This window comes from Robertmurraya mesotrionivorans (assembly GCF_050971805.1).
Lineage (GTDB): Bacteria > Bacillota > Bacilli > Bacillales > Cytobacillaceae > Robertmurraya_A.
Map to the genome: position 1 here is coordinate 1 of NZ_JBPCCH010000007.1, position 57671 is coordinate 57671.

61 protein-coding genes (1 of these 61 running past the window's edge) are annotated in these 57671 nt (G+C 37.1%); 43 read left to right on the forward strand and 18 right to left on the reverse strand.

Going from position 1 to position 57671, the window contains the following annotated elements:
* Positions 1 to 145: 145 nt before the first annotated feature.
* Complete coding sequence (locus tag ACRX5O_RS12730; RefSeq protein ID WP_433906307.1) at positions 146 to 277, reverse strand: DUF3941 domain-containing protein; 132 nt, start codon at positions 275 to 277, stop codon at positions 146 to 148.
* An 85-nt stretch (positions 278 to 362) separates the two neighbouring features.
* On the reverse strand, positions 363 to 1223 hold the full coding sequence (locus ACRX5O_RS12735) for a DegV family protein (RefSeq protein ID WP_433906308.1): 861 nt from the start codon (positions 1221 to 1223) through the stop codon (positions 363 to 365).
* 127 nt (positions 1224 to 1350) lie between these two features.
* On the opposite strand from ACRX5O_RS12735, the gene ACRX5O_RS12740 reads away from it, so the two are divergent.
* Both ACRX5O_RS12740 and ACRX5O_RS12745 read left to right on the forward strand, forming a co-directional pair.
* Positions 1351 to 2181 carry a YitT family protein gene (locus ACRX5O_RS12740; RefSeq protein WP_391557734.1) on the forward strand — a complete coding sequence of 277 codons (831 nt, stop codon included), beginning with the start codon at positions 1351 to 1353 and terminating at the stop codon, positions 2179 to 2181.
* A gap of 17 nt (positions 2182 to 2198) precedes the next feature.
* Positions 2199 to 2570 carry a Gmad2 immunoglobulin-like domain-containing protein gene (locus ACRX5O_RS12745; protein ID WP_433906309.1) on the forward strand — a complete coding sequence of 124 codons (372 nt, stop codon included), beginning with the start codon at positions 2199 to 2201 and terminating at the stop codon, positions 2568 to 2570.
* 34 nt (positions 2571 to 2604) lie between these two features.
* Here ACRX5O_RS12745 and ACRX5O_RS12750 read toward each other — a convergent pair whose 3' ends face one another.
* The 3 genes from ACRX5O_RS12750 to ACRX5O_RS12760 form a co-directional block, all read right to left on the reverse strand.
* On the reverse strand, positions 2605 to 2784 hold the full coding sequence (locus ACRX5O_RS12750; protein WP_433906310.1) for a DUF3813 domain-containing protein: 180 nt from the start codon (positions 2782 to 2784) through the stop codon (positions 2605 to 2607).
* Entirely contained in the window at positions 2784 to 2936 is a 153-nt protein-coding gene (locus tag ACRX5O_RS12755; RefSeq protein ID WP_162927704.1) for a hypothetical protein, read from the reverse strand. The genes ACRX5O_RS12750 and ACRX5O_RS12755 overlap by 1 nt, the downstream gene beginning before the upstream one ends.
* 118 nt (positions 2937 to 3054) lie before the next feature.
* Positions 3055 to 3873, reverse strand: a complete 819-nt coding sequence (locus ACRX5O_RS12760; RefSeq protein WP_433906311.1) for a Cof-type HAD-IIB family hydrolase — start codon at positions 3871 to 3873, stop codon at positions 3055 to 3057.
* A 177-nt stretch (positions 3874 to 4050) separates the two neighbouring features.
* On the opposite strand from ACRX5O_RS12760, the gene ACRX5O_RS12765 reads away from it, so the two are divergent.
* The 3 genes from ACRX5O_RS12765 to ACRX5O_RS12775 all read left to right on the forward strand — a co-directional run bounded on the left by ACRX5O_RS12765 (position 4051) and on the right by ACRX5O_RS12775 (position 6516).
* Positions 4051 to 4857 carry an alpha/beta fold hydrolase gene (locus ACRX5O_RS12765; protein ID WP_433906312.1) on the forward strand — a complete coding sequence of 269 codons (807 nt, stop codon included), beginning with the start codon at positions 4051 to 4053 and terminating at the stop codon, positions 4855 to 4857.
* A gap of 72 nt (positions 4858 to 4929) precedes the next feature.
* A complete protein-coding gene (locus ACRX5O_RS12770) occupies positions 4930 to 5238 on the forward strand; it encodes a metal-sulfur cluster assembly factor (RefSeq protein WP_433906313.1) in 309 nt (102 codons plus the stop codon).
* 159 nt (positions 5239 to 5397) lie between these two features.
* Positions 5398 to 6516 carry a TIGR04053 family radical SAM/SPASM domain-containing protein gene (locus tag ACRX5O_RS12775; RefSeq protein ID WP_433906314.1) on the forward strand — a complete coding sequence of 373 codons (1119 nt, stop codon included), beginning with the start codon at positions 5398 to 5400 and terminating at the stop codon, positions 6514 to 6516.
* Positions 6517 to 6548: 32 nt separating this feature from the next.
* Here the strand turns inward: ACRX5O_RS12775 and ACRX5O_RS12780 are convergent, their stop codons facing one another.
* The gene (locus ACRX5O_RS12780; protein ID WP_433906315.1) at positions 6549 to 7247 is read right to left on the reverse strand and encodes a Crp/Fnr family transcriptional regulator; all 699 of its coding nucleotides are present in this window, start codon (positions 7245 to 7247) and stop codon (positions 6549 to 6551) included.
* 196 nt (positions 7248 to 7443) lie between these two features.
* Here ACRX5O_RS12780 and moaA point away from each other — a divergent pair, with 196 nt between their 5' ends.
* Positions 7444 to 8454 (forward strand): GTP 3',8-cyclase MoaA, encoded by a 1011-nt coding sequence (gene moaA, locus ACRX5O_RS12785; RefSeq protein WP_433906316.1) that lies wholly within the window; start codon positions 7444 to 7446, stop codon positions 8452 to 8454.
* 223 nt (positions 8455 to 8677) lie between these two features.
* Here the strand turns inward: moaA and ric are convergent, their stop codons facing one another.
* Entirely contained in the window at positions 8678 to 9376 is a 699-nt protein-coding gene (gene ric / locus ACRX5O_RS12790) for an iron-sulfur cluster repair di-iron protein (RefSeq protein WP_433906317.1), read from the reverse strand.
* 233 nt (positions 9377 to 9609) lie between these two features.
* On the opposite strand from ric, the gene ACRX5O_RS12795 reads away from it, so the two are divergent.
* The 3 genes from ACRX5O_RS12795 to ACRX5O_RS12805 all read left to right on the forward strand — a co-directional run bounded on the left by ACRX5O_RS12795 (position 9610) and on the right by ACRX5O_RS12805 (position 12210).
* Positions 9610 to 10875, forward strand: a complete 1266-nt coding sequence (locus ACRX5O_RS12795; protein ID WP_433906318.1) for a molybdopterin molybdotransferase MoeA — start codon at positions 9610 to 9612, stop codon at positions 10873 to 10875.
* On the forward strand, positions 10863 to 11390 hold the full coding sequence (gene mobB / locus ACRX5O_RS12800) for a molybdopterin-guanine dinucleotide biosynthesis protein B (protein ID WP_433906319.1): 528 nt from the start codon (positions 10863 to 10865) through the stop codon (positions 11388 to 11390). Before ACRX5O_RS12795 ends, mobB begins: the two co-directional genes overlap by 13 nt.
* A gap of 97 nt (positions 11391 to 11487) precedes the next feature.
* Entirely contained in the window at positions 11488 to 12210 is a 723-nt protein-coding gene (locus ACRX5O_RS12805) for a YwiC-like family protein (protein WP_433906320.1), read from the forward strand.
* 35 nt (positions 12211 to 12245) lie between these two features.
* On the opposite strand, the gene ACRX5O_RS12810 is transcribed toward ACRX5O_RS12805, so the two are convergent.
* A complete protein-coding gene (locus tag ACRX5O_RS12810) occupies positions 12246 to 12926 on the reverse strand; it encodes a Crp/Fnr family transcriptional regulator (protein WP_433906321.1) in 681 nt (226 codons plus the stop codon).
* Between the two features lie 285 nt (positions 12927 to 13211).
* On the opposite strand from ACRX5O_RS12810, the gene argC reads away from it, so the two are divergent.
* The 9 genes from argC (at position 13212) to clpB (ending at position 25591) form a co-directional block, all read left to right on the forward strand.
* Entirely contained in the window at positions 13212 to 14246 is a 1035-nt protein-coding gene (argC, locus tag ACRX5O_RS12815; RefSeq protein WP_433906322.1) for an N-acetyl-gamma-glutamyl-phosphate reductase, read from the forward strand.
* A gap of 14 nt (positions 14247 to 14260) precedes the next feature.
* Positions 14261 to 15493, forward strand: coding sequence for a bifunctional ornithine acetyltransferase/N-acetylglutamate synthase (gene argJ, locus ACRX5O_RS12820; protein ID WP_433906323.1), 1233 nt, complete (start codon positions 14261 to 14263; stop codon positions 15491 to 15493).
* Between the two features lie 13 nt (positions 15494 to 15506).
* The gene (gene argB / locus ACRX5O_RS12825) at positions 15507 to 16280 is read left to right on the forward strand and encodes an acetylglutamate kinase (RefSeq protein WP_433906324.1); all 774 of its coding nucleotides are present in this window, start codon (positions 15507 to 15509) and stop codon (positions 16278 to 16280) included.
* The gene (argD, locus tag ACRX5O_RS12830; RefSeq protein WP_433906325.1) at positions 16277 to 17431 is read left to right on the forward strand and encodes an acetylornithine transaminase; all 1155 of its coding nucleotides are present in this window, start codon (positions 16277 to 16279) and stop codon (positions 17429 to 17431) included. Before argB ends, argD begins: the two co-directional genes overlap by 4 nt.
* 78 nt (positions 17432 to 17509) lie before the next feature.
* On the forward strand, positions 17510 to 18592 hold the full coding sequence (locus ACRX5O_RS12835; RefSeq protein WP_433906326.1) for a carbamoyl phosphate synthase small subunit: 1083 nt from the start codon (positions 17510 to 17512) through the stop codon (positions 18590 to 18592).
* Positions 18585 to 21695 (forward strand): carbamoyl-phosphate synthase (glutamine-hydrolyzing) large subunit, encoded by a 3111-nt coding sequence (gene carB / locus ACRX5O_RS12840; RefSeq protein WP_433906327.1) that lies wholly within the window; start codon positions 18585 to 18587, stop codon positions 21693 to 21695. The genes ACRX5O_RS12835 and carB overlap by 8 nt, the downstream gene beginning before the upstream one ends.
* Positions 21692 to 22645 (forward strand): ornithine carbamoyltransferase, encoded by a 954-nt coding sequence (gene argF / locus ACRX5O_RS12845; protein ID WP_433906328.1) that lies wholly within the window; start codon positions 21692 to 21694, stop codon positions 22643 to 22645. Before carB ends, argF begins: the two co-directional genes overlap by 4 nt.
* Before the next feature lie 77 nt (positions 22646 to 22722).
* Positions 22723 to 22911 carry a YjzC family protein gene (locus ACRX5O_RS12850; protein ID WP_119707237.1) on the forward strand — a complete coding sequence of 63 codons (189 nt, stop codon included), beginning with the start codon at positions 22723 to 22725 and terminating at the stop codon, positions 22909 to 22911.
* A 94-nt stretch (positions 22912 to 23005) separates the two neighbouring features.
* Complete coding sequence (clpB, locus tag ACRX5O_RS12855; RefSeq protein WP_433906329.1) at positions 23006 to 25591, forward strand: ATP-dependent chaperone ClpB; 2586 nt, start codon at positions 23006 to 23008, stop codon at positions 25589 to 25591.
* Between the two features lie 60 nt (positions 25592 to 25651).
* On the opposite strand, the gene ACRX5O_RS12860 is transcribed toward clpB, so the two are convergent.
* Complete coding sequence (locus ACRX5O_RS12860) at positions 25652 to 25840, reverse strand: YjzD family protein (protein WP_119707239.1); 189 nt, start codon at positions 25838 to 25840, stop codon at positions 25652 to 25654.
* A gap of 190 nt (positions 25841 to 26030) precedes the next feature.
* Between ACRX5O_RS12860 and ACRX5O_RS12865 the strand changes: the two genes are divergently transcribed.
* The 4 genes from ACRX5O_RS12865 (at position 26031) to ACRX5O_RS12880 (ending at position 28631) form a co-directional block, all read left to right on the forward strand.
* Positions 26031 to 26768: a hydrolase gene (locus tag ACRX5O_RS12865; RefSeq protein ID WP_433906330.1), complete on the forward strand. Its 738-nt coding sequence runs from the start codon at positions 26031 to 26033 to the stop codon at positions 26766 to 26768.
* Between the two features lie 70 nt (positions 26769 to 26838).
* A complete protein-coding gene (locus ACRX5O_RS12870; protein WP_433906331.1) occupies positions 26839 to 27351 on the forward strand; it encodes a hypothetical protein in 513 nt (170 codons plus the stop codon).
* Positions 27352 to 27475: 124 nt separating this feature from the next.
* Positions 27476 to 28429 carry a BMP family ABC transporter substrate-binding protein gene (locus ACRX5O_RS12875; protein WP_433906485.1) on the forward strand — a complete coding sequence of 318 codons (954 nt, stop codon included), beginning with the start codon at positions 27476 to 27478 and terminating at the stop codon, positions 28427 to 28429.
* Positions 28430 to 28442: 13 nt separating this feature from the next.
* Complete coding sequence (locus ACRX5O_RS12880; RefSeq protein WP_433906332.1) at positions 28443 to 28631, forward strand: ComZ family protein; 189 nt, start codon at positions 28443 to 28445, stop codon at positions 28629 to 28631.
* Positions 28632 to 28677: 46 nt separating this feature from the next.
* Here the strand turns inward: ACRX5O_RS12880 and ACRX5O_RS12885 are convergent, their stop codons facing one another.
* The gene (locus ACRX5O_RS12885; protein WP_433906333.1) at positions 28678 to 29007 is read right to left on the reverse strand and encodes a hypothetical protein; all 330 of its coding nucleotides are present in this window, start codon (positions 29005 to 29007) and stop codon (positions 28678 to 28680) included.
* Positions 29008 to 29190: 183 nt separating this feature from the next.
* On the opposite strand from ACRX5O_RS12885, the gene ACRX5O_RS12890 reads away from it, so the two are divergent.
* From ACRX5O_RS12890 to ACRX5O_RS12935, 10 genes are all read left to right on the forward strand, one after another.
* Positions 29191 to 30123, forward strand: coding sequence for a beta-ketoacyl-ACP synthase III (locus ACRX5O_RS12890; RefSeq protein WP_433906334.1), 933 nt, complete (start codon positions 29191 to 29193; stop codon positions 30121 to 30123).
* Positions 30124 to 30172: 49 nt separating this feature from the next.
* Positions 30173 to 31411, forward strand: a complete 1239-nt coding sequence (fabF, locus tag ACRX5O_RS12895; protein ID WP_433906335.1) for a beta-ketoacyl-ACP synthase II — start codon at positions 30173 to 30175, stop codon at positions 31409 to 31411.
* A gap of 110 nt (positions 31412 to 31521) precedes the next feature.
* Complete coding sequence (locus ACRX5O_RS12900) at positions 31522 to 32310, forward strand: DUF2268 domain-containing putative Zn-dependent protease (protein WP_433906336.1); 789 nt, start codon at positions 31522 to 31524, stop codon at positions 32308 to 32310.
* Positions 32311 to 32489: 179 nt separating this feature from the next.
* On the forward strand, positions 32490 to 33515 hold the full coding sequence (locus ACRX5O_RS12905) for an ABC transporter ATP-binding protein (RefSeq protein ID WP_433906337.1): 1026 nt from the start codon (positions 32490 to 32492) through the stop codon (positions 33513 to 33515).
* Positions 33516 to 33520: 5 nt separating this feature from the next.
* Positions 33521 to 34531, forward strand: coding sequence for an ABC transporter ATP-binding protein (locus ACRX5O_RS12910; protein ID WP_433906486.1), 1011 nt, complete (start codon positions 33521 to 33523; stop codon positions 34529 to 34531).
* 30 nt (positions 34532 to 34561) lie between these two features.
* The gene (opp4A, locus tag ACRX5O_RS12915) at positions 34562 to 36280 is read left to right on the forward strand and encodes an oligopeptide ABC transporter substrate-binding protein (RefSeq protein WP_433906338.1); all 1719 of its coding nucleotides are present in this window, start codon (positions 34562 to 34564) and stop codon (positions 36278 to 36280) included.
* A gap of 37 nt (positions 36281 to 36317) precedes the next feature.
* On the forward strand, positions 36318 to 37283 hold the full coding sequence (gene opp4B / locus ACRX5O_RS12920; protein WP_251521370.1) for an oligopeptide ABC transporter permease: 966 nt from the start codon (positions 36318 to 36320) through the stop codon (positions 37281 to 37283).
* A gap of 13 nt (positions 37284 to 37296) precedes the next feature.
* A complete protein-coding gene (gene opp4C, locus ACRX5O_RS12925; protein WP_433906339.1) occupies positions 37297 to 38214 on the forward strand; it encodes an oligopeptide ABC transporter permease in 918 nt (305 codons plus the stop codon).
* 115 nt (positions 38215 to 38329) lie between these two features.
* A complete protein-coding gene (locus ACRX5O_RS12930; protein WP_433906340.1) occupies positions 38330 to 38539 on the forward strand; it encodes a YuzI family membrane protein in 210 nt (69 codons plus the stop codon).
* A gap of 95 nt (positions 38540 to 38634) precedes the next feature.
* Positions 38635 to 39381 carry a YjbA family protein gene (locus ACRX5O_RS12935; RefSeq protein ID WP_433906341.1) on the forward strand — a complete coding sequence of 249 codons (747 nt, stop codon included), beginning with the start codon at positions 38635 to 38637 and terminating at the stop codon, positions 39379 to 39381.
* Between the two features lie 27 nt (positions 39382 to 39408).
* On the opposite strand, the gene trpS is transcribed toward ACRX5O_RS12935, so the two are convergent.
* Positions 39409 to 40398 (reverse strand): tryptophan--tRNA ligase, encoded by a 990-nt coding sequence (gene trpS / locus ACRX5O_RS12940; protein ID WP_433906342.1) that lies wholly within the window; start codon positions 40396 to 40398, stop codon positions 39409 to 39411.
* A 161-nt stretch (positions 40399 to 40559) separates the two neighbouring features.
* Positions 40560 to 40919 carry a DUF3899 domain-containing protein gene (locus ACRX5O_RS12945; RefSeq protein WP_433906343.1) on the reverse strand — a complete coding sequence of 120 codons (360 nt, stop codon included), beginning with the start codon at positions 40917 to 40919 and terminating at the stop codon, positions 40560 to 40562.
* 238 nt (positions 40920 to 41157) lie between these two features.
* Between ACRX5O_RS12945 and ACRX5O_RS12950 the strand changes: the two genes are divergently transcribed.
* From ACRX5O_RS12950 to ACRX5O_RS12970, 5 genes are all read left to right on the forward strand, one after another.
* Positions 41158 to 42843 carry a peptide ABC transporter substrate-binding protein gene (locus ACRX5O_RS12950; protein WP_433906344.1) on the forward strand — a complete coding sequence of 562 codons (1686 nt, stop codon included), beginning with the start codon at positions 41158 to 41160 and terminating at the stop codon, positions 42841 to 42843.
* Positions 42844 to 42982: 139 nt separating this feature from the next.
* Positions 42983 to 43912, forward strand: coding sequence for an oligopeptide ABC transporter permease (gene opp3b, locus ACRX5O_RS12955; protein ID WP_251521385.1), 930 nt, complete (start codon positions 42983 to 42985; stop codon positions 43910 to 43912).
* Entirely contained in the window at positions 43912 to 44940 is a 1029-nt protein-coding gene (opp3C, locus tag ACRX5O_RS12960; RefSeq protein WP_251521389.1) for an oligopeptide ABC transporter permease, read from the forward strand. Before opp3b ends, opp3C begins: the two co-directional genes overlap by 1 nt.
* A 15-nt stretch (positions 44941 to 44955) precedes the next feature.
* Positions 44956 to 45996 carry an ABC transporter ATP-binding protein gene (locus ACRX5O_RS12965; protein ID WP_433906345.1) on the forward strand — a complete coding sequence of 347 codons (1041 nt, stop codon included), beginning with the start codon at positions 44956 to 44958 and terminating at the stop codon, positions 45994 to 45996.
* A gap of 12 nt (positions 45997 to 46008) precedes the next feature.
* The gene (locus ACRX5O_RS12970; protein ID WP_433906346.1) at positions 46009 to 46938 is read left to right on the forward strand and encodes an ABC transporter ATP-binding protein; all 930 of its coding nucleotides are present in this window, start codon (positions 46009 to 46011) and stop codon (positions 46936 to 46938) included.
* Between the two features lie 110 nt (positions 46939 to 47048).
* On the opposite strand, the gene ACRX5O_RS12975 is transcribed toward ACRX5O_RS12970, so the two are convergent.
* Positions 47049 to 47234 (reverse strand): hypothetical protein, encoded by a 186-nt coding sequence (locus tag ACRX5O_RS12975; protein ID WP_119707261.1) that lies wholly within the window; start codon positions 47232 to 47234, stop codon positions 47049 to 47051.
* A gap of 179 nt (positions 47235 to 47413) precedes the next feature.
* Between ACRX5O_RS12975 and ACRX5O_RS12980 the strand changes: the two genes are divergently transcribed.
* The 6 genes from ACRX5O_RS12980 (at position 47414) to pepF (ending at position 54551) form a co-directional block, all read left to right on the forward strand.
* Positions 47414 to 47989 carry a GNAT family N-acetyltransferase gene (locus ACRX5O_RS12980; protein WP_433906347.1) on the forward strand — a complete coding sequence of 192 codons (576 nt, stop codon included), beginning with the start codon at positions 47414 to 47416 and terminating at the stop codon, positions 47987 to 47989.
* Positions 47990 to 48370: 381 nt separating this feature from the next.
* Positions 48371 to 48766: a transcriptional regulator SpxA gene (spxA, locus tag ACRX5O_RS12985; protein WP_119707263.1), complete on the forward strand. Its 396-nt coding sequence runs from the start codon at positions 48371 to 48373 to the stop codon at positions 48764 to 48766.
* A gap of 282 nt (positions 48767 to 49048) precedes the next feature.
* Positions 49049 to 49717 carry an adaptor protein MecA gene (mecA, locus tag ACRX5O_RS12990; RefSeq protein ID WP_433906348.1) on the forward strand — a complete coding sequence of 223 codons (669 nt, stop codon included), beginning with the start codon at positions 49049 to 49051 and terminating at the stop codon, positions 49715 to 49717.
* A gap of 104 nt (positions 49718 to 49821) precedes the next feature.
* On the forward strand, positions 49822 to 51333 hold the full coding sequence (gene cls, locus ACRX5O_RS12995) for a cardiolipin synthase (RefSeq protein WP_433906349.1): 1512 nt from the start codon (positions 49822 to 49824) through the stop codon (positions 51331 to 51333).
* Between the two features lie 91 nt (positions 51334 to 51424).
* Complete coding sequence (locus tag ACRX5O_RS13000; RefSeq protein WP_433906350.1) at positions 51425 to 52615, forward strand: competence protein CoiA; 1191 nt, start codon at positions 51425 to 51427, stop codon at positions 52613 to 52615.
* Between the two features lie 118 nt (positions 52616 to 52733).
* On the forward strand, positions 52734 to 54551 hold the full coding sequence (gene pepF / locus ACRX5O_RS13005; RefSeq protein ID WP_433906351.1) for an oligoendopeptidase F: 1818 nt from the start codon (positions 52734 to 52736) through the stop codon (positions 54549 to 54551).
* A gap of 35 nt (positions 54552 to 54586) precedes the next feature.
* Here the strand turns inward: pepF and ACRX5O_RS25335 are convergent, their stop codons facing one another.
* The 5 genes from ACRX5O_RS25335 to ACRX5O_RS13025 all read right to left on the reverse strand — a co-directional run.
* Positions 54587 to 54763: a hypothetical protein gene (locus ACRX5O_RS25335; RefSeq protein WP_490885384.1), complete on the reverse strand. Its 177-nt coding sequence runs from the start codon at positions 54761 to 54763 to the stop codon at positions 54587 to 54589.
* 278 nt (positions 54764 to 55041) lie between these two features.
* Entirely contained in the window at positions 55042 to 55914 is an 873-nt protein-coding gene (locus tag ACRX5O_RS13010; RefSeq protein WP_433906352.1) for a ClpXP adapter SpxH family protein, read from the reverse strand.
* Complete coding sequence (locus tag ACRX5O_RS13015) at positions 55911 to 56318, reverse strand: globin domain-containing protein (RefSeq protein ID WP_119707268.1); 408 nt, start codon at positions 56316 to 56318, stop codon at positions 55911 to 55913. Before ACRX5O_RS13015 ends, ACRX5O_RS13010 begins: the two co-directional genes overlap by 4 nt.
* Positions 56319 to 56607: 289 nt before the next feature.
* Positions 56608 to 57225: a lytic transglycosylase domain-containing protein gene (locus ACRX5O_RS13020; RefSeq protein ID WP_433906353.1), complete on the reverse strand. Its 618-nt coding sequence runs from the start codon at positions 57223 to 57225 to the stop codon at positions 56608 to 56610.
* Positions 57226 to 57233: 8 nt separating this feature from the next.
* Positions 57234 to 57671, reverse strand: partial view of a CYTH domain-containing protein gene (locus ACRX5O_RS13025; protein WP_433906354.1) — the 3' portion only. Its footprint extends 144 nt past the window's final position; 438 of the gene's 582 nt are visible here — the last part of the coding sequence; the start codon falls outside the window, past its right edge — the gene reads right to left on this strand; its stop codon occupies positions 57234 to 57236.

The window sequence follows — 57671 nt, forward strand, 5'->3', positions numbered from 1 at the left end:
AAATTTTATAATTATGAAAGATTACAAAAAAGACTAAACGGCCTTAGTCCCTTAGAATACAGGGCTAACGCCGCTTAATGTCGTTTTTTTATTTCCGCTGTCTACTTGACGGGGGGCACTTCACAAACCACGTCATTTTTTCTATTTACAAATGATCTGTCTCTTTTGAAAATGATTTTTTTCCTGCTGTTCTGTTCTTTTCTTCTAACATTTTTTTCTCATGTCTGAGTGCATTTTTGTCTTGTGCTTTTTTATCATTATCTGAAGTATGTGGCATAACAATCCCCTTTCCTAGATAAAACAATCTACCTCATAATACAAGGCTTCTTTTAGTTTCTGTTGGAAAAAGAGAAGTATGCAAGTTACGAATGAAGCTTATTTAGAAAGAATATGGCAATCGTTCCTGGCCCTGTATGTGACCCAACTGCAGCCCCAATATCTGAGATATAAACATCTTGAGGTGAGAATTCGTCAATAATCATGGATCTCATTTCTTCCACGGTTGCTTTGTCATCTGCATGACTAATTCCGATAACTTGCTTATCAAAAGACTCTCCACGTTCTTTCATAACTTCAATGATCCGACGCATTAATTTTTTCTTGCCTCGTATTTTCTCAATAGGGACGAGTTTCCCGTCTTCCACATTTAAGAGAGGTTTAATATTTAACAGACCTCCAACGAAAGCAGATGCTTTAGAAACCCTTCCACCTTTAGCTAAATGGTCAAGGTCATCAACAGAAAAGAGATGTTCCATATGCTTACATAGAAATGCTGAAGACTCAATGACTTGTTCCTTAGTAGCACCTTTTTTTAGGAGTTTCGCTGCCTCCATAACAACCAACCCACATCCAAGTGATGCACATTTTGAATCAATAATGGTCAAGTCAAGATCAGGATATTGTTCTTTCACTTGGTCACGTATCAGCACCGCTGTTGAATACGTTCCTGATAATTCAGAAGAAAAGGCTATGTATAGACCAGATTCGTTATTTATGGCTAGCTCGGTAAAGTGTTTTTCAAATACAGCTGGAGACACCTGAGATGTTTTGGGAAGGTCTCCGTTTCGAATGGAATCGTAAACTGTTTCGGGATTAATCGTTAGTAAATCTTCGAACTCCTGCTCCTTTACATGTACCTTTAACGGTAACATGGTTACATTATGTTCAGCAAAAAAGTTAAGCGGCAAATCGCTAGCAGAATCAGCCATTAATTTAATCGACATGCCTATCACACTCCAATAACTATGTAATCTTATCTTTAGTTTAAAGAAATTATAGGTGAATTACAATTAAATGCAGGGGAGTTTGCTCATAATAGGGAAAATAGAGTTTTTGAGGAGGGGAATGTCATTGATTTATCTGCATACGAAAAAAATAATCATTGTGACCATCGGAGCGATATTAAATGCAGTGGCAATGAATTTTTTCTTAATCCCGGCTAATGTATACTCCAGTGGTTTCGTGGGAGTAGCACAGCTAATATCAAGTGTCTTTGGAAATTTCATGACAACTGGGGTTTGGTTATTTATTCTTAATCTTCCTGTGACCATTTTAGCTTGGAAAAAGGTAGGTCGATCGTTCACCATCTACAGTTTTATTAGTGTATTTCTAATGTCTTTTTTCTTAGAAATCGTCCCAATCATCAATGTTTCTAAAGATATTTTACTAAATGCGGTTTTTGGAGGAGTTATTGCAGCTATTGGAACAGGGATTACCTTAAAGTGGGGAGCGTCTACAGGAGGAATGGATATAGTCGCGATGGTTTTATCGAGAATGAAGGATAAGCCTGTTGGAACCTATTTCTTTATTTTAAATGGAGCAATCATTGTAACCGCAGGTTTTTTATATGGATGGGAAAAGGCCTTATACACGCTAGTCACTTTATATGTTTCTACAAGGGTGATAGATACCATTCACACTCGTCATGAAAAGCTGACAGCCATGATTATAACTAAAAAGTCGGATGAAATGAAACAAGCCATTCATTCAAAGCTTGTTCGAGGGATTACAACTGTACCTGCAAAGGGTGCATTTACAAACGAAAATAAAGAAATGCTAATAACAGTCATTACTCGTTATGAATTATTTGATCTCGAACGAATCATTAAGTCAGTTGATCCCAATGCCTTTACTAATATTGTTCAAACAGCAGGGATCTTTGGTTTCTTTCGAAAAGAATAACTACAGGAGGGAAAATCATGAAAAAATTGCTTTTTATGCTCACCATCATATTTATGCTCATTCCAACAATTGGATATGCAAAAGAAGAATCTGCTTTTAAAAATATTATCGTAGATGGGGGGAGTGGAAATTACAAAGTACGAGGGGATGCTCATATTGGGAAAAATTATTTTTATTATTCCGTAGAAGACGGACATACCCAATTTATCGAAGAAACAAAAATTCAAACAGGAAAAGCCTTCGGTGACGCATATCCTTTTGTTATTACAGTCTCGATCCCAAAGGAGAAACTTCCGAAAAATGGCACCTTAATTATGAATTTGTATACGAAATCCGAAAAGGGTGAAATTCAACAATCACACCCAGTAGTTCTAGAGGTGTTTGAATAAAAAGGAAGGCTGACTTACTCGTCAGCCTTCCTTTTTATATTTCTAGCTCGTTTTGCATTTCTCGCAGTTGCGCTTGTTCAGCTACAGTGGAGTTAGCATATGCAGAAGATAAAGCATTTTTGGCTCTTGCAATCGCTTCATACTGGCCGCTGCCCGATGCGTTTTTGGCGAGGTCAACTGCTTTTCTGGCTTCGATAAATAGTCTGTTTCCCATTATATACCACCAAGTGATGATTCTTTCACATTAGCCATCTTTTGTGCTTCTGCCTCTGCATACGTTGTGTGATATGGGATACGATCGTCATGCTTGGATACTGCATCTACACCTTGTTGTACAAAGCGTTTTGATTTATTGCGTTTACCCATTGCAAATCCCTCCATATCCGAGCTATTTTGAAGTAACAGGCTTGCTACCTCAAGAGTTAGTATGCTCACTAATTTGCTCGCTTACTAGAAGAAAAAATGGGAGGGTTTGTATATATTGTTACAATGCTTTTAAGTTTAAATAATCATTTAAGTAGATAGCAATTCCATCTTCCTCGTTAGTAAGTGTAACCTCATTAGCAAGGTTTTTTAGTTGCTCAATGCCATTGCCCATTGCAACTCCCCGACCAGCATACTCAATCATTTCAAAATCATTATCCTCATCCCCAAACGCAATAATTCTTTCCTTTGGAATATGTAGGAATTCGGATACCTTTTTTAGGCCAACCGCTTTGTTCAAACCTGATTTCACAATTTCTATTACATGCCATGGATCAGCCCAACGACGATGATCAATCACCTCTGCATGAACAGCGGATAAATGCTTTCGGATTTCCTGCACCTGCTCTTCTTCTGTGTGTATGAGCATACTAGTTGGTGATTCTTTTAAGAATCTTCGTAAATCACCTGTTGTAATATTCGGTTTTCCTAAACCGAATATATCTAGAAGTTTTTCATCATGATAATGAAAATACACATCGTCAATGACTTCAGCAATAATATTATGAAAGGAAAAAGAGTCCAGTGCCTCAACAATATCCTTTGCCACTTCTATATCTAAAGGGGTATGATATGCTCCCCACTGGTTGGAACGGGGATGGTGAATAAATGCACCGTTAAAATTTACAATTGGAGTCGTAAGGTTTAATTCATGGTAATACATTTCACTTGAACGGAATGGCCTTCCCGTAGCAATCATAATTTCATGTCCTTGTTCTCTGGCGCTATTAAGGACTTTTTTCGTTTTTTCAGAAATGGTCTTATCGTCTTTTAATAAAGTACCATCAAGGTCTAAAGCAATTAAATGTTTTTCTCTCATGTCTATCCCTCGATTCATGACGTAGTAGGTTAAGTGTAAACCTTTAGGAAAATACTTGTCCACATGATACACTAAAATATAGAAATTCTTAATAAATAAATGTTGTACATATTCTTATGTTAACAATATTGCTTCCCTTCTGTAAAAAAATTCAACTTATTATTGGAGGTTTTCTTTGTGATTTCTGTTGAAAATAAACAAATAGGGGAGATTCCATTATTACATTTGGCTCGTGCGAACCTTTTTGATAAGAAGCTCCCTCTCGTGATTTTTATCCATGGGTTTATGAGTGCGAAGGAACATAATTTGCATTATGCCTATTTACTGGCTGAAAAAGGGTTTCGTGTGTTACTACCTGACTGTCTATATCATGGGGAGAGACAGACGGAAGAAACTAGTTCCCATTTGCAGTTTTATTTTTGGGAAATTGTTTTACAAACCATTTCAGAACTAAATGATTTGAAGAAGCACTTTGAAGATAGCGGGTTGATTGACTCTGAAAAGATTGGTGTTGTTGGAACATCAATGGGAGGAATTGTTACTCTAGGTGCATTAACAAACTATCCATGGATTCATACTGCTGTTAGTCTAATGGGTATGCCTTATTATGAAAAGTTTGCTAAAGCGCAAATTACAGAGCTAAAAAATCAAGGAAAAGAACTGCCAATTGAGCAGTCAGCTATTGATGAATTAATTGATCGTCTTCGTGAAAAGGATTTAAGCCTCCAACCGGAAAAATTAATGGGAAGACCACTTTTATTTTGGCATGGAAAAAGGGACAATGTTGTTCCGTATGCATATGCGTATGATTACTTCGAAAGCATTAAGAAACATTATCAACAAACCCCTCAGTTACTACAGTTTATAAGTGATGAAAAAGCGGATCATAAGGTCAGCAGAGATGGACTGTTAAAAACGGTTGAGTGGTTTGATAAGCATTTACTTTCATCAAGTATGATGTACGTCACTTCAGCAGAAAAATAATCATTATATTATAACTTATGTAAACCATTTTGTTATCATGTAAATAGAGTTGAACTTTAAGGAGTGATTATAATGGATCAAGATTTAAAAGATAGTATTATGGGGGCCTTGGAATTAGTTGTTGACCCAGAGCTTGGAATAGATATTGTGAACCTTGGCCTTGTTTATGATATTGAGATGGACGAAGAAGGCACAGCGACCATCACAATGACGTTAACTTCAATGGGTTGTCCTTTAGCAGGTGCTATTGTGGAAAATGTGAAAGAGGCTCTAAGTGATATTCCTGAAGTAAAAAAGACAGAAGTAAATATCGTCTGGAGCCCACCGTGGTCTAAAGAAAGAATGTCAAGATACGCAAAGATTGCGCTTGGAATTCGATAGGACGGAAGCTAACCGCTCGTGCGGTTAGCTTTTTTGTATAATAAAAAGTTACGCAAGAAATGTGATTGTGTGAGCTAGTTCACTTATTTCAGGAGAAGATCCCTATACAATAGACATATATGATTCATAAAAGTTGTGCTTTGTCAGGAGGTCCTCATTGTGATAGTCAGTCGAGACTTTAACAAAGATCCGTTTATTGTTATATGGGAGTTAACGAGAGCTTGTCAGCTAAAATGCCTTCACTGCCGTGCAGAAGCACAGTATAAAACAGATCCAAGGGAATTAACCTTTGAAGAAGGTAAAAAATTAATAGATGATATATATGAAATGAATAATCCTATGCTCGTATTTACAGGCGGAGATCCGCTTTTGAGAAAAGATGTTTTTGATATTGCCGAATATGCTGTGAAAAAAGGTGTGCGCGTATCAATGACACCAAGTGCCACACCAAATGTTACGAAAGAGTCAATCAAAAAAGCCAAGGAGGTAGGTCTTTCACGATGGGCCTTTAGTTTAGATGGTCCGACTGCTGAAATACATGACCATTTTCGTGGCACAGCAGGCTCATTTGACTTAACCATAGAAAGAATTCAGTACCTCCATGAACTTGAAATACCGATTCAAATCAACACGGTGATCTCTCGTTACAATTATGAATACCTTGACGAGATGGCTGCACTAGTTGAGAAGCTGCAATGTGTTTTGTGGAGTGTCTTTTTCTTAGTACCAACTGGTAGAGGGCAAGAAAAAGATATGATTTCTCCAGTAGAGCATGAAAAAGTATTTATCTGGCTTCAGGAGCTGAGCAAACGCGTACCTTTTGATATAAAAACAACAGCCGCTCAACATTATCGACGTGTGTTTATTCAGCAAAAAATGAAAGAAGAGAAGAAAAAGGAAAATATATCTTATTTGGATGCGTTAACTAGACAAGGCTTGACAGGAAGTATTGATGGATTAGGGAGAGCTCCCAAGGGGGTTAATGACGGAAATGGTTTTGTATTTATTTCTCATATCGGGGATGTGTACCCGAGTGGGCTGTTACCAATAAAAGCAGGGAATGTGCGGGAGCAGCCGTTAGCCGAGATTTACAGAGAATCTCCGATATTTAAAGATTTAAGGGACCCTGATAAATATAAAGGGAAGTGTGGCGTATGTGAGTTCAGATATGTGTGCGGAGGCTCACGCTCAAGAGCATATGCCATGACAGGAGATTACCTAGAAAGTGAACCATTTTGCGTTTATGTGCCAAAGGCTTTAAGATCAAAGAAAGCATAAAAATAAGAGTGCAGAAATCTCTGCACTCCAATTTATTCAATACTGCAATAAACCTTTGGACAATTTTCACAACCAATTTCGTCTCTTAAATATTGTAGATTATGAACGATGATTTTGCTCTTTTTTATAGATATAATTTGTTCTTTTTTTAGTTCATTTAATATGCGATTAGTACTTTCACGGGAAGTTCCACAAAAATTGGCAAGTTCTTGGTTCGTTAGTGGAAGATCGATAAGGATCCCGTTTTGTACCTCTATACCATAACTATTTGTCATACGGATCAGAGTAGAGTATAATGCGCCTTTTTTTCCGTTTAAAACGAGATCACGGAACTTCGTTTGCGTTTTTCTGAAATGATCGCTCATCCATTTTAAAAACTCTAAAGCAAGAGAACTGTTTTGAAAGATTTCTTTCTCAAGGACATCCTTATTAATTGCAGCAATTTCTGCATCTTCAAGTACTCTGGCGCTAAGCAAATATTTAGGGGAATGAGTAAAAAGTGTTAGTTCTCCACAAATATCATTTTTACCGCAAATCCTTAATGACAGCTCCCTGCCATCGGATGTGATTTTACTAATCTGTACTTTCCCTGACAGAATGACGTACATTTCCTCTGCTTCCATTCCTTCTTGAAAGATAAAAGTATTCTTTTCCCCAATAAAACGGCGGTCAGCCAGATGAAGAAGTTCTTTTATCTCTAATGAATGAGTTTCTTTTACAACTGCTGACATCCGGATTCACCCTTTTTTAGACATAAATGATTCTATCATCTACAATGAGGGCAATAAGAATTGTTGTCAATAACTTCACGAATGATGTAACAATATGTTCACGTTTAATAAAATAGTTATGTTGTAAAGTGGTTTAACGTTATAATAAAATAAACTACAATGCATGCAAGATACTCTTGCGATGGAGTTGATTATCATGAATAAAATTACTGATCAATTAAACCGTCCGTTACGAGATTTAAGAATATCGGTTATCGATCGATGCAATTTCCGGTGTCAGTACTGCATGCCAGCAGAGGTGTTTGGTCCCGATTTTGCTTTTTTACCTAGAAAAGAATTACTTAGCTATGAAGAAATTGAGCGTTTGGCTTATATATTTGTGGGACTTGGAGTGGAAAAAATACGCCTCACAGGTGGCGAGCCTCTCCTTCGAAAACAGCTTCCTTTGCTTGTTGGGAAGCTCTCCAAAATAAAGGGCTTAAAGGATATTGGCTTAACAACGAACGGTGTTCTTTTACCAAAGTATGCTGAGGAATTAAAGGATGCTGGTCTTAAGAGGGTAAATGTAAGTCTTGATAGCTTGAATGACGAGCTTTTTGGTGAGATTAATGGTCGTGGTGTGAAAACTGGACCTGTAATAGAAGGAATTCATGCGGCCCAAAAAGCAGGGCTAGGTGTCAAACTGAATATGGTTGTTAAAAAAGGATTAAATGATCAAGAGATTGTTCCTATGGCACAATTTTGTAAAGATAACGGCCTTCAACTCCGTTTTATTGAGTACATGGATGTAGGTAGTACAAACGGATGGAAAATGGATGACGTTGTGACCAAAAAGGAAATTTATGAACGATTGAATGAGCATTATTTGTTAGAGCCCGTTGATCCCGATTATTTTGGAGAAGTTGCAAAGCGATATCGATACAAGGGTTCAAACGTAGATGTCGGATTTATTACTTCTGTTTCTGAGTCGTTTTGCTCTAGCTGTACTCGTTCGAGACTTTCTGCTAATGGACAGCTCTTTACTTGTTTGTTTAATGGGAACGGACACGATATTCGTGACTTTATGAGAAGCGGTGTCTCTGATTCGGAAATTGAACAAAGAATTACTGAAATTTGGAATGGAAGAAATGATCGTTATTCGGATGAAAGAACAGAAGAAACAATAGCAAATAGAAAGAAAATTGAAATGTCCTATATTGGAGGATAAACAAAAACTACTTCTGGCGAGAAGTAGTTTTTGTTTTTGTTAATAGTCAAGAATGTATAAGTTTTTGAACTTTGAGTAGTGTCTAGCTCCAGCGCCTAGCTCCTCGGTGGAATAATCTAATGCCATTATTCCTTGGTCATAAGCCAAAGCCCTACAGAGGTCAGGACCTCTTTCGGTCTCCGTCTTATGCCTGTCGGAGCTTACCAAGGCGCTTGCGCTTTTCTTATGAGTTGTATCTAGGGAACAAAATATTGTTTTCAAGGTGAACATGCATAAATGTATGTTCTTCTAATAATTCAAGTCTTTTGTATACTAGACGGTACGTACCACAAGCATCCATTGGTGGTTGGAAGTCGGATGTAATATCTCTTAGTTCCTTCAAAATAGCTCCAGCATGATCATGTTCTTTTTCTAATTCTGTTATCTCTTTAATCATTTCGTTACGAGTTTCACCAGTGGTAGTATCAAGCTTTTGTAGCATTGGAAAAACGAGTTCTTCTTCTTTTGCTGTGTGTTCAAGCAATTCCTTTTTTAGTTCGTAAAATAGTTCGTATACCTTTAACAATTCTGGGCGATGTCCACCATGGACCTTTGCAACCTTTGTTACGTAAGGACTTAAGTTAGCGAGTTCTTCTTCTAAAGGACGGTGATAATGTTCAATCACATGGTTAATAATTACGTCAGATGCTGAATCTGTCCATACTGCTACATCTTCTTTAGATCCTTTATACGTATCAAAAAGCTGTTGAAGCTCTTGAATAATTTCATTAACATCTACTGATTTTTCAGAAGCAGCTTGGTCTAAAGGAATATTCCCACCACAGCAAAAATCAATTCGGTTTCTCTTAAACACGTCAGCTGCTTTTGGAAATTCATTTACTATATCTTTTACTAATGAGTCAGTTTGAAATGGATATGTCATTTTAATTGCCCTCCAAAAATACTTTTTATTTACAAATTAAGAATAAATGATTTTGACTTACTTTAAGGTGATGTGAATCACACTTTCAAATAAATGTTTTCTATTTTCTTCAAATTGTTATGGGAAGTGCGCTAAAATAAGTTATTAGTGATGTTTGTCCTGTTTTATGGATATTTGAATGTTTATAATTACACAGGTGAACAGAGGACCTTACCATATAGGAGTTGATTTAATTGGTCGAAAAAAGAACGCCGATACAAGTTGGTGAAGCGGTAAAGAAAGTGATGTCGTATTTCTTACCGGGTAAACAAGAATTAGTTTCTATAAACGAGAGTTATGGCCGATACCTTTCAGAGGATTTAGTCTCAACGTCAGATGTTCCCCACTTCAATCGTTCTCCTTATGATGGTTTTGCTATTCGTTCGGTTGATTCAGCCAATGCTTCACTTTCCAACCCTGTTGAATTCGAAGTGGTTGATCATATTGGTGCAGGATACGTTTCGAATAAGGAAATCGGTGAATTCCAAGCAGTTCGCATCATGACAGGTGCACAAATGCCTATGAATTGTGACGCAGTTGTCATGTTAGAACTCGCAAAAACGAGTGAAAAGAACGGAAAATCATATATGTCCATTAAGCGATCTTATAAACCAGGAGATAATGTTTCTTTTGCGGGAGAGGATGCGAAAAAGGGAGAAGTCCTTGTAAAAAGAGGAACAAAAATCAATCCCGGGATTCAAGCGATGCTTGCAACATTTGGCTATAAGGATGTACCTGTTGCTAAAAAACCTATAATTGGATTATTTGCCACTGGTACAGAACTGCTTGAGGTAGAGGATGAATTACAGCCGGGGAAAATCCGAAACTCTAATACCCACATGATCATTGCTCAAATCGAGCGTTCTGGGGCCGAAGTAAGGTATTTCGGGAAACTTCCTGATGATTTTGAATTATGCTATGAATCCATTAGAAGTGCCATAGTAGAGGTTGATTTATTGATAACTACTGGGGGTGTCTCGGTTGGAGACTTCGATTATTTGCCTCAAATTTATAAAAAGTTAGGGGCGGATGTCCTATTTAATAAAGTAGCTATGAGACCTGGAAGTGTTACTACTGTAGCACATTTAGATGGGAAAATTTTATTTGGGTTATCTGGAAATCCTTCCGCTTGTTATGTAGGGTTTGAGTTATTTGCGAGACCAATCATTCGTACCATGCTGTATTGTCCGAAGCCACATTTAAGAAGAGAAAAGGCCGTTCTAGAAGTTGATTTTTCAAAAGCAAACCCGTTTACTCGTTTTGTGAGGAGTAAAGTAACAATCGCTGATGGAAAGTTAGTGGCTGCACCTAGTGGAGTAGACAAATCAAATATCGTGATGAGTTTGGCAGGGGCCAATTCATTTATTATCCTGCCAGGTGGAACAAGAGGGTATGAAGCGAATACGATTGTTGATGTCTTACTGTTAGAAGATTATGAAGGTAGCGAATGGCCGTGGTAAACCCCGTAATTGTACAAGTAGTTGGTTTTCAAAACAGCGGAAAAACAACCTTTGTCAAAAAACTACTACAAGAACTATCCAAGCAAAATATATATGTAGCTACAATTAAGCATCATGGGCATGGTGGTAAACCTGACGTAATTGAAAAAAAGGATTCGTCGGAGCATATACATTCTGGTGCCTTTGCCTCATTAGTTGAGGGAGAAGGAAGACTTCTTCTTCAAGTAGAGAAGGATGAATGGAATATACAAGAACAGATTCATATTTTATGTAGCATGAATCCAGAGGTTATTGTAATAGAAGGGCATAAAAATGAAAGATATCACAAAATTGTCCTTTTACGAAATAAAGAAGATTTTAATGCTCTTAAAAGTTTAGAGCGTGTGATGGCGTTTGTAAGTTGCGAACCGTTACAAATAAATACGAAAATTCCCATTTGGAACGAAACCGATACAATGACCTGGCTTTTACAATATATAAATGAACAAAGGAAACAAGGAAACTGCAAAGTGTAAAAGTGCTTTGCAGTTTTTTGCACTGTGATTCAATTCACTTACTAACACCCTTCATTCTTTTATAGTATAAATAGCTACAACACTAGGAGTGAGGACAATGAAATTATTTTTACCAAAACAGCATGGTGCATGGGCAATGTTAATCATCCCTTTTTGGTTAGGTGTGATTGCTTCCAACTTCCTTTGGCAGCATATCCCTTTCTTTGTGGGTTGGTTACTACTATATTTGGCGACATATCCTATGTTGCTATTATTTAAAAGAAAGAAACTCTCTTTGTATAAAAAATGGACAATTATCTACATGCTACCGGCTTTGTTTTTTCTGCTTTTTCCTTTGTTGACAAGGCCTTCTATTATTCTTTTTGGACTGATCATGATCCCGTTTTTTTGCATAAATGCGTATTTTTCTAGCAAAAACAACGATCGTGCACTAACGAATGATTTAAGTGCCATTATCGTATTTGGAATTGCTGGCTTAGCAAGTAGCTTTTTAGGGGAGGGAGTAATTAGTTTCAAAGCGTGGCTTGCCTTTTTCTCTTCTATTCTCTTTTTTACAGGAAGTACATTCTATGTAAAAACCATGATTCGCGAGAAAAAGAGTGAAGTATACAAACAAATCTCATGGGGATATCATTTGTTGGTGTTCATACTTTGGCTGATTGTTGGCTATTGGATCTTTGCATTAGCTAGCTTGCCAAGCTTGCTTAGAGCCATTTTTTTCTACGGGAAGCCTTACTCAGTAAGAAAAGTAGGGATTTTAGAGATAGTAAATGCTGTTTTATTTTTTGGAATGATGACAGTAGCGTTACTCGTATCATAAATAAAAGCACTCGGTGTTTCATCTGCCGAGTGCTTTTAATCAATTTTACAAATATCAATTGGACAATCTTCACAATCAATCTCATCTCTTAAGAACATCAAATTATGGATAGTAATTATTCCTTTATCAATGGAGATGATGTTATTCTTTCGTAATTCACTTAACAAGCGATTGGCAACTTCCCTGGATGTTCCACAAAAATTAGCTATCTCTTGATTGGTCAAGGGCTGATCTATGACAATGCCATGTTCACGAACAATTCCGTAACTATTGCATAAACGAATGAGTGTGGAGTACAATGCCCCTTTTTTACCGTGAAGAATAAGGTCTCTAAATTTTGTTTGGTTTCTCCTGTGCTGACCGTTTAACCATTTCATAAATTGTAAAGATAAAGAATGATCCTTGCTAAGCTTTTCCTCTAAATCGCCCCTATGAATGACTGCAACCTCACCATCTTCTACTATCTTTGCGTCCAACATGTACTTAGGTGAAGCACAAAACAAAGGAATCTCCCCAATAAGCTCTCCAGTAGAGCACATACGAATTGTCAGTTCTCTTCCATCTGGGACCATTTTGCTGATTTGGATCTTTCCTTTTAGTACGACAAATAACTCCTCAGCCTTTTGGCCTTCTTGAAATAAATAATTTCCTTTTTCAATCTTACGTGTATACCTTGCCACTTGTATAAAATCCTGTAGCTGTATGGAAGTATTCATGGAGATGTCACCCACCTGACCGCTTTGCTAGCCACTTTAATTAACTAGTCTAACTGTAAAAAGAAAAATCATTTTCGTCAACCTTAAAACCTCCCAATAGGAGTAATTGTTTATACAGAAGTTTTGTTAGAAGTACTAACATTAAAAATAATCTAAAAAAAATGAAAATAGTTTAAAAAATTGGTTGATTTTATTGTTAGCTATTTTTATAATAAGGTACATTAAAACTTATAAAAATTAAATCGAATGATTAAATATGCAATAATATTCAGGAAGGGGTAAGGAATGAAAGTATCAATTATCGGAACAACCGGATATGGTGGAGTTGAGTTGCTCCGTATATTGCACTCACACCCTGAATTCGACATACATTCCATTCATTCAACAAAAGAAGAAGTTGCTATTTCAGATGAATATCCACATCTTTATGGAATTATTGATAAAAAAATGAGCAGCATTGATGCTGATAAAATTGCTGAAGAAAGTGATTTAGTCTTTTTTGCTACTCCATCAGGGGTTTCATCAAGCCTCGTTAATCAATTTATTGGAAAAGATATTAAGGTCATTGACCTATCAGGGGATTTAAGGTTAAAGGATTCTTCTGATTATCTAAAATGGTATAAAAAAACTCCTGCAAATGAGACCATTGTTGATGAAGCTGTATATGGATTAAGCGAATGGAATAAGGAGCAGGTAAAAGCGGCAAATTGGGTCGCCAATCCCGGATGTTATCCAACAGCTACTTTACTTGGGTTAGCTCCTGTTGTAAAGGAAGGGTTAATTGACCCAAGGAGTATTATCGTTGATGCGAAATCAGGAACCTCTGGGGCAGGGAGAGCAGCGAGTCGAGCAACATTGTATGCAGAGGTAAATGAGAATTTTAAAATTTACAAGGTGAATGAACATCAGCATATTCCAGAAATTGAGCAACAGTTAATGCTCTGGAATAGTGAAATTCAGCCAATCACCTTTAGCACTCATCTTCTTCCGTTAACAAGAGGGATTATGGCCACGATGTATGTCCAGCTTTCAGCAGATTGGGAGACAGAAAGAGTTATAGATTTATATCAATCGTATTATGAAAATGAGCCGTTCGTCCGAGTAAGACCACAAGGCTATTTTCCATCAATCAAGGATGTATCAAGTTCGAACTATTGTGATATAGGTTTACACGTTGATAAGAGAACAAACCGATTAACAATCGTATCGGTAATCGATAATTTAATGAAGGGTGCTGCAGGGCAGGCCGTACAAAATGCAAACATAATGTTTGGTTTGGAGAGTCATTCAGGTTTGAAGTTTATGCCACTGTATCCGTAATAGGAGGTTAAGGGATGGAAGCTTTATCGGAAGTGTCACAAGTAAAAAAAGTAAATGGTGGTAGCGTAGTCTCACCAAAGGGATTTTATGCAGGTGGTGTACACGCTGGACTTCGTTATTCTAGAAAAGATGTTGGATTAATATATAGTGAAGTACCTGCCAGTAGCGCAGCTGTTTACACATTAAATCAGTTTCAAGCAGCCCCGCTAAAGGTAACTCAGCATAGTATTCAGGAAAATGGAAAGCTACAAGCGGTGATTGTAAATAGTGCATGCGCAAATGCTTGTACAGGAGAAAGAGGTCTACAAGATGCCTACTCCATGCGAAAGCTGACAGCCGATAAGCTGAACATTGAGGAAACTTTCGTAGCGGTTGCTTCTACAGGAGTAATCGGTGAGTACCTCCAAATGGATCGAATTGCAGCAGGAATTTCAGAAATACAATTTGGTCAAACAGAAGAAGATGCTGAAGGATTTCAAACGGCGATTTTAACAACAGATACATGTATGAAAAGCAGTTGTTACACAACTGAGATTGATGGGAAACTAGTGACGATGGGTGGAGCATCAAAAGGATCTGGAATGATTCATCCAAATATGGCTACCATGCTCGGCTTTATTACTTGTGATGCCGCAATATCTCCTGAGTCTCTAAAGAAAGCACTAAAAAGCGTAACAAATGAGTCCTTCAACCAAATAACTGTCGATGGTGATACATCTACGAACGATATGGTACTTGTAATGGCGAACGGAAAAGCTGGAAATGAGGAGCTTCATGAAGGCCATAAAGATTGGGAAGCTTTCATTGAGTTACTGAAAAATACAAGCCAAGACTTAGCAAAGCAAATTGCGCGTGACGGAGAGGGAGCCACAAAGCTAATAGAAGTGAGTGTAAAAGGTGCAGCTTCCAATGACGATGCGCGTAAAATTGCAAAGCAAATTGTAGGTTCCAATCTTGTGAAAACAGCTATTTTCGGTGCTGATGCAAACTGGGGACGTATTATTGGTGCGATTGGTCAAGCGGGTGTCGAAGTGAATGTTGATACTGTAGATATTAAACTTGGTGAAACAACGATGTTATTAAATAGTGTGCCTCAAGTGTTTTCAGAGGATGAGGCAAAGAAATATTTAGAAAATGATACGATTCATATTTTCGTCGATTTACAATTTGGAGACGGGGAAGGAAAGGCATGGGGATGTGACCTTTCTTACGATTACGTAAAAATTAATGCGAGCTATCGAACGTAAGGGGGCACATAGGTTGTCAACGATCGTAATTAAATGTGGTGGAAGTGTATTAAACGAACTATCTTCTAGTTTTTTTGAAAGTATAAAAGAAATGAAGAAGAAAGGTTTTTCTGTGGTGATTGTTCATGGTGGTGGACCGGACATAAATGACATGCTTGAGAAGCTAAACATTATGCCTGAATTTGTAAATGGACTAAGGAAAACAACGAAGGAAACATTACAAATTGCTGAAATGGTGCTCACAGGTAAAACAAATCGTAAGTTGGTCGAACAACTGAATGATTTTGGACTCACAGCTGTAGGGCTAAATGGCAGTGACTCTAATCTAATCCAAGCAGAATACCTAGACAAAGAGCGACTTGGATATGTTGGTAAGGTCCAATCAATTAATAAAGAGCTCATTCAATTAATGGTTGAATCGGGACATATACCGGTGATTACACCGATTGCAATAAATAAACAAAACGTAAAGCTTAACGTAAATGCCGATTACGCAGCTGCTGCGGTTGCTAGCGGTTTAGAAGCAGAGCAGTGCTTGTTTGTAACAGATGTGGATGGAATTCTTGTAAACAATCAAGTGAAGAAAGAACTTAATAAGCGTGAAGTTAGTGAATTGATTGAAAACGGTACGATATATGGCGGCATGATTCCTAAAGTAGAGTCGGCATTGTCAGCGATAGACATGGGGCTTAAGAGCGTAATGATTGTGAATGGTAAAAAAGGATTTTTTGAGAATGGCCAATGGCTTGGTACTCAGATTTGTAGAAAGGAAGGGATTCTTCAATGAGTGGTCTTTTTCCAACATATGCAAGATGGGAAGTGGAGCCAGCTAAGGCTGTAGGTTCCTATTTATACGATAAAAATGATAAGAAATATTTAGATTTTACTTCTGGAATCGGAGTTTGTAACCTTGGACATCAGCCAGAAGCCGTGAAAAAGGCTGTGATTCATCAGCTTGATCAATTCTGGCATGTATCGAATCTGTTTCATCAAGAAAAGCAAGTGACTGCGGCAAAAATGCTTGCTGATGCCGCTGGATTAGAGGCAGTATTTTTTGCAAATAGTGGAGCTGAAGCCAACGAGGGAGCAATTAAACTCGCAAGAAAAGCAACGGGAAGAACAAAAATTATTACGTTTCAACAATCTTTCCACGGAAGAACTTTTGCGACGATGTCAGCGACTGGTCAAGACAAAATAAAAGAAGGCTACGGTAACATGCTCGAAACATTCGTTTATGTTCCGTTTAACGATATCACGTCACTAAAAGCAGAAATGTCTCATGAAGTGGCCGCTGTAATGCTTGAAGTCATTCAAGGTGAGGGCGGTATTCATGTAGGCGAAGAGGCATTTCTTAAAGAAGTAGAAAAGCTTTGTAAGGAATATGGTGCGTTATTTGTTATTGATGAAATCCAAACAGGGATAGGTAGAACTGGAAAGCCTTTTGCTTTTCAACAGTACGATTTATCTCCTGATATCGTGACTTCGGCAAAGGGATTAGGAAGTGGATTTCCGATCGGAGCAGTAATCGGTACAGAGAAGTTAGTGACGTTTTTTGGACCGGGAAGTCATGGTTCAACCTTTGGAGGGAATCCAGTTTCCATTAGTGCTGCAATAGCTACAATGGAAGCGATCTTTGCTCCAGAATTTTTAGAGTCAGTTGTTAAAAAGGGAGAATACACGAAATCGTTACTTGAACAGGAATTAAAGGATATTTCTGTTGTGAAGGAGATTCGCGGCTCCGGATTAATGATTGGTGTTGAATTACAAAATTCGGTAGGTTCACTTCTAAAGGATTTAAGAGAAAGCGGATTGTTAGCATTACCAGCTGGTGAAAATGTTCTCCGTCTTCTGCCGCCATTAACTGCAACAGAGGAACAAATAAATGAAGCGGTTAATATAATTAAAACGGTCTTACAAAAATCATATATAACAGCCTAAATGGCTGCTCTTTTTTACAGTGTATTGCATAAAAATTAAGTTTAGGATATAAATATTCACAATTTACGAGGTGGAACAATGAAAGCATATGTGCATTTAAAAAGTGGTGACACGTTCGAAGGAAAATGGGTTGTCAAAACAGACAATGAACCAGTGTCCGGGGAGATTGTTTTTTTTACAGGAATGACTGGGTATCAAGAAGTATTGACGGACCCTTCATATAAGGATCAAATCATCGTATTTACGTATCCTCTAATTGGTAACTACGGAATAAATCTTGAAGATTTTGAAAGTAAACAACCACATGTTGCTGGGGTCATTGTATATGAGGCTTGTATGAATAACTCTCATTACCAAGCTAAATACTCGTTAAGTGAATATTTACAAAAATGGGGAATTCCACTAATTGAACATGTGGATACGAGAGAAGTTGTAAAACAAATCCGTAACGAGGGTTCCATGCCTGTTGTGATTAACACGGATTCTGATAAACCACAATCCTTCGAGCTTGGAGATATGGAAAAGGTATCGAAAGTGTCTTCAACACAGATCTCAACGGAAGGGCACGAAGGAGATTTTCACGTTGTATTAATGGATTTTGGAAATAAGAAGTCGATTCAACACTCGTTGTTAAATAGAGGCTGCAAGGTAACGACTGTTCCTTACAATAGCTCATATGAAGAAATTAAAAAGCTTAATCCGGATGGCATTTTATTATCCAATGGTCCTGGAGACCCGAAGCATCTCAAACATTTATTGCCTACCATCTCAAAGGTCATTAAAGCGTATCCGACCCTTGGAATTTGTTTAGGCCACCAACTAGCAGGTTTAGCTTTAGGAGCAGATACAAAGAAATTATTATTTGGACATCGTGGTGCTAATCATCCAGTAATGGATAAGGAAACGAAGACGGTATTTATGACCTCTCAGAATCATAGCTATTACGTTGATGAAAAAAGCTTAGCTGGCACGGGTCTTAAAACTCGATTTTATAATTTACATGATTCAACAATTGAAGGATTTTACCACGATAGCTATCAGTTAATAACGACACAATTTCATCCTGAAGCAAACCCAGGTCCTTCAGAGGGTGAATATATTTTTGACGAATTTTTGCAATTAATTAAAGAAAATAATGGGAGTCAAGTTGCATATGCCTAAAGATCAATCTATCACATCCATATTAGTCATCGGTTCGGGACCGATTATCATCGGGCAAGCGGCAGAATTCGATTATGCAGGCACACAAGCCTGCATGGCCTTAAAAGAGGAAGGGTACCGAGTAATATTAGTAAATAATAATCCGGCTACCATTATGACAGATAGTCATTTTGCTGATGCTATTTATTTCGAGCCGCTTACAGTAGACGTTATCGAGAAAATTATTCAAAAAGAACAGCCAGATGGGTTACTTGCTACGCTAGGGGGACAAACGGGACTAAACCTTGCGTTTCAGTTAGCAGAGCATGGAATTCTTGAGAAATACGGAGTAAAGGTTCTTGGTACCTCCATTGAGTCAATTAAAAAAGGTGAGGATCGTTCCGCCTTTCGTCAGTTAATGAACGAGCTTGGAGAGCCTGTACCAGAAAGTAAGATTGTTCATACTGTTGATGAAGCAGTCAGCTTTTCAAAAGAAATTGGTTTCCCAATTATCATTAGACCTGCTTACACACTTGGTGGAACAGGTGGAGGAATTGCATCAAATGAGGAGGAATTCCTCCAATTGGTCCAAGGAGGACTCAAAGAGAGTCCCATCCATCAATGCTTAATTGAAAAAAGTATTGCTGGTTTTAAAGAAGTTGAGTATGAAGTGATGCGTGATGCTTCTAATACGTGCATTATCATTTGTAATATGGAAAATTTTGACCCAGTCGGAATCCACACAGGTGATTCAATCGTTGTTGCTCCTTCTCAAACATTAACAGATGAAGAGTATCAAATGCTTCGATCTGCTTCGATTAAGATCATTTCTGCGCTTGGAATCGTAGGTGGTTGTAATATCCAATTTGCCCTAGATCCGGTAAGTAAGAATTATTACTTAATTGAAGTAAATCCTCGGGTAAGTCGTTCGTCTGCACTTGCTTCAAAAGCAACGGGTTATCCAATCGCGAGAATGGCTGCTAAGCTTGCAGTAGGTTATGAGTTGTCAGAGTTAATTAATCCTGTAACAGGTGATACGTTTGCAAGCTTCGAGCCTGCATTGGATTATATCGTTGTTAAGTTCCCTAAGTGGCCTTTTGATAAGTTCCCAACCATTGAGAGAAAGTTGGGTACACAAATGAAGGCAACAGGAGAGGTAATGGGGATCGACCGTAACTTTGAAAGAGCACTTTTAAAAGCCATTCGCTCTCTCGAAATTAAGGTACAGGATTTAGAGATGTCCTCCTTAAAAACATTAAGTAAAGAACAATTATATGTTGAACTTGCGAAACAAAACGATGAGCGCTTTTTCATCTTAATGGAGTTAATGAGACGTGGGGAAGAAGTAAATACTCTGCATGAACTGACGAAAATTGATTTCTTTTTCCTGTACTATATGAAGAAGCTTGCTCAGTTAGAAAAGGAAATTTATGAAGCAACTATCCAATCAGTTACATCGGAACAGTTACAGCTTTTTAAAGAAAAAGGTTTTAGTGATCGTTTTCTAGCTGAAGCATGGAATGTGACGGAAGCAGAACTGAGAGAAACACGAAAGAAACACAATATTTTGCCAGCTTACAAAATGGTGGATACATGTGCAGCCGAGTTTTCTGCCGTTACGAATTACTTTTACTCCACTTATTTTGGGAAAAATGAACAAATTCCTTCAGATAAAAGAAAGGTAGTCATCGTTGGCAGTGGTCCGATTCGAATTGGCCAAGGCATTGAGTTTGATTACTGCTCCGTTCACGGAGTGTTTGCTTTAAAAGAAGAAGGTATAGAAACGATTATGATCAATAATAACCCGGAAACGGTTAGTACAGATTTTGCTACAGCTGATCGTTTGTATTTTGAGCCGTTAACCGTTGAAGATATTTTGAATGTGTTAGAAGCTGAGGAAACAAATGAGGTTATCATTCAACTAGGTGGTCAAACTGCGATAAACTTAGCAGCAGGTCTTGAACAAGCGGGAGTAACTATTTTAGGTACTGGCTCGGAGGTTATCGATGTACTAGAAGAAAGAGATAAATTTTATCAACTTCTTGATAAACTAGAGATACCAAGACTTGAAGGCCAATTTGTAAACAGTGTTGAGGAGCTTAACGAGGCTGCTAATTCCATTGGTTATCCAATCCTCATTCGCCCTTCTTATGTTATCGGTGGAAGAGGAATGGTCACTATTAAGGAATCAAGTGAGCTTCAAGCATTTATTGAAGAGACGGATTTACAGTTCCCATACCTTGTTGATCAATTTTTACCAGCAATAGAAGCAGAGCTTGATCTAGTCAGTGATGGAGAAAATGTTCTCGCCCCTGTGGTGATGGAACATATTGAACGAACAGGAGTCCATTCTGGTGATAGTTTGTCTGTGTTACCTCCTCATACGTTATCGAAAAAAGTTCAAGAGAAAATGCTTTCTTATGCAACGAAAATTACAACTCATCTAAAATATAAAGGTCTTCTAAATATACAGTTTATTATTGATCAAGAAGATGTATATGTGCTAGAAGTCAATCCACGTGCAAGTCGAACGGTACCGATTATAAGTAAGGTTACAGGTGTACCATTAGTTCAAATTGCGACAAAAATATTGCTTGGGAAATACCAGTTGTCGAAAAATGATGAATCATTGAATTTAAATGATCTCCCATTTGTTTGTGTGAAGTACCCTGTGTTTTCAAATTATGCGTTAAAAGGCCTAGATTCAAAGGTGAGTCCAGAGATGAGATCAACTGGAGAAGGAATAAGTCTAGCAATGACTTATGAGGAAGCGATGAAGAAGTCCTTCCACACCTTATTGAAAGATCGACCTACTGGAAAAGTAGCGGTAAAACCAAGTTATATTTCAGAAATCAAACAAGCTGGAATAGATGAAGAAGCAATCATAGAGGCAAATGAATTATCGGCAACCAAAGTAAAAGAAGAGGCAATTATTGCTTATTACAACCCTGATCAAGGACTTGAAGACAAAAAAGTAAGAGAAACAGCTACGAAAAATCGTGTTCTTACATTTACAGAAGAAGAAACATTAGTAGCTTTCCTAGCTGGGCAAACAGCAAAGGAATTTACCGTTCATTCACTTAATGAATGGTTATCAAAGAAAAGAGAGGTGAAGCTTACATGATCTCGGTTAAAACCAATGAGAAAAAAGCTGACTTAAAGGATATGTTAACATTAAGAGATTACTCTTCAGAACAAATCAATAATCTTTTATCAAACGCGATAAAAATTAAAAATGCTTTTAAGCTTGGAGAGTCATATACGCCACTAAAAGGGAAAATTCTAGGAATGATATTTGATAAGTCTTCCACAAGAACACGTGTATCATTCGAAGCTGGAATGATTCAGCTTGGTGGATCGGCAATGTACTTAAACGGTAAAGATTTGCAAATTGGAAGAGGGGAACCGATTTCTGATACGGCAAAGGTGTTATCAGAGTATATTGATGGAATTATGATCCGTACTCATTATCACCATACGGTTGAAGAACTTGCTAAGCATGCGTCAATTCCCGTTATAAATGGACTAACAGATATGTATCATCCATGCCAAGCACTTGCTGATCTTCAAACAATTTTGGAATGTAAAGGCTCATTAACAGGTCTGAAAATTGCGTATATTGGTGATGGCAATAATGTGGCACACTCCCTCATTATTGGTGCAGTGAAAATGGGGATGCATATCGCTGTCGCAAGTCCAGCTGGATATGGACCAAATCCGGAGATTGTATCGTATTCAAAAGAAATTGCTGAACAAACAGGTGGTTCCGTGATTATTACAAACGACGCTTTTGAAGCAGCAAATCAAGCTGATGTTGTGTATACAGATGTATGGACGAGTATGGGGCAAGAGGAAGAAAATGAAATTCGCCTAAAAGCATTTACCAATTATCAAGTAAATGCAGAACTTGTAAAGCATGCTAAGCCTGATTATTTATTCATGCATTGCTTACCTGCTCATCGTGGGGAAGAAGTTTCCCACGAGGTGATTGATGGCGAAAACTCAGTTGTTTTTCATCAAGCTGGAAATCGACTTCATGCACAAAAGGCGTTATTAGTTGAATTACTTGGATAAAAAAGGATTCCTGCGTTTTCGCAGGGATTTTTTTATTTGGGTAATACTATAATCGACCATTAGAAAGGAGTGGAATTATGGGACAAAACCATCGTTTTCGTTCAGGTGATAAGGCACCAAACAATGGTGTCTATATAGAGATAGGTGATACAGGTTCTATGGTTACGAACCCTAAAAAAATTAAGCTAAAAGCAGGCGAACGTTTCCCAGAATCAACAAATGACGAGCGCCAATGGACATATGCACCAAAGTACACTCATAACTAAGTAAAGCCATCCTATATGGATGGCTTTACTTATGCGAAAAATGGATTATAATAGAAATTGAATAAAGGTCAAAAATGGTCAAAGGAGGAGCCTTATGGATTTTCAATCAATGACTGAACGGGTGCAGGTGGCGTTTTCTGAGGCTCAAGCGCTAGCCAGAAAATCAAACCATCAAGAGATTGACGAAGCTCACCTTTTTATTTCTCTTTTCAAAGAACAGGACAGTTTAGCAACTATGATAATAGAACGTCTTCAGCTTTCGGTGGATCCGTACTTAGACCAGCTGGAGCAAATTAGAAAGAGAAAGCCCGAGGTATTAAGCGGAAATACACAAACCAATATATATATAACATCTCTCCTTCAAAAACTTCTCCTCCAAGCAGAAAAAGAGAAGGATGCACTAGAGGATCAATACATGTCTGTAGAACATTTAATGTTAGCAGCAGCCAGCATACAGGAAACGACATTTAGTCAATATTTGAAGAAACATAAAATTAGTAAGGAAAGATTACATGAAGTTATTTATGAGATTAGGGGGAATCAAAAGGTGACTTCACAGAATCCGGAATCAACTTATGATGTATTAAATAAATATGGACGTGACTTAGTAGAAGAGGTAAAAAAGGGAAAGATTGATCCTGTAATTGGACGGGATGCGGAGATACGAAATGTGATTCGAATTTTGTCACGGAAAACGAAAAACAATCCTGTTTTAATTGGAGAACCAGGAGTTGGAAAAACGGCCATTGTCGAGGGACTTGCTCAACGAATTGTTAGAAAGGATGTACCGGAAGGGTTAAAGGATAAAACCGTTTTTTCACTTGATATGAGTGCTTTAATCGCAGGTGCAAAATTTCGAGGTGAATTTGAGGAAAGACTAAAAGCAGTATTAAATGAAGTTAAGAAGAGTGATGGTCGGATCCTTCTATTTATCGACGAGCTTCATACAATCGTAGGAGCTGGAAAAACAGAAGGAGCGATGGATGCTGGTAATATGTTAAAGCCGATGCTTGCTCGAGGAGAGCTGCATTGTATAGGTGCAACAACTCTTGATGAACATCGAAAATACATTGAAAAAGATCCTGCATTAGAACGACGTTTCCAGCAGGTGGTCATTCAGGAACCGAATGTGGAGGATACCATTTCTATTTTGAGAGGGCTAAAGGAACGATTTGAAATTCATCACGGAGTTAATATTCATGATCGAGCAATCGTTACAGCAGCTAAATTGTCTGACCGGTATATTACAGATCGCTTTTTGCCAGATAAAGCTATTGACTTAATTGATGAAGCTTGTGCTTTAATTCGTACTGAAATTGACTCGATGCCAACCGAATTAGACGAAGTATCACGGAGAGTCATGCAATTAGAGATAGAAGAAGCTGCATTAGTGAAAGAAGTAGATAGTCAGAGTAAAGAACGCCTTCATCTTCTACAAAAGGAACTGGCAGACATAAGGGAAAAAGTCGCTACAATGAAGGCTAAGTGGCTTAAGGAAAAAGAAGGAATTCAAAAGGTCCAAGAAAAACGAGAACAATTAGAGAAATTAAGAAGAGAGCTAGAAGATGCAGAAAACCAATATGATTTAAATCGTGCGGCAGAACTTCGACATGGGAAAATTCCAACAGCTGAAAAAGAGCTTGAACTATTGGAGAAGGAAATGAATTCGAAGCAAGGGGAACGATTGCTTCGTGAAGAGGTTACAGAGGAGGAAATCGCAAATATCGTCTCTCGATGGACAGGTATCCCTGTTGTGAAGTTAGTAGAGGGAGAAAGAGAGAAGCTTCTTCGGCTAGAAAGCATTTTACAAGAGAGGGTAGTTGGACAGTCTGAAGCAATTGAACTCGTTTCTGATGCTGTTTTACGAGCGCGGGCTGGAATTAAGGATCCCAATCGACCAATAGGCTCGTTTATTTTCCTTGGGCCAACAGGTGTTGGAAAAACAGAATTAGCGAAAGCACTTGCGCAAGTATTATTTGATAGCGAGGAACAAATCATTCGAATCGATATGTCTGAATACATGGAAAAGCATGCCGTATCTAGATTAATTGGTGCTCCCCCTGGATATGTCGGTTATGAAGAAGGTGGACAACTTACAGAAGCAGTGAGAAGAAAGCCTTATTCAGTGATTCTTTTAGATGAAATAGAGAAGGCTCATCCAGAAGTATTTAATATTTTATTGCAAATGTTAGATGATGGAAGAATTACTGATTCTCAAGGAAGAACGGTAGATTTTAAAAATACAATTATTATTATGACATCCAACATTGGTTCTCATATATTGTTAGAAAGCCAATCAAATAAGGATGAGGGAAAGGAAAGAGTACTTGAGTTATTAAAAACTCATTTCCGCCCGGAATTTTTAAATCGAATTGACGAAATTATTACCTTTAACCCTTTAGATTTATCAGCGATTAAAGAAATTGTTAGCAAATTAATAAATGAATTGAGTCAGCGGGTTAAGGAACAAAATATACATGTGGAAATATCGGATACAGCAAGAGAGTATATTGCTACACATGGATTTGACCCTGTATACGGTGCTAGACCTTTAAAAAGATACATTCAGCGAAATATTGAGACCCTGTTAGCTAGGGAAATTATTTCAGGTAAGGTTAAGGAGAAAAACACTGTACAGATTGAATTGATAGACGGTAAAATAAAATTAAATATCCTCTGATCAAATTAAAAAGTCATCCTTCGAATATGGATGACTTTTTTCAAACATTTTTTATTAAGATTAATGTGTTTCATGACCGCTTGGCTCATTCGGTAAAACAGCACCAATAACAAAAATTAGTACTGTAACAATCACTCCAACTATGGCACCGGTTTCAAAATGAAACGCAACTCCAATCATGGACGAAACGACGTATGAAAGCATTTGTACTAATAAGAACGTCCAGAAAAATGTCCAAAAGTAACTCATTTTTTTCACCTCTTACATATTGAAATCTTCATTCATCTTACCATATCGCTATAAAATAATAAATGAATATTGACAAAACAAGGTAGAAATTTATCAGTCAATCCACCGAATTTAGGCTAATCTCCCTTTCATTTTAAATAATGATTCATACATTATTATGGAGCAAAATGACGTTGAAGGAGTTTTTAGTATGGAGAACCGAAACTTTAAACTGGATACCGAATGGAATATGATTCATTATCCCGAAAAACCACGCGGTTTCGGTATCTTAATTATTGGTGACGAAAGACATTTTGTTGATGAGAAAAGTAGTTTTTGGACGCAAAATGAAGGGAAATGGACACTCATTCAGAAGCTCAGGGAGTCAGGCTACACGGTCTTTTATTCCAACCTTTACGGAAAGCATTGGGGAAGTGACAAGGCAGTTAAGCTAGCGAAAAGACTCTATGAGTATATTATCCGAACGGAAATAATTAATGAAAATATTCATATTTTAGCTGAAGGTATGGGAGCACTTGTTGCTTTAAAGCTCATTGATATGATGGAGGAAAATATTCGTTCAACGGTGCTTATCAACCCTATTCTTTCTTTAAAAGACCATTTAGAGCAGGAAAAGGAGCATAAATTCTTTTATAAGAAGCTTATGAGAGAACTGTCTCAATCCTACGAACAAGATTATCATCAGATTGTTGAGTTACTAATCAGTGAGCAGGGTGACCGACATGTGAAGCCGAAAACCCCAACGAAGATCATTCATGTCCTGTCCGGAAATCGTGCCTATAAACAATCCAATTTACTAAAAGAATTGTCAGTGAAGTGGGAGGATACGAATGCACCTGTTACTGTGTGTTATATGCTGCCAGAGAAAAAACAGCAAATCGCTCAACAGGTTACAAAATTTTTAAAGCAGCATGAAAAAGTACTGTAATAAAGAACTAAGAATAGTGGTGACTCCCTGCGCATATACTGGTATATCGAGTAACAGGGAGGCTTTTTTTATGGACAAGGTACTTGTACTTGGGGCTTTGGAGGAGCTAGGATTCGAAATGACCGCTTTACTATTAGAAGAAGGATATGAAGTAAGAGGGATTCATCTTCAAACAGGCGACGAAACGATCTATAACGATAGAAGGATGGAGATTGGAAGAAATGCAAATTTTGAAGAAATTGGTTTAAATGAGTGGCTTCAACAAGGTGATTTGACTACAACATCAACTTGGGTTTTTCTGAATGGCTTTGACGAAAACGTAAAGCGTGTTTGGATGGAGGAATATAGCAAGTTAAAAAGGAAGTTACAGTCCATTGCTTCAAATTCTAAATCCTCAATTGTATTTATTCACCCTTTCACAGAGTGGGAGAAACGAAATGATAATGAATATGATGGAAATGTAATGTGTTTTTTTGTATCGTTATCCCATGAAGTGAATGGTAGTAATGTAGTTGAAGAATTTGAACGTAAAGAGTTTTCTTCCATCTTTAGAGCGATAATGGACGTTGTTGGATTTGGGTAAAACAAAAAAAACTTTTCATTCTTTATATGTTAAAGGTAGAATGTAAGAGATAAATAGTAAGTGAATTGGACTTTCATTTTTTAGTTGAGTGTCCTTTTGAAAGGCGGAAAAGAAAATGCGTAAGATGTTTGTTCGGGTTGGAGTGTTACTTCTTTTAAGCCTGCCCTTCCTGACAAGCTGTGGACAACCTATGTCTTCTGGCGAGCTGAAAAAGGTCGGATTATTGGTGCCAGAAACAATCAATGATCAGGTTTGGGGGACTAAAGGGTATAAAGGAATGTTAAAAATTCAATCCCGTTTTAAAGTTGACGTTTATTATAAAGAAGACATGAACTCAGAGGCAATCGTTGAAAGAGCGGTAAAAGAGTTTGAGCAAAAAGGTGTTAATCTCATTTTTGGGCATGGTAATGAGTACGGTCCATATTTTAACAACCTAGCAAATAAGTACCCTGAAATACATTTTGTGAGTTTTAACAGTGATGCTCATGAGGAAAATACAACGAGCTTAAACTTTGAAGCATATGCTATGGGTTTTTTTGGTGGAATGGTAGCAGGAAAGATGACAAAAACCAATGAAATAGGGATAATCGCTGCATATGAATGGCAGCCAGAAGTAAAAGGATTCCTTGAGGGAGCTCAATACCAAAATAAGGATGTAGCTGTACAAATCGATTATGTCGGCCATTGGGACGATGATGATAAGGCCTTAAGCTTTTTGGATCGTATGATGAAGAACAAGGTGGATGTAATCTATCCAGCTGGTGATGGATACAATGTGCCAGTTATTGAGAAAATAAAAGAAAACGGATTGTATGCAATAGGGTTTATTTCCGATCAGTCTGATTTAGGGGAATCAACTGTTCTGACTAGCACCGTTCAGCATGTAGATAAACTATATGAATTAGTTGCTGAAAAATACAGCAAGAACGAATTGCAATCAGGAAACCTTACCTTTGATTTTCAAGATAATGTGATTTCCTTAGGGAAGTTCAGTCCCGATGTGGATCAAGCATTTGAAGATGAAATAACAGCTTTAATTACAAAGTATAAAGAAACTGGTGAATTGCCAAATCAATAGGAGGATTTTCAACATGTCTCAAGACAAAACAATGGAATTTATGGGGATTGCTATGAAATATTTACCGGAGGCTAAGGAGCAATTAGAAAATGCAGGTATTGAATTATCTATGGATCTCATTCAGCCATTTATGACGTTGTTTACGAAAGTCATGCAGGAAGCATATGAACTTGGCGTAAAAGATGCAAAGCAAGAAGAATAAAAACAAGGCTGATTCTCTAACAATAGAGATATCAGCCTTGTTTTATTTATTTTTTAGAGTTTAAAAATGATGAAATGACCGGCTTGATTTGCTTGTATAAAGGTTTCAGGCTTTGTGCAGATGTCATTAATGTGTCAAAATGATTCATAAGTTCGGGTATATTTACATTGTTTATTGCTTTTTCGATTGCTGTTTGGTTTTTAGGACTATTATTCAAAGATTCGTCTTTTGGGTGTGACCGTCTTTTTCCAAATAGCCATTCATGCTCGGACATTCCTTCAACACTTTCCATTTGCTCAGTCTCTTGATTGGGTTCTCTTCTGGATGGAAACATTAGTGTTGAAAAGGGATCTCTTTCATCTTTATTACTCAGCATCATTCTACCTCCTTTCGCCCTTATTAATAGGTTATGAAAAGGAATATAGAATGTATGGACGTTAGAAGGGGAATGTACATAAATAGGATAAAAAGATTGATAAAACGGGGAACTACTGTTAAAATTTTAGTACCAAGTCATAATAATTGATAATAAATGTAGTTATATAAAGGAGCTGGGAACATGAAGGCGGGAATTATCGGTATTGGTAGATGTCTTCCAGATAAAGTGTTAACAAACGCGGATTTAGAAAAAATGGTCGACACCTCTGACGAATGGATTCGCACACGAACAGGTATTGAAGAAAGAAGAATAGCTGAAAAAGGCGTTAATACATCCGATTTAGGCTTCGAAGCTGCAAAAAAAGCAATTGAAGATGCGGAGATTTCACCTGAGGAAATTGGGTTAATATTAGTAGCCACGGTGACACCAGATCAACCGTTTCCTTCTGTCGCTTGTATGTTACAGGAGAAATTAGGTGCAGTAAATGCTGCGGCAATGGATATTAGTGCGGCATGTGCAGGATTTATGTACGGAATGATTACCGCTAAGCAGTTTATTGAGAGCGACAGCTATAAATATGTGCTAGTAGTTGGTGTTGAGAAATTATCAAAAATTACGGATTGGCAAGACCGAAATACAGCTGTATTGTTTGGCGATGGTGCTGGAGCAGTAGTTATGGGAAAAGTAACGGAAGGTAGAGGTATACTGTCTTTCGAACTTGGAGCTGACGGTACAGGTGGAAAGCATCTTTACCAGGAAGATTACATCGTAATGAATGGTAGAGAGGTATTCAAATTCGCAGTCAGACAAATGGGAGAAAGTAGCGTGAATGTTCTTGAGAAGGCAGGGCTTTCAAAGGAAGACGTTGACTTTTTAATTCCACATCAGGCGAATATTCGAATTATGGAGGCTTCAAGACAAAGATTAGAGCTTCCTGAAGAAAAGATGTCGAAAACAGTTGATAAATATGGAAATACCTCAGCAGCATCCATTCCGATTTCATTGGTAGAAGAGGTAGAAGCTGGTAAAATAAAAGAGGATGACCTAATCGTTATGGTAGGCTTTGGCGGAGGATTAACTTGGGGTGCCATTGCCATGCGTTGGGGCAAGTAATTATATAAGTTATTATATTTAATAAAGAAAATCAAAGGAGTTGCCAGACATGACAAATAAAAGAGTTGTTGTAACAGGAGTTGGTGCTGTTACCCCAGTTGGTAATAACGTTGAAACAGCTTGGAACAATGTATTAGCAGGTGTATCTGGTGTAGGACCGCTTACAAGACTAAATGCAGATGAATACCCAGCAAAAGTAGCTGCAGAGGTAAAGGACTTCCAAGTGGAAGATTTCATTGATAAAAAAGATGCTCGAAAAATGGATCGTTTCACTCATTATGCAGTAGCAGCAGCAAAGATGGCGGTTGAAGACTCAGGACTTGAGATTAATGACAGCAACTCGCATAATATTGGTGTTTGGATTGGATCGGGTATCGGTGGAATGGAGACATTTGAAAGTCAGTATGAGACGTTTTTAAGTCGAGGTTATCGAAGAGTTAGTCCGTTTTTTGTACCAATGATGATTCCGGATATGGCAACAGGTCAGGTTTCAATTACACTAGGAGCAAGAGGATTTAACTCTTGTACAGTAACTGCTTGTGCAACGGGTACTAATTCAATCGGTGATGCCTTTAAGGTTATTCAACGAGGTGATGCCATTGCAATGGTAACGGGTGGAGCGGAGGCACCTATTACTAAAATGTCTGTTGCAGGTTTTTGTGCAAACACAGCACTATCAACGAATCCGGACCCAAGTAAGGCAAGCCGTCCTTTCGATCTAAATCGTGATGGTTTTGTTATTGGAGAAGGAGCAGGAATTGTCGTATTAGAAGAATTAGAGCATGCTTTAGCTCGTGGGGCAAAAATCTATGCAGAAATCGTTGGCTATGGAGCAACAGGTGATGCCTACCACATTACTGCACCAGCACCAGGTGGAGAAGGCGGAGCGCGCGCAATGAAAATGGCGATAAACGATGCAGGTTTAAACGTCAATGAAGTGGACTACGTTAACGCACATGGAACAAGTACCGATTACAATGACCGCTTTGAAACATTAGCTCTTAAAGAAGTGTTTGGTGAACATGCGTATAAGCTTGCAGTTAGTTCAACAAAGTCTATGACGGGTCACTTGCTTGGAGCAGCTGGGGGAGTTGAAGCGATCTTTAGCGTATTAGCGATTAAAGAAGGCATGATTCCACCAACGATTAACTATGAAACACCAGACCCAGAATGTGATTTAGACTATGTACCAAATGAAGCTAGAAAACAAGAAGTACAAGTAGCAATGAGCAATTCACTTGGCTTTGGTGGTCATAACGCAACAATCGTTTTTAAAGCATATAAATAAAAATGAAACAGAGTGGAGTAATATCCGCTCTGTTTTTTTATGGCTTTAATCAAGTTTTGGTTATTTTCTCATAGTATGCTATTACAGTGTAAAAGAAATGGGGGAGTTGGGTGGTAGTTGCACGTACAGATGAATGGCTAGATAAAGAATTTTCGAATCCTGTTGCTATATGTGAAAGATTTTTAAAAGAGTTTAACGAAAGTGAATCAAAGCCTATATATGAATATCTTTCCTCATTTGGTATGTACCGACCTAACGGTGCAAGCTTTCGAACATATGAGATATTAAAAAAGAAAAAAACATGGGAAACGATTAACAAAATTTATGAAAAGTATAAAAAAAAGTGGAATGGACCCCAAGTGAATATCTATATTTTCCCTATTACTCAATCAAGCACTTCCTTTTTTAGAGAGCGGAAAACAAGAAAATCTGGGGTTTCTTTCCCGGATAGAATGTTTTTATTTATCGGAGATTATGAGGATGAAAAAGAATTAGAGGCATTATTTGTCCATGAATACCATCATGTGTGCCGGATGGAAAAACAATACAGGGAACCGTTAGAGTTTACTTTACTAGACTCCATTATTTTAGAAGGCTTAGCAGAATTAGAAGTTGAAAAAAACTGTGGCACAGAATACTTGGCTGATTGGTGTCATTATTATAGTAAGGAAGACATAGAAATGTACATGAAGAAATATATCATGTCAAATCTAAAATTGAAAAAAACAGAGGAACAACATGATCGATTATTATTTGGTTTTGGTGCATACCCCAAACTATTAGGTTATGCATGCGGGTATTACCTTGTTAGAAAGTGTTACAAGGAAAATTACTTTTCTACAAAAACTTCATTTACAATTCCAGGAAAGTATTTTATTACGAAAGTCGAAGAAACCTAGTTGTATCAAGGGTTTCAAATACACTTTAAAGCCTTAAAGTAGAGGCTTTTTTTGTTTTCTCAATAACTTGAATGTTTTCAATTGTTAAAAAAATCTTGCAATTGTCATTTAACTGTAATAATATTTTAATCAAATAGAACCAATTAACTGAATAATTAAAAAAACGTAAGAGGTGTCCAATGAGCGTAAATACTCAATTACATAAAGATACACCTTTGCTTGAGGTGAAAAACCTAGAAACTGCATTTTCTATTGATGGTCAATACTATAATGCAGTTGATAATGTGTCATTTTCTGTTAAACCACGGCAAATTGTTGGAATTGTTGGTGAATCAGGTTGTGGTAAATCGGTAATGAGTTTGTCAATTATGAAGCTCCTACCAAAAGGTATCGGTAAAATTAAGTCAGGAAGCATACAATTTGAAGGTGTGCATTTAGAGCAAATGTCAGATAAAGAGATTAATAGTATTCGTGGTAAAGAGATTGCAATGATATTCCAGGAACCTATGACCTCGCTAAATCCAGTGTTTTCAATTGGCTTTCAAATTCAAGAAGTATTATTTAATCATATGAAAATCTCAAAAAAAGAAGCGAGATTAAAGAGTATTGCCTTGTTAAAGAGTGTAGGTATTTCAAGACCAGAGAAAATTATTGATGAGTACCCGCATCAGCTCTCTGGAGGTATGAGGCAAAGAGTAATGATAGCGATTGCAATCGCGTGTCAACCTAGGCTGCTGATTGCTGATGAACCGACGACAGCTCTTGATGTAACGGTTCAAGCACAAATCTTGGAACTGCTTAAAGATATCCAAAAAGTGAATGATATGTCAGTCATTTTAATTACTCATGATCTTGGGGTAGTTGCAGAAATGTGCGATGAAGTCATCGTTATGTATGCAGGTAAGGTTGTTGAAAAAACAGATGTCGATACCTTGTTTCACGATCCAAAACATCCATACACAAAGTTGCTAATGGGGGCTATCCCTCGGATGGATGAGGATGTTGAGGTATTAAGTTCCATTAAAGGGATTGTTCCATCGTTAAAGAACATGCCAAAGGTCGGCTGTAAGTTTTCTGCCCGCTGTCCTCATGCGATGCCAGAATGTACAAGTATCACACCACTTCTAGCCGAAACAGACGAGGGGCACGAAGTTTCCTGCCTGCTTTATCCAACTAGCAGGCCAAGAGAAGGAGTGCAAGCATAATGAACATGGAAGTTAAGGAAACAACATTAAATAAAAAAGATAAGAGAAATAATGATGTTCTTCTCGAGGTGAAAAATCTTAAAACCTACTACCCTATTAAGGGTGGGATCTTTAGAAAAACCGTTGCTGTTGTCAAAGCAGTAGATGATATTTCGTTTAAAATTAAAAAAGGGGAAACACTTGGACTTGTTGGTGAATCTGGCTGTGGGAAATCGACAGCTGGTCGTACTATCTTGCGCCTATTAGATGCAACAGACGGACAGATTATTTTCGACGGAGACGATATTACAAATATTCGTGGGGTATCGCTTCGAAAGGTACGAAAAGATTTTCAAATGGTGTTTCAGGATCCATATGCTTCTCTAAACCCAATGATGATGGTCGGAGATTTAATTTCTGAGCCTATTAGAAATTTCACAAATAAAAGCTCTAAGGAGTTAAAACCAGAAGTAATGGAGCTTTTAACAAAGGTAGGATTACCTGAAGATGCCTATTACAAATATCCTCACGAATTTTCAGGCGGACAAAGACAAAGAATTGGAATTGCGAGAGCGCTTGCATTAAAGCCAAAGTTAATAATTGCGGATGAGCCAGTTTCGGCTCTAGATGTTTCCGTTCAATCACAGGTCTTAAATTTGTTAAAAGAACTTCAAGATGAGTTTGATTTAACCTTCTTGTTTATCGCTCATGATTTAAGTGTAGTAAAACATATGAGTGACCGAATTGGAGTAATGTACTTAGGTGGACTAGTTGAAGTAGCGGAGAAAAGTAGCTTGTATGCCGAGCCGTTGCATCCGTATACACAAGCTTTAATTTCTGCTATTCCTGAGCCAGATCCAAGAAAAAAGAAGGAAAGAATTATTCTGGAAGGCGATGTGCCAAGCCCGATTGATCCGCCAAAAGGGTGCACCTTTCATCCTCGTTGTGCTCATGCAATGCCTGAATGTCAGCAGGTTAAGCCTACTTTAAAGGAGGTGAAGCCTGGGCATAGAGTCGCTTGTCATTTATACAACTAGCAGAAAAAAACTATTTCCGGGGGGAAAACAATGAAAAAGTCAGCATTTTGGCTTGTTTCTGTAATGTTGATCATGTCTCTATTTTTAGCAGCATGTTCGAAGGAAACAGCTAACGAAGAGCCAGCAGAGGGTGATAAGCCAGCTGGAGAAGCAAAAGAAGGCGGTACAGTAACATTTGGTTATACTCAACCATTCAAAGGTGTTTTATCTTATGCATATTACGAAGGAGAAGATGATGTTAATGCTCTTCAATTTATGCATGAAGCTTTAATCAAAACTGGTGATGATTTAACACCACAACCAAACCTTGCTACATGGGAACTTTCTGAAGACCACATGAAATTAACGTTTAAGCTTAAAGAAGGCGTGAAATGGCATGATGGAGAAGAGCTTACTGTAGAAGATATGGAGTATGCTTGGTACTTAATCGCAGATCCAACTTATGAAGGTGCACGTTTTGCTAACGTAGCTATGATTAAGGGTGCTCAAGAATACCATGATGGAACAGCTGAAACAATTGAAGGTATTAAAGTAATTGATGACTACACAATTGAGGTAACAGTTACAGAACCATCTGTAAACTTACTAGATAATATCTGGGTATATCCAGAACCAAAGCATTACTATGGAGATATTTCTTCTAAAGAACTACCAGATTCTGAACAAATTCGTAAAAACCCAATTGGGGTTGGACCTTTCAAGGTTAAGAATATTGTTGCTGGTGAAATGATTGAGTTTGAACGCTTTGATGATTACTGGCAAGGTCCTGCGAAATTAGACGGAGTTGTTTACAAAATCATTGACGGATCTTTAGCACAAGGCTTAATCCAAAACGGTGAAGTAGATGTTATCGAAGCACCGAAGGATCAATGGGCAGCAATTAAAGAGCTTCCAAACGTAAATGCAGTTGAAGCAGATGCAATGTCTTACAGCTATATCGGATTTGACTGGGGTCATTACGACACTGAAAAGGGTGTAGTTGTATCTGATAACCAAAAATTCCAAAACAAAGCTTTACGTCATGCAATGGCTCACGCTATTGATCGTCAAGCATTTATCGATGGTTTTGCAAACGGCTTAGGAAAACCATTAAATACACCATTCCCTTCAGTTTCATGGGCAAAAATTGATGATTCTGAAATTAATGGATATGAATTTGATGTAGAAAAAGCAAAAGAATTACTTGATGAAGCTGGTTACAAAGATGTAGATGGCGATGGTTTCGTTGAAGATCCAGAAGGAAAGCCATTTACTGTGAACTTTGATGCAATGGCTGGTGCTGAAACTTCAGAAGCACGTGCTCAATTCATCATTCAATCTTGGCAAGCGATTGGTCTTAATGCAAAGCTTAACGGTGGAGCATTAAAAGACTTTAACTTATTCTATGACACAATTGAAGCTGATGATCCTTCTGTTGAAACATTCATGGGTGCATGGGGACTTGCTGCAGATCCAGATCCAGCAGGAATTTGGTTATCTACAGACAAGTGGAACATGTGGAGATGGTACTCTGAAGAGTCTGATGAGTTAATCAAGAAGGGTGTAACATTCCCAGAAGATGAGAGCATGGATATTACTGAGCACCGTCAACAATATTATGATGAGTGGCAAAAACTAGTTAACGAAGAGTTACCAATCATTTTCTTCGAACAACGTGTTGATCCATGGGCAATCAATAAGCGTGTTCAAAACGTAAAAGTTACTCCATTCGGAACAGAAGACTTCCATTTATGGGCTGTAACGGAGTAATGAAAATTACATTTTAGTTTGATAAGGGGAATTGAGCATGCTACAATACACAATTCGTAGACTAATAGGTATGATTCCAATTATTTTCCTTATCTCAGTAGTGGTATTTTCCCTGGCAAAGCTTATGCCAGGGGATGCCCTATCTGGTAAAATCGATCCACTAAATTCAGATCCAGCTTATATAGAAGAAATGCGTGAAAAGATGGGATTAAACGACCCTATTCATGTACAGTACATTCGCTGGATGAGTGGAGTGGTCAAGGGAGATTTTGGTGATTCATTCGTACACAAACGCGAAGTAATGGAATTGGTTGGTGATCGCCTTCCAAACACAATCATTTTAGGAGTATCTGCACTTTTAATCACGTATTGTTTAGCTTTTTTAATGGGGAGATTTTCAGGGCGATACGCATATAGTATCGGGGATTACCTCATTTCAGGATTTAACTATTTAGCTCTAGCCATTCCGAGCTTTGTTGCAGCATTAGTTGCTATTTATATTTTCTCTATTAATTTAGGTTGGGTACCTGCCACAGGAAGTATCGGCTCAGGTGTGGAACCTGGTACATTTGAGTATTTTATTAGTAAAGCGAAACATACGATATTGCCGGCTCTAGTGCTAGGATCTCTCGCTACTGCATCCTATACACAATTTTTGCGTAATGATATGATCGAAAGCTCTCGTAAAGATTATGTTCGTACTGCAAGAGCGAAAGGTACGAAAGAATCAACGATTTATAATAAGCATATTTTAAGAAATTCCATTATCCCAATTGTTACGTTATTAGGATTTGATATTGCCAGTATTTTTGGTGGTGCAATTATTACAGAAACCATCTTTACATATCCGGGAATCGGGTATCTGTTTGTTGAGTCAGTTAATGCTCGTGACTATTCTGTTATGATGGCGATTGCCATGATGTTAACGGTTCTAACATTAATAGGTAATTTAATAGCAGATCTATTGTACGGATTAGTAGATCCACGAATTCGTTTAAGTTAGGGTAGGTGAGAGAATGGAACCAGTTACACAACCAACTACAGCGGCTGTTGGGAGCATGATTAAGCCTCCGAAGAGCCAATCACCATGGGCTCTCGCCCGCCGGAAATTTTTGAAAAATAAAATAGCCATGATTAGTTTGGCATTTTTAATCATTGTTACTTTGTTATCTATCTTTGCTGAGCCTTTAACGGTCCCAGTCGAAGAAACAGCTAAAATCAATCTTACTCAGATGAGTAAGGAGCCATCGGCTGAGCACTTTTTTGGAACAGATAAGTCTGGAAGAGATGTGTTTGCTAGAACCTTACACGGTGGGCAAACGTCACTATTACTTGCATTCTCTATTACGATTTCAGTCATAACTATCGGTTCTATTGTTGGTGCGACTGCAGGTTTCTTCGGTGGATGGGTTGATAATGCGTTAATGAGATTTACTGATTTTATGATGAACTTCCCATTTTTACTATTTGTAATTGTATTAAAGTCGATTTTCTTAGAATCTAGCACAGCTACCCTAATTTTTGTTATTTCGGTACTGAGCTGGACAGGTACAGCTCGTCTCGTTAGAAGTAAGGTAATGGCTGAAAAGGAAAATGAGTATATTTTAAGTGCGATTTCAATTGGATGCTCGCCTTTTAAAACGATTACAAAGCACTTACTTCCAAACGTTATGTCTACAATAATCGTACAAGCAACATTAACGTTAGCTGTTATGATTGTTGCAGAAACAGGTCTTAGCTTTTTAGGTTTTGGTGTACCGATGAATATACCAAGCTGGGGAAATATGCTTCAGGAAGCACGCAGTCCTGATGTGTTGACTAGTAAATGGTGGATTTGGATTCCGCCCGCAGCAGTGCTAACTGGCACGATTTTATCCATTAATTTTATAGGTGAAGGGTTTAAAGACGCCTTTAACCCTAAATCAAACAGATAAATCTACCAATTCAAACTGGTAGATTTTTTTTGTCTACATAAGTTGTCCACTAGTAACATATGTATGTAGAAAAGAGAGCTGGGGGAAGGGCGATGGAGAGAGTGGGGAAATCTCTATGATTATGAGGGTTTTCCTTTTGCTTACTGGTTTTGGACTAGCAGTACTCGGGGGGATAAGTACAGTTGCATACCTAAACTTATTAACGACAGGATATACGATGATGGACTATCTTGAATTTATTAAGGGTCGTGTAGAGTGCTATCTATTTCTAGTTGGTATGTTGATTATATGGTTAAGTATTTATTTTCCGGGTAAAGAGGAATAAAACATAAATTGGATTAAGATTTCATAAAAGGAATAAATTAACGGTAACCTGCCCATACTGAGTGACAAACAGTTTGTGAAGTGAGGGGTTAATTCATGTTGTATCTTCATGATGTTTGGGTAAATTGGTTTGAAGGAGAAGAGAACGGATACAATATCTGTCACTTTCATGAGTGGCGGAAAGATGACGGAGTCGAACTTCTAGATCAGGTTCCATTGTTAAAGGTTGAGTCAGTGTTGTTTAACTATATTGAAAATGATCTTTCTGAACTCCCGCAGCAGCTATTGGACGATGTTTATCAAAAGGCATATTTACGTAAAAATCACGAGCGTATACAGCTAGAATATTGCTTTGTCGTCACTGATGGTACGGGAATATTAGTAGTGGATACTATCGGCTACAATATACCTATTCGAAAGAGTAGGTTGATTCCACGGCAAGAGCAGCTAGTTTATGAGATGATCGATAAGCATGACACCATTCCGTATGCATTTAATGATCATTCTTCATTAAAAGAATTTCATATTTTATCACCAGCACCAGAGCTAATGAACGGGTTAACTAGAAAAGAGAGACAACTAAAGCAGTTGTTATTTATGGCCCTAGACCAGCTTCACTCATCAAATAACGCCGCAGAAGTAAGATACTGGTACACAGAGTGGAATCCAGAAAAGTATTCGGAGATTCAAGACCTAACATTTGAAAATGTTTGGCAGGAATTATATGAAAATACAAAGTACGGTTGGTCCTTAAAGCATGAGAACTTTTGTGAAAACTTAATAAAAGGGCAGCCCTTCTTTGAAAAGTTATGGGAGATGGAGCATGGTCCGAAAGTAAATTAAAAAGGCTGGATATCCAGCCTTTTTAGTTTACTTTCTTTTTCTTCCTAGCCCCATGGCGTTTTCCATTTTCTTAACCATTTTACTAGCAACTTGATTTGCTTTAGCTGCGCCTCTATCAAGGATTTCATCTAATTCAGTAGATTCCATTAACTGATGGTATTTTTTCTGAATCGGTTCAAATTCAGAAATTAGAACTTGTGCTAGTTCTGATTTAAAGTCTCCGTATCCTTTACCTTCATACTGATTCTCTAATTCTTCAATCGTTTTTCCAGTTAGGATGGAGTAGATTGATAATAAATTCGAAACCCCTGGTTTATTTTCTTTGTCAAACTTTACTAGCCCTTCAGAGTCAGTAACAGCGCTTTTAATTTTCTTTTCTATTTGCTTTGGCTCATCCAATAATGAAATAAAAGCCTTTTGATTAGGGTCAGACTTACTCATCTTTTTCGTTGGATCTTGTAAGGACATAATACGAGCGCCAACTTTTGCAATTCGTACCTCTGGAATAGTGAAAATATCATTGTACTTCTTATTAAAGCGCTCCGCTAAATCACGTGTAAGTTCTAAATGTTGCTTCTGATCTTCTCCCACTGGAACAAGGTCCGTGTTGTAAAGCAAAATATCTGCAACCATTAATGGTGGATAAGTAAGTAATCCAGCAGAAACCGCGTCTTTCCCAGCAGATTTATCTTTAAACTGTGTCATTCTCTCAAGCTCTCCAATATAGGATATACATTGGAACATCCAGCCTGCCTGTGCGTGTGCCGGAACTTCAGATTGAATAAATAAAGTTACTTTTTCAGGATCTAATCCAACCGCTATGTATAAGGCAGCGAGACTACGAATATTTTTTCTAAGTTGCTGAGCATCCTGAGGGACCGTAATAGCGTGTTGGTCTACGATACAGAAATAACAGTTATATTCATTTTGAAGCTCAACGAACTGTTTTAATGCTCCTATGTAATTTCCTAGTGTTATCATTCCGCTCGGTTGGATACCAGAGAAGATGGTTTTCATGAAAGTTCCTCCTTTTAAGTGGAAAAAACCACCCCTCCAATCTAATACAAGGAAAGAGTGGCAAAATATTAACCACAAACTTAAAATCACTCATCAATTATGTAATAAGTTGCTTATTAAAAATTATAAGTAACTATTCTCTTTTAATCAAGAACTACCGCTTATATATAGTAGAAGAAGAGCGCTAGTAGACAAAGAGCTAAATTTATAAAACCTACAAACAGTAACGGAGAATATTTAATAGTAATTATTTGTGATAGTGGTCTCATTTCATCCACGTTTTCTCTTGTTACATCTTTTTCAGCAAAAATTAATCGAAAAGATTTGGTTACGACGTCAAAAAATCCTGTGTTCACTGTAAAAATTGCTAATGAGATAAATATTAGCAAACTTGATATATAGAAGCCTTTATTAATGTAGTTTAGAAGTGAAATGCTATTACTGAAAAACATTAGGATGAAAATAATTAATTGAGAGCATAATAAAAGAGCTAAATTTAGCTTTGTTTTAACCGTTTTCATTAGGTAATCCTTTCTAAAATTATTATATCTGTAAAACAATAAATCAAAAAACTAGTTGGTCGGGTTAGATATTCTTTTTCTAATAAATGCTAATTATATCATAGTATATCTAAAGTCGATGTTAACAATTATAACAATAGTGTAAAATTTTTTTGAAAAAACATGTACAAACCGTAAATTAAATGTATAATAACTAATGTACAACTTTTCAGAAAAAACAATCTAAGGAGGTCTATCAATGAAAAAGTCAAAATTTTCATTGCTTTTAGTCCTTACACTAGTACTTAGCATGTTTTTAGCTGCATGTTCTGGTGGCAATAAAGAGGACGAGGCAACACCTGATAATGATTCAGAAGCAACAGGTTCTGAATTAGCTGAAAACCAAGAAATCACAGTATTAGAATCTGCTGAGATTCCATCAATGGACTCTGTGCTTGCTGAGGACACTGTAGGTTTCACAATGATCAACAACGTTAACGAAGGTCTTTTCCGTTTAGACCAGGAACAAAATCCAATTCCTGCATTATCTGACGGTGAACCAACTGTTAGCGAAGACGGAACTGTTTACACATTCAAACTTAGAGAAGCTAAATGGTCTAATGGTGATGCTGTAACAGCTAACGACTTCGTATATGCATGGCAACGAGCACTTTTACCTGATTCTGCTTCATTCTACGGTCCATACATAATGACTGGAGTAATTAAAAACGCAGATAAAGTGAAAGCTGGAGAAGTTGACCCAAGCGAGCTTGGAGTTAAAGCTTTAAGTGATACTGAATTAGAAGTTACACTTGAAAAGCCAGTTGCTTACATCAATGCTTTATTGGCTTTCCCTACATTCTATCCACAAAATCAAAAGTTTGTTGAAGAAAAAGGCGCTGATTACGCAAAGAATGCTGAAAACCTAATCTTTAACGGTCCTTTCAAAATGACTAAGTGGGATGGGGTTGCTGCTACTGAGTGGACTCTTGAAAAGAACGAAGAGTACTGGGATGCAGAAAATGTTACTTTAACTAAAATCAACTATAATACATCTAAAGATCCACAAGCAGCAGCAAATGCTTTCGAAGCAGGACAAGCTGATGTAACACCAAAATTATCAACACCTGCGGTTATCTCACAATATGAGGGAGATTCTCGCCTTGTAACTTGGTTAGAGCCAACTGAATTCTGGTTAAAGTTTAACCAAGAAAATGAAGCTCTAGCTAACAAAAACATTCGTATGGCTCTTGCTCTAGCATTCGATAAAGATGCTCTAGTAAACGATATTCTTCAAAATGGTTCTCTTGCTGCAAACTACGCAGTTCCTGCTGAGTTTGTAAAGCATCCTGAAACTGGTGAAGACTTCCGTGCTGCAAACGGAGACTACAACACTTATGACGCTGAAAAAGCAAAAGAATATTGGACAAAAGGTCTTGAAGAGCTTGGAGTTGAAACTCTAGAATTAAACTTCCTAGGTGGAGACACTGAAACTTCAAAAACAGTTGATGCATTCATTAAGGATCAACTACAAACAAACCTTGAAGGTTTAACAATTAACTTAGAAAGTGTTCCATTCTCTGTACGTCTTGACCGTGAGGATACTCAAGACTATGATATCCTTCATGCAGGTTGGGGCCCTGACTATCCAGATCCAATGACATATTCTGATCTTTGGTTAACTGGTGGCGGACACAACAAAATGTCTTACTCTAACGCTAAGTATGACGAGTTAGTTAAATCTGCTCAAAATGAATTAGCTGCTGAGCCAGCTGAGCGTTTTGAAGCATTACAAGAAGCTGAGAAGGTATTAATGGAAGATGCAGCTCTTGCTCCAACATACCAACGTGCTTCAAACCTATTAGTGAACGAAAAGCTTGAAGGTTTTACTTACCATATCTTTGGACCAGAGTATAGCTGGAAGTTTGCAAAACTAAATAAATAATTTACCATATAATTAATATGGTGAAATGATGTACAATGAAATAGGAGAGAGAGTATATTCGCTTAAATATACTCTCTTTTTCCCTGTCATTAAATTGTCGAAAGATGGGGAAAATTCAAAATAAATAGGAGGTGCACGAATGGTTAAATATATAGGCCAAAGGGTCATTTATATGTTAATTACTTTGTTTCTAATTGCCTCAATGACGTTTTTCTTAATGAAGCTTATTCCAGGAACACCATTTAAAAACCAAGCGAAAATGTCAGATGAGCAACTAGAGATGATGCTTGAATATTATAAGCTTGATGAACCAGTTCCGGTTCAGTATGTGGCGTATATGACAAACTTAGTTAAGGGTGACTTAGGTACTTCTTATCAATTTGCCAATACACCAGTATCAGAATTATTAGGTGCAAGGATTGGTGCCTCTGCTTTATTAGGCTTTCAAGCACTATTAGTAGGTACGATTGTCGGTATCATTCTTGGGGTATTAGGAGCGCTAAGGCAAAATACGTGGGTAGATTACGGAACGACGTTTATAGCCGTTATTGGTAAATCCATTCCTTCGTTTGTTTTTGCTGGATTGCTTCAGTATTATGTAGGTGTAAAACTAGGTTGGTTCCCTGTTGCGTTCTGGAAAGGTCCTGAATACACGGTTATGCCAACGATTGCACTTTCCATGTTCCCAATTGCCATTGCAGCTCGTTTTATGAGAACTGAAATGGTAGAAGTATTGGGTTCTGATTATATAACACTAGCAAGAGCTAAAGGTGCAAACTATTTTGAAATCGCATTTAAGCATGCTTTAAGAAATGCTTTAATTCCAGTTATTACTGTATTAGGTCCGCTTGCTGTAAGCTTAATGACCGGTTCCCTTGTTATTGAAAAGATTTTCTCTGTTCCAGGACTAGGAGAGCAGTTTGTAAAATCTGTTCAGGTGAATGACTATTCGGTCATTATGGCGACAACTTTGTTATTTGCGTTCCTATTTATTGTTGTTATTTTAGTAGTTGATATTCTTTACGGCTTGATTGATCCAAGAATTCGTTTAGCGGGAGGGAAGAAATAATGGCACAATTTGATGAGAAAATCAGCAAAGACCAATTTGAGCCCGCTATTATTGATGCATCAACAAGTGAGCGCATTTCCAAACCAAGTCTAAACTATTGGCAAGATGCGTGGTTACGAGTTAGAAAAAACAAAGGTGCGATTGTAAGTTTAGTAGTTATCGGAATTTTAATTATTATGGCTTTAATTGGGCCATCATTAAGTAAGTTTGAGTTTGATAAGCAAAACACGAAACATGCTAACTTACCACCTCGTATTGAGGCATTAGAAAATATATCTTGGTTACCATTTGATGGAACAAGAACGTTAAAAAATGGTAATGTGGTAAATCCATATGAGCAAAAGCAAATTGAAGAGTACTACTGGTTTGGTACGGATGCTCTTGGAAGAGACCAATTTTCTCGTGTTTGGAAAGGGATGCAAATCTCCCTATATATCGCATTTTTAGCGGCTTTTATTGATATGGTTATCGGTGTTGCCTTTGGTGCTATTTCTGGTTACTTTGGTGGGCGTATTGATAATATTATGCAAAGAATCATTGAAGTACTTTCGGGAATTCCAAATCTAGTCATTGTTATTTTGATGATTATTGTATTAAAGCCAGGTATTATCTCAATTACAGTAGCATTGACCATTACCGGTTGGGTTAGTATGGCGCGTGTCGTTCGTGCCCAAGTATTAAAATTGAAAAACCAAGAATTTGTTTTAGCGTCTCGCACACTTGGTGCTAGCCATGCGAAAATTATCTTTAAACATTTAATTCCTAATCTCGCAGGTGTTATCATTATTAACACAATGTTTACGATACCTAACGCAATATTCTTTGAAGCCTTCTTAAGCTTTATCGGTTTAGGTCTTCAAGAGCCATTAGCATCATTAGGAACACTTATTGATGAAGGATTTAAATCAATGATTGCCTTCCCATACCAAATGCTAGTTCCTGCGATTATTATTTCTGTCATTATGATTGCATTTAATATGATTGCAGATGGTCTTCGTGACGCGTTAGATCCTAAAATGAGAGACTAAGGCAGGTGAAATAAGATGTCAAAAATATTAGAAGTAAATAACTTAAATATATCTTTCCATACGTTTGCTGGTGAAGTAAAAGCGATTCGTGGAGCTAACTTTCATCTTAATAAAGGTGAAACTCTTGCCATCGTTGGAGAATCTGGTTCAGGTAAGTCTGTAACAACAAAGGCTATTATGCGTCTTTTACCTGAGAGTAACTCTGAGATTAAAGAGGGTCAAATCTTATTTGATGGAAAAGATTTAACGAAATTATCGGACAAGCAAATGCAAGCGATTCGTGGTAAGGAAATTTCTATGATCTTTCAGGACCCAATGACTTCTTTAAATCCAACAATGACAGTTGGTAAGCAAATCATAGAACCAATTATTAAACACCAAAATATGAGTAAATCTGCTGCTAAGCAACGTGCCATTGAACTTTTAAAGCTTGTTGGAATTCCTATGGCTGAGGAACGCTTTAAACAATATCCTCATCAATTCTCTGGTGGGATGAGACAGAGGGTTGTTATCGCGATTGCTTTAGCATGTAATCCAAAAATATTGATTGCTGACGAACCAACTACTGCTTTAGATGTAACGATTCAAGCACAAATTTTGGAACTAATGAAGGATTTGCAGAAAAAAATTGATACTTCTATTATCTTTATTACGCATGACTTAGGTGTGGTTGCCAATGTTGCAGACCGAGTAGCAGTTATGTACGGTGGGAAAATTATTGAGATTGGTACAGTAGATGAAATTTTCTACAATCCGCAGCATCCGTATACATGGGGTCTAATTAGCTCGATGCCTGATTTGGATACAGCTGAAGATGAGCTTTATGCCATTCCAGGATCACCACCAGACCTTCTTAACCCTCCAAAGGGAGATGCGTTTGCACCGCGTAACGAATATGCGATGAAAATTGATTTAGAACAAGAGCCTCCAATGTTTAAAGTTTCGGATACACATTACGCAGCAACATGGCTACTTCATCCGGATGCTCCAAAGGTAGAGCCGCCAGCAGCTGTTATGAAGAGAAGAGAAATGTATCCAGGTTACAATAATAAATAAGGAGGTAAATCAATGGAAACTAGAAAGAAATTGCTTGAAATTAAAAATTTAAAGCAATACTTTAATGTCGGTAAGCCCAACGAAGTCAGAGCGGTTGATGGAATTAGTTTCGATATATATGAAGGTGAAACATTAGGCCTCGTAGGAGAGTCAGGGTGTGGGAAATCTACTACTGGTCGAACAATTATTCGACTTTATGATGCAACAGACGGAGAAGTCTTATACGATGGGGTTAATGTACATGGGAAAAAATCTAAGGAAGAGTTAAAGGCATTTAATCATAAAATGCAAATGATCTTCCAGGATCCATACGCTTCATTAAATCCGAGAATGAAAGTTTCTGATGTAATTGCTGAAGGGATCGATATCCACGGTCTAGCAAAAACGAAAGAAGATCGAATGAACAAAGTGTATGAACTATTAGAAACGGTTGGATTAAACAAAGAGCATGCGAACCGTTATCCACATGAATTCTCAGGTGGTCAAAGACAACGTATTGGTATTGCTCGTGCTCTAGCAGTTGATCCAGACTTCATCATTGCTGATGAACCCATCTCAGCTCTTGACGTGTCAATTCAAGCACAAGTTGTTAACTTAATGAAAAAGCTTCAAAAGGAAAAAGGGTTAACTTACTTATTTATTGCACATGACCTTTCAATGGTGAAGTATATCAGTGACCGAATTGGAGTTATGTACTTTGGAAAGCTTGTAGAACTAGCTCCAGCTGATGAATTATATAATAATCCAAAGCACCCATACACTCAATCTTTGCTTTCTGCAATTCCACTTCCAGATCCTATATCAGAGCGTTCAAGAAAACGCAAAACTTATGATCCCAAAATGCATAATTACCATGCGGATGAATCCGTTGAATTACGTGAAGTATCACCAGGACATTTCGTTCTATGTTCTGAGAAGGAATTCGCACAATACATGAAATAAGAAAAACGATCTCGAAGACGAGATCGTTTTTCATTTGAAGAAAGATATGCTATAGGTTATCATAAGTAAAAAGTGAAGCGCTTACGATACGTGATAAAGAGATAAATATATTATTTTCTTTTTCCGCCAACTTGTTTCCAGCCGGTTTGAAATTTTGCTGATTGGTCTACAAATTCTGTTTTTTGCTTACCACCAAACAACTTCTCACCAATTCCATTTGTAACGACTCCTAAAACAGCGGTGATTCCAATAATTAATAAGGCAACAATGGTAAGGTCGGTAATATAATTAACCATAATAAACCTCCTTTATGAATAACTGGCGTAAGCGCGGTTATGTAATTCCCACTACTTTCTATTCTAAAGAATTATCCTTAGTATGAAAAGAGTAATATTAACAAAAAATTGTATCGTAAGAAATCTTTCTATATTCAAATATAGTTCATAAACGATAAATCCATTAAAAGGAGTATTATATGCACTGGTATGAAAAATTAAATCAATATTTTCCAATTGAAGAAATGAAGTCAAAGGAACATATGGAAACCCTTCTAAAAGAGAAATCGTCTATATATCACAAAGACGAAGGAAAGTATCACGTGTTAATGTATGCGGAATTTGACCAGTTTCTATTCATTGATTATTTATATGTTTCTGGTGAAGCGAGAGGGAAGGGGTTAGGACATCAACTTTTAGATAAGCTGAAACAGAAGGAAAAACCAATCATTTTAGAAGTTGAACCAATTAACTATAAAGATAGCGATACAGAAAAGAGATTACGTTTTTATAAACGTGAAGGTTTTGAACATGCAAGCAAAATTGGATATGAAAGAAGATCGTTAGCAACAAATGAAGTGAATACCATGGAAATTCTTTATTGGTCACCTGGACATGAAAGCGAAGAGGCGATATTTGAAGGTATGAAACAAGCATACAAATTGATTCACACATATAAGGATATTGAGTTTTATGGAGAGTCATATGAACCAGTAGAAGAGGTATTAAGTTTTGACCAAAAACATGAGACAACGGACCTATTAAAAGATATTTAATGAACATTGGACAGTTGCCACTGTGAGGTGACTGTTTTTCATTTTCATTAGCTAACTGAGAATTATATTAAGGTTTACTCCAACTAAAATCTGGGTAAATAAAGTAGAAACATAAAAATACTCGTATTTTTTTAAAAAAAGTAAGGGAAAAATGAAACTTTTCTCTCACCTTTTACGTATATAGACTATCTAGCCAATAAATTTGTTGTATTTATCGTAATTTAAAACTTTCGAAAAAAGGATACCTTTTTACTCAGATTTGATGTATAATAATTAATATAAATTACTAATTTAAAGTGATTTTAAATAATACGTCAAATGACCAAAATATCTCCCAACATAGATTTTATAAGTTAAATTTAAAGGAGTGTGAGTTAGTTAATGGTAACATTATACACTTCACCAAGTTGTACATCATGCCGTAAAGCGAAAATTTGGCTAGAAGAACACGATATTCCTTATACAGAGAGAAATATTTTTTCTGAACCATTATCTATTGATGAAATCAAAGAGATTCTTCGAATGACTGAAGATGGAACAGATGAAATTATTTCAACTAGATCAAAAACGTTTCAAAAGCTAGATGTTAATTTAGAGACTATGCCTCTTCAGGATTTATTTGAGTTGATCAAAGATAACCCTGGTTTACTGCGTAGACCTATCATAATTGATGAGAAGAGACTTCAAGTCGGGTATAATGAGGATGAAATCCGTCGCTTCCTACCAAGAAGAGTCCGAACGTTTCAATTACGTGAAGCTCAACGCTTGGTTAATTAAATGATTTTAAACCTTCGATTGGAATCGAAGGTTTTTTATCTATTATTGGTTTAAAAATAGCTATAATAGATAATTATGTAGGAAGAAAAGTATTAAATATGGGTGTTAGTTGGTTTTTTGAAATGTGTAACATTTTATTTCCCTTTATTGTATTTTTGTCATAAAATATAAATACGAGGCAACAATACGGTTAACATATGCCTCAGGAAATACTAAAGACTAGATCGTTTTTCTGCATGAGGGTAAGTCCCTTCCAAAAATGCAAGAAGGGAGAGGTTAGTGTTGGAAATCGAACGTATTAACGATAATACAGTCAAGTTTTATATTTCATACGGGGATATTGAAGAAAGAGGATTTGACCGTGATGAAATCTGGTATAATCGTGAAAAAAGTGAAGAGCTTTTTTGGGAAATGATGGATGAGGTTCATCAAGAGGAAGAATTTATGATTGAAGGCCCTCTTTGGATCCAGGTCCAGGCTCTTGACAAAGGTCTTGAAGTTCTCGTAACAAAAGCACAAATATCAAAAGATGGGCAGAAGTTCGAACTTCCTATCACAGATGAAAGGCTGAAAGATATTCCTGTAGATGAAAGAATTGAGGAATTGCTTGATCAGCATTTTAATACAAAAGCAGACGATGAAGATGATGATTCATACGAAGATACACTTGAGTTCCTGATTGCCTTTAAAGACTTTGAAGACATAATATCACTCTCAAATCGTAATATTTTAGAAGACTTATCAACAAAATTATATTCCTTCGAAGGTAAATATTATTTATATGTTGATTTTCCAGAAGAGGAGTATGATGAAGAGGATATCGATAATAGCTTAAGTTTATTATTAGAATATGGACATGAAACAGCGATCACCATTCATCGTGTAGAAGAGTATGGAAAACTAATTATGTCTGAGAATGTTTTCTCTGAAATAAGAAGACACTTTAAATAATCATCCGATTTCAATAAATGAAATCGGTTTTTTACTTTTTGGACAAAGAGTTTATCCTCTTACTTTTGAGGGAATAGTAAGGCAATGTTTTAGAGGGGGTAGCTATGAAAAATTTCGTTAGAATTCTTTTATTTATTGCGGTTTTAGCTATTCTTTATTTTCTTCTCCAAGGAAAAGTGTATGAAGGATTATTCCGATATATTAGTATTCTAACTACATTATCAGTTATTTTTATTGGAGCAGTAATTTTTTTAGAAAATAGACATCCTACACAGACATTAACATGGTTAATTGTACTAGGTAGTTTTCCATTAGTAGGTTTCTTTTTTTATTTGCTGTTTGGAAGGAACCATAGAAAGGAAAGAATGTTTCGTCGTAAATTTTCCCTGGACCAACAAAATTACTTGAAATACGAACGTGGAAGAGACCCTATTAGTGAAGAAAAGATAAAAGTACTGGGAGAAGATCAGCAAAGGTTATTCCATTTAGCCCACCGTATAGGCCATAGTCCGATATCATTTGCCACATCTACTAAGGTGTTATCGAATGGCGATTCCACCTTTTATGAAATTTTAGAAGAGCTTAAAAAGGCTATGCATCACATCCATTTGGAATATTATATCGTTCGCCACGATGAGATTGGCCAACAAATAAAAAACATCTTGATCCATAAGGTGAAAGAAGGTGTGAAAGTTCGCTTTCTATACGACGCTGTGGGATCGTGGAAGCTGCCGAGCGTATACATACAAGAGCTTAAAGAAGCTGGTGTGGAGGTCGTTCCATTTGGTCCGGTTCGTATCCCTTTCTTAAATAGTAAATTTAACTTTAGAAACCATCGTAAAATTATTGTTATAGACGGGAATATTGGGTTTGTTGGGGGATTAAATATTGGTGATGAATATTTAGGTCGTAATGATTCCTTTGGATTTTGGAGAGATACACATTTACTTGTCAAAGGAGAAGCGGTAAGAACGTTACAGTTAATTTTCCTTAAAGATTGGTACTATATGACGAATCAAAGTTTTCTTAATTCTGAATACCTTTCACCTGATCTTGAGGAGAACATTCATGGTGGCGTTCAGTTAATTGCTGGTGGTCCAGATAATGAACATAGTGTGATTAAGACGATCTTTTTTGCTATGATTACATCCGCAAAGGAATCTGTTTGGATTGCTTCTCCCTATTTCATTCCAGATGAAGATATTTTTTCAGCAATAAAAGTAGCAGCATTAAGTGGTATTGATGTACGTATTCTTGTGCCTTATAAACCGGATAAACGGATTGTTTTTCATGCTTCCCGTTCCTATTTTCCAGAGCTTTTGGAGGCTGGAGTCAAAGTGTACGAATACGAAAAAGGATTTATGCATAGTAAAATATTAATTATCGATAAGAAGATTGCTTCGATAGGTACATCGAATATGGATATGAGGAGTTTTCATTTAAACTTTGAAGTAAATGCCTTTTTATACGGTACAAGAAGTGTTGAAATGTTAGTCCATGAATATGTAAGTGATATTACTTTTTCTAGGCAGATCAATCTTGCTCAATTTACAAAGCGTCATTTTGGATTAAAGCTGTTAGAATCTACATCGAGGCTATTATCTCCACTTTTATAAAAAATCTCCTAGCCGAAAACAGCTAGGAGATTTTTTATGGAGGAATTAACGAGTAAGGAAGAGAATTATTAAGCAGAAAGGAGATGATTCATTGTTAACGGCTAAAAATCAATATGGAGAGACCGTTTATATTGGTGAATTGATAAAGAAGGAGGGAGTACATGGATTAAGGGAAAACCATTATTTTTGTCCAGTATGTAAGGGGAAAGTAATTGTTAAGCTTGGTGTTCAGCGAATCAGTCACTTTGCTCATGTTCAATTGTCACCTTTATGTGTTGAATACGATCGAGAATCTGCGTATCATATGCAAGCAAAAATGCAGCTCTTTCAATGGCTTGAAACAGAATGCTCAAAAGCTGAATTGGAAGTATTTCTACCTGAGATCATGCAAAGACCAGATCTTATGTTTACGTTCCTAGGAAACACATACTGTGTTGAATATCAATGTTCCCCGATATCAGAGGAGATTTTTGAAAAGCGGACAAATGGGTATTTATCAAGTGGTATGACACCTTTATGGATACTAGGTGCAAATAGAGTTCATAGGAAACAAACCAATCTAATTACTCTTCCAAAATTTCAATCCTTGTTTATTAAAAGAAATAATACAGGAGACTGGTATTTACCATCATATTGTCCTAGTCTAAAGAGCTTTATTTCGATAACGAATTTGCACCCGCTTTCTCCACATACGATGCAATGTGACTACGATGTAATTCCTCATTCTCAACTACACTTACCTCAATGGTTAAACCCAATTTTTCAGAATACCTTTTATGTTTATAACTGGCGTAAAGGAATTCAACATGTAAAAGACAATATTATTCGTTTTCACACACACAAGCTCTTCCTGCAGGAGCTGTACAGGAATCAACTTCACCTCTATCTCCTCCCGCCCTATGTTGGAGTACCACTAAAAGATAATCTATTACTCGAAACCTCCCCAATCATTTGGCAAATGTATGTTTTATTAGATAATATATTTTCGAAAGAGGTAGGGATCATCCTTACAAAAGAGGACGTGTATAAACAATTAATCAAGCGTATAAATAGGAACCATATTAAAGTTAGAAACCATCTAAAGCCAAGTGTGGATCAACTATTGGCATTAATTCGAGAGTATTTTTATCTATTGATCAAGTGCCAAGTCCTTAATGAAATCAAGCCTAATGTATATAGGTATGAGAACCCTATGTCTTTTCCGAGTACTATTAGTGAAGCTAGTAAATTTGAAGAACAATTTTATAAGAATCTTACTAATGAAAAGATTGTTTGGTATTAATGAACTCGCCGCTGTTAACATACACTAGGGTGTAGTGGATTTTTCCTAGATAGAAGCAGGATTTTATTAATTGGTGGCGAATACCAAAAATAGAAGTGAGTAGATTGGAGGAATAACAATGGCAAATGAGACGGCAGTAAAGAAACTTCCCACTAGAAGTGAAGTACCATTGGAGGACACATGGAAACTAGAGGATATTTTCCAATCAGATCAACAATGGGAAAGTGAATTTCAAGAAGTTAAACAGTTAATTCCTTCTATGTCAAGCTATCAAGGAAAGCTTGGGGAAAGTGCGGATTCTTTATTTCAGGCTTTACAAGCACAGGATCAATTGCTAGAAAGGATTGGTAAGCTGTATACATATGCTCATATGCGTTATGATCAGGATACCACCAATTCCTTTTATCAAGGCTTAGACGACCGCATCAAAAATCTCTACACGCAGGCAGCAAGCACACTTGCCTATATTGTTCCAGAAATATTGTCTATTGACGAAGATAAAGTAAAACAATTTCTAAATGAAAAAGAAGAATTAAAGCTTTATGAGCATTCTTTAGATGAATTAAACCTGCAAAGGCCACATGTATTATCTGCAGAACAGGAGGCCCTTCTTGCAGAAGCATCAGAAGTAATGAGTGCCTCAAGTAATACTTTTGGTATGTTGAACAATGCGGATATTCAGTTTCCAAGTATTAAAGATGAAAATGGAAATGAAGTGGACGTAACTCATGGTCGCTATATTCGTTTCCTCGAAAGTGCGGACCAGAGAGTAAGAAAGGATGCTTTTCAAGCTGTTTATGATACGTATGGAAAGTTTAAAAATACTTTTGCTAGTACATTAAGTGGTCAAGTTAAAAAAGATAACTTTAATGCAAGAGTACGCAAATATAGTTCAGCAAGACATGCAGCTCTAGCGGCTGATAATATTCCAGAATCTGTGTATGAAAACTTAGTTAATACGGTCAATAAAAACTTACATTTGCTTCACCGATATGTGAAACTTCGGAAAAAGGTATTGAAACTTGATAAAATTCATATTTATGATCTTTACACGCCGCTTGTAAAGGATGTAAAGATGGAAATTCCTTATGAAGAAGCGAAAGAACTTATTATTAAAGGCTTAGCACCACTTGGTGATGATTATCTAAATGTATTAAAAGAAGGTTTTACCAACCGTTGGGTAGACATTCACGAAAATAAAGGGAAAAGAAGTGGCGCGTATTCCTCAGGTGCGTATGGAACGAATCCTTATATCCTTATGAATTGGCAGGATAATGTTAATAACTTGTTTACTCTTGCTCATGAGTTTGGTCATTCGGTACACAGCTATTACACTAGAAAAGAACAACCATATGCATACGGCAGTTACTCTATTTTCGTAGCAGAGGTTGCATCTACATGTAACGAAGCACTACTGAATGATTATTTATTAAAGACGATTGATGATGAACAGAAACGTCTGTACTTACTTAACCACTTTCTAGAAGGATTTAGAGGTACCGTGTTCCGCCAAACGATGTTCGCAGAATATGAGCATTTAATTCATAAAAAGGCACAAGATAATGAAGCGTTAACAGCGGATCTTCTTACAAAAGAGTACTATGAACTAAATAAAAAGTACTTTGGTGAAGAAGACATAGAAATTGACGAAGAAATTGGCTTAGAATGGTCTCGAATTCCACATTTCTATTACAATTACTATGTGTATCAGTACGCAACGGGGTACAGTGCTGCAACAGCATTGTCTAAACAGATTTTAACAGAAGGTCAACCTGCAGTTGAGCGTTATCTAGACTTTTTAAAGTCAGGTAGTTCAGATTATCCGATTGAAGTTCTGAAAAAGGCTGGAGTTGATATGACGAGTTCTAAGCCAATTGAGGAAGCATGCAAGGTATTTGAAGAAAAGTTAAATGAAATGGAAGCATTATTATCATAAAAATGAAGTCCCTTCCGACCAGTCGGGAGGGACTTTTATAAACCCTTAAATCGTTTCCGTTCATTTAAAAAGAGAACTAGGGACAGTAAGGAAAGAAATAATAGGGGTGCTGTAATTATGAGAGGGAAAATATTTAATAAGCCAAAAAGATTTAGTATAAAAGAAATAACAATAAATAAAACGATCAGCCATAAGCCGATGGTTCGTGCCACAAATCATCACTCCTTTTCCTTCTCTATAAATATATTCGTTTGTCCCAGTAATCATTCATAGATTATGACAATATTGTGAAATAGCGAGCACAATTATTGTCGAATAATCTAATTCGTGATATATTATTGATGTGAAGTTGATCACAAGCAAACATATACCCCTTTGTTTGACCGTGAAAAATTTCTCCCATCCCCTTTGTTCGTATTTAAATAGAGAAAAGGCCATTTACAAACAGACAGGTTTGTATGGCCTTTTCTTTTTTTACATAGTTTTAGCGCTATTCAATATAGCGCCAAAACATACCATATTTAGCTGGAACTTGTTCAACAATTTGTTTTAATTGTAGCTTTTTCATTTCTTTTTCGGCTTCATTTATAGACATATTATAAACTACCGTGATTTCCTTTGTTGCCACGAGTTTAAAGCATTTGAGAAAGCTCTCTAAAGTAGGAGGGGTACTTTTCTCGGGCTTCATTGGTAACATTTCTTCAAGTATTTGCTCATATACCTCATACGGATAATATCCGGTAATCTTGATTCCTTCGTCTTCAATATTCTCATTAAAGAAAACCAAGGTTGGGATTTCGTCCACTTCCATTTCAGAGGTGATTTTTAAGTCACATTGAAAGGCTTTGCCAGCTGATTCCGAATGAATATCAAGAACAAATTCATCGACATCTAATCCGGTGGAACTAGCCATTTCCTTTAATACCTCAAAACTTGAGATATTTTGTTTTTCTAGAAAAATACCCTCCTGTAATTTTCTTAGAAAGCGAATCCCGGCTTTTCTTCCTTGCAATTCAGCCGCTTTAATAGCTATAGAGGCTAAATGAGGAGACGAAATAGGGTTGTCAAACCAAAGACTTCCATCACAAGACATGCCTGTTCGGCTTGCAGTTTTTTCCCATAAGTCTGCAATGTTTTCATATTTTTGCTTTTTGCTCATATTTAATGATGCAAGGCGACCGCTTAAAATATATTTAATTGAAAAGAAACGACCATATTCAATTTGTAGCTTCTTTATAATTGGCTCAAGTGCCCAACATTCTGGACATAGAGGATCAATAAACATATAAATTTCAAGCGGCTTCTTCTCATTTCCATGGCAATAGTAGGAGGGAGTCGTTGGCAATGTTTCTCGATTCCTCACGTTCTCTCACCTTTCATCTCTTCATTTTCATCTGTATTTATCATATGCTGAGCTGTTAGCACAAGTCTCGCATAAAATTCATCTCGGATAGGACCGGTAAGGCCAACCTCATCCATAGCTTCGCGCATACATCCGAGCCATGCTTTTGCTCTAGTCTCCGTTATTTCAAATGGTAAATGTCGAGCTCGCATCATCGGGTGCCCATGCTCATTTGTGTAAAGAGTAGGTCCACCTAGATATTGTGTCAAAAACTGCTTTTGTTTTCTCGCTGTTTCCGTTAAATCATTCGGAAATATGGGAGTCAGATCTGGATGTTGCCCAACTCGATGATAAAAGGCATCAACTAGTCGATGCAATGTTTCTTCACCGATCAAATCAAAAGGTGTAAGCATGTTTCCGACCATATTAAAAACTCCTTTAAACATATCTTTTTTCGTTTGTTAAATAGTTTGCAATCGAGCTTCAGCGGCTAGTCCCTCGGGGTCATAAGCCAAAGCCCTACAGAGGTCAGGACCTCTTTCAGTCTTCGTCTTATGCCTGTCGGGCCTAACCAAGCCGCCTACGCATCTATCCAATTGATAGTACTATTTTATCAGTGCGGAGTTTATATCACAAACAATGTGCATTAGGAGGTTATTTCCTATCGGCTATTACGCATAAAAATACCGTCTGTTTGGTAACAGACGGTGTATTTTATGCTAGCAGGTGACTCGTAACCTTTCTAACATAATTTTGAGTTTCTTTAAATGGAGGAATTCCTCCATACTTGTCCACATTTCCAGGTCCAGCATTGTATGCTGCTAAAGCTAATGTTGTATTGCCGTTATATTTATCTAGCATTTGCCGTAGGTATTTGCTGCCACCAAAAATATTCTCTCTTGGATCGAATACATTAGTCACTCCAAGTCCTTTTGCAGTAGCAGGCATAAGTTGCATTAAACCAGAAGCTCCTGCACCACTAACTGCATTGGGGTTGAAGTTAGATTCTTGTTTAATAACTGATTTAATTAAATTTACAGGTAAGTTGTATTTAGCTGCTGCCTCTTGAATAATTGAATCAAATTCAGTTGAACTTCCAGTACTAGAAATTTTCGTCATATTGATAGGTGGTAATGAAGGTGTTTGATTTAAAAGGGTGGCAGTTGTAGAAACACTCGCTTGTCCACTTAACTGGGAAAGAGAGTTGCCTTTCTCTAACAGCATCTCATTCATTAGGTCTTGAAATATATTTCCAGATGATGAATTAGATGAAGAATTGAAATTTTGTAATGCCTGTAGTTGGAGCATAATTTTTAGTTTATCTATATTCATTTGACACCTCAATGAAGTGAGTATTTTTGATTGTAAAACCGTTTAATTTTATTTTCAGTAACTCGAATGGGAATTTGAAAGGTTTGGAGAAGTTGTTTGAAAGCTAATTCACCCTCTACCGGATCCTCGACCTCATATTCTAGCTCATAATCTTCTTTTAATAAATATAAACTATGGTCTAGAACTAATAAACCACCTTTATATTGTAACTCACACCGTTTTGTCGTTAAAGAACCAAAATATTGAAGCTTATTGATAGGAAAATCGTTTTTTTCTAATTGTTCCCTCACGATTCCATTTGGAAGGGTGGCACCTTGTAACATCGCGAAGGCTACGTCCTTTGTTAATTCTTGATTTGTTTCAAGAAGGCCAACCACTAAGGGCTGTTTTAATGTAAGCTCAAATCGCCCTTCCTTTTCACGAATTCGTAAGGCACTGCCTAATTC

Bases quoted from the DNA above. Each gene is read 5' to 3' on its own strand.
- ACRX5O_RS12730 (WP_433906307.1), bottom strand. From the start codon at position 277: ATGCCACATACTTCAGATAATGATAAAAAAGCACAAGACAAAAATGCA.
- ACRX5O_RS12735 (WP_433906308.1), bottom strand. From the start codon at position 1,223: ATGTCGATTAAATTAATGGCTGATTCTGCTAGCGATTTGCCGCTTAAC.
- ACRX5O_RS12745 (WP_433906309.1), top strand. From the start codon at position 2,199: ATGAAAAAATTGCTTTTTATGCTCACCATCATATTTATGCTCATTCCA.
- ACRX5O_RS12750 (WP_433906310.1), bottom strand. From the start codon at position 2,784: ATGGGAAACAGACTATTTATCGAAGCCAGAAAAGCAGTTGACCTCGCC.
- ACRX5O_RS12755 (WP_162927704.1), bottom strand. From the start codon at position 2,936: ATGGGTAAACGCAATAAATCAAAACGCTTTGTACAACAAGGTGTAGAT.
- ACRX5O_RS12760 (WP_433906311.1), bottom strand. From the start codon at position 3,873: ATGAGAGAAAAACATTTAATTGCTTTAGACCTTGATGGTACTTTATTA.
- ACRX5O_RS12770 (WP_433906313.1), top strand. From the start codon at position 4,930: ATGGATCAAGATTTAAAAGATAGTATTATGGGGGCCTTGGAATTAGTT.
- ACRX5O_RS12780 (WP_433906315.1), bottom strand. From the start codon at position 7,247: ATGTCAGCAGTTGTAAAAGAAACTCATTCATTAGAGATAAAAGAACTT.
- moaA (WP_433906316.1), top strand. From the start codon at position 7,444: ATGAATAAAATTACTGATCAATTAAACCGTCCGTTACGAGATTTAAGA.
- ric (WP_433906317.1), bottom strand. From the start codon at position 9,376: ATGACATATCCATTTCAAACTGACTCATTAGTAAAAGATATAGTAAAT.
- mobB (WP_433906319.1), top strand. From the start codon at position 10,863: ATGGCCGTGGTAAACCCCGTAATTGTACAAGTAGTTGGTTTTCAAAAC.
- ACRX5O_RS12805 (WP_433906320.1), top strand. From the start codon at position 11,488: ATGAAATTATTTTTACCAAAACAGCATGGTGCATGGGCAATGTTAATC.
- ACRX5O_RS12810 (WP_433906321.1), bottom strand. From the start codon at position 12,926: ATGAATACTTCCATACAGCTACAGGATTTTATACAAGTGGCAAGGTAT.
- argC (WP_433906322.1), top strand. From the start codon at position 13,212: ATGAAAGTATCAATTATCGGAACAACCGGATATGGTGGAGTTGAGTTG.
- argJ (WP_433906323.1), top strand. From the start codon at position 14,261: ATGGAAGCTTTATCGGAAGTGTCACAAGTAAAAAAAGTAAATGGTGGT.
- argD (WP_433906325.1), top strand. From the start codon at position 16,277: ATGAGTGGTCTTTTTCCAACATATGCAAGATGGGAAGTGGAGCCAGCT.
- ACRX5O_RS12835 (WP_433906326.1), top strand. From the start codon at position 17,510: ATGAAAGCATATGTGCATTTAAAAAGTGGTGACACGTTCGAAGGAAAA.
- carB (WP_433906327.1), top strand. From the start codon at position 18,585: ATGCCTAAAGATCAATCTATCACATCCATATTAGTCATCGGTTCGGGA.
- argF (WP_433906328.1), top strand. From the start codon at position 21,692: ATGATCTCGGTTAAAACCAATGAGAAAAAAGCTGACTTAAAGGATATG.
- ACRX5O_RS12850 (WP_119707237.1), top strand. From the start codon at position 22,723: ATGGGACAAAACCATCGTTTTCGTTCAGGTGATAAGGCACCAAACAAT.
- clpB (WP_433906329.1), top strand. From the start codon at position 23,006: ATGGATTTTCAATCAATGACTGAACGGGTGCAGGTGGCGTTTTCTGAG.
- ACRX5O_RS12860 (WP_119707239.1), bottom strand. From the start codon at position 25,840: ATGAGTTACTTTTGGACATTTTTCTGGACGTTCTTATTAGTACAAATG.
- ACRX5O_RS12865 (WP_433906330.1), top strand. From the start codon at position 26,031: ATGGAGAACCGAAACTTTAAACTGGATACCGAATGGAATATGATTCAT.
- ACRX5O_RS12870 (WP_433906331.1), top strand. From the start codon at position 26,839: ATGGACAAGGTACTTGTACTTGGGGCTTTGGAGGAGCTAGGATTCGAA.
- ACRX5O_RS12875 (WP_433906485.1), top strand. From the start codon at position 27,476: ATGTTTGTTCGGGTTGGAGTGTTACTTCTTTTAAGCCTGCCCTTCCTG.
- ACRX5O_RS12880 (WP_433906332.1), top strand. From the start codon at position 28,443: ATGTCTCAAGACAAAACAATGGAATTTATGGGGATTGCTATGAAATAT.
- ACRX5O_RS12885 (WP_433906333.1), bottom strand. From the start codon at position 29,007: ATGCTGAGTAATAAAGATGAAAGAGATCCCTTTTCAACACTAATGTTT.
- ACRX5O_RS12890 (WP_433906334.1), top strand. From the start codon at position 29,191: ATGAAGGCGGGAATTATCGGTATTGGTAGATGTCTTCCAGATAAAGTG.
- fabF (WP_433906335.1), top strand. From the start codon at position 30,173: ATGACAAATAAAAGAGTTGTTGTAACAGGAGTTGGTGCTGTTACCCCA.
- ACRX5O_RS12905 (WP_433906337.1), top strand. From the start codon at position 32,490: ATGAGCGTAAATACTCAATTACATAAAGATACACCTTTGCTTGAGGTG.
- ACRX5O_RS12910 (WP_433906486.1), top strand. From the start codon at position 33,521: ATGGAAGTTAAGGAAACAACATTAAATAAAAAAGATAAGAGAAATAAT.
- opp4A (WP_433906338.1), top strand. From the start codon at position 34,562: ATGAAAAAGTCAGCATTTTGGCTTGTTTCTGTAATGTTGATCATGTCT.
- opp4B (WP_251521370.1), top strand. From the start codon at position 36,318: ATGCTACAATACACAATTCGTAGACTAATAGGTATGATTCCAATTATT.
- opp4C (WP_433906339.1), top strand. From the start codon at position 37,297: ATGGAACCAGTTACACAACCAACTACAGCGGCTGTTGGGAGCATGATT.
- ACRX5O_RS12930 (WP_433906340.1), top strand. From the start codon at position 38,330: ATGATTATGAGGGTTTTCCTTTTGCTTACTGGTTTTGGACTAGCAGTA.
- ACRX5O_RS12935 (WP_433906341.1), top strand. From the start codon at position 38,635: ATGTTGTATCTTCATGATGTTTGGGTAAATTGGTTTGAAGGAGAAGAG.
- trpS (WP_433906342.1), bottom strand. From the start codon at position 40,398: ATGAAAACCATCTTCTCTGGTATCCAACCGAGCGGAATGATAACACTA.
- ACRX5O_RS12945 (WP_433906343.1), bottom strand. From the start codon at position 40,919: ATGAAAACGGTTAAAACAAAGCTAAATTTAGCTCTTTTATTATGCTCT.
- ACRX5O_RS12950 (WP_433906344.1), top strand. From the start codon at position 41,158: ATGAAAAAGTCAAAATTTTCATTGCTTTTAGTCCTTACACTAGTACTT.
- opp3b (WP_251521385.1), top strand. From the start codon at position 42,983: ATGGTTAAATATATAGGCCAAAGGGTCATTTATATGTTAATTACTTTG.
- opp3C (WP_251521389.1), top strand. From the start codon at position 43,912: ATGGCACAATTTGATGAGAAAATCAGCAAAGACCAATTTGAGCCCGCT.
- ACRX5O_RS12965 (WP_433906345.1), top strand. From the start codon at position 44,956: ATGTCAAAAATATTAGAAGTAAATAACTTAAATATATCTTTCCATACG.
- ACRX5O_RS12970 (WP_433906346.1), top strand. From the start codon at position 46,009: ATGGAAACTAGAAAGAAATTGCTTGAAATTAAAAATTTAAAGCAATAC.
- ACRX5O_RS12975 (WP_119707261.1), bottom strand. From the start codon at position 47,234: ATGGTTAATTATATTACCGACCTTACCATTGTTGCCTTATTAATTATT.
- ACRX5O_RS12980 (WP_433906347.1), top strand. From the start codon at position 47,414: ATGCACTGGTATGAAAAATTAAATCAATATTTTCCAATTGAAGAAATG.
- spxA (WP_119707263.1), top strand. From the start codon at position 48,371: ATGGTAACATTATACACTTCACCAAGTTGTACATCATGCCGTAAAGCG.
- cls (WP_433906349.1), top strand. From the start codon at position 49,822: ATGAAAAATTTCGTTAGAATTCTTTTATTTATTGCGGTTTTAGCTATT.
- pepF (WP_433906351.1), top strand. From the start codon at position 52,734: ATGGCAAATGAGACGGCAGTAAAGAAACTTCCCACTAGAAGTGAAGTA.
- ACRX5O_RS13015 (WP_119707268.1), bottom strand. From the start codon at position 56,318: ATGGTCGGAAACATGCTTACACCTTTTGATTTGATCGGTGAAGAAACA.
- ACRX5O_RS13020 (WP_433906353.1), bottom strand. From the start codon at position 57,225: ATGAATATAGATAAACTAAAAATTATGCTCCAACTACAGGCATTACAA.